This is a genomic window from Dehalococcoidia bacterium (genome assembly GCA_030018455.1).
Taxonomy (GTDB): Bacteria; Chloroflexota; Dehalococcoidia; order DSTF01; family JALHUB01; genus JASEFU01.
This window is the reverse complement of record JASEFU010000003.1, coordinates 55,493-111,959: the sequence shown is the minus strand read 5'-3', so window position 1 is coordinate 111,959 and position 56,467 is coordinate 55,493. Positions and strand designations below refer to the sequence as shown.

The window sequence follows — 56,467 nt, the reverse complement described above, 5'->3', positions numbered from 1 at the left end:
CCGATTCCGAGGAACAACTGCGGCTATACGCGGAACAGCTTCAGGCCAGCGTTGAAATCCAGCACCGGTTGGCCCGGACGGACGCCCTTACCGGCATACCCAACCGTCGTTACGCAGAAGAGGTCATGGACGCGGAAATCGCCCGGGCCCTTCGGAGCGGCACGCCCCTCAGCATCGTGATGGCCGACGTAGACGGGCTGAAACGAGTAAACGACGAGTACGGCCACCAGGCGGGCGACGACGTCCTCATCAGGCTCGCCCATCTGGCGAGGACGAGTTGCCGCCGCGGGGACACGGTAGCCCGCTTTGGCGGCGACGAGTTCCTCTTCGTGCTCGCGGGGGCCGATCTGCGGGATGCGGAAAGGTTCGGTGAGCGCTTTCGCCTCAAGGTGGAACGGCAGCCTATCCCCCTCAAGGGACAGACGAGTGTGCGTGTCCGTGTGAGCGCGGGAGCGGCGCAGTTCGCCAACTCGACGTCGCAAGGCCCCTCTGATCTGATTGCTCTTGCCGATAGCGCCCTCTACGCGGCGAAGTCGGCGGGAGGGAATACCACCCGGGCGCTGCCTGTGGGAGAGAGGGTCGCCTAGGCCGTGCGCTCGCGAGCAACAACGCCAGCTGCGGGCTCAGGACGCGGGCCTCGACGGGACGATGGCGGCGCGGCGCTGAAGGCGCTGCATCGACTGAGCACCGCCGCACTCCAACAACCGCCCGACGACAAGACGCTGACCCTCTTTGCGGACGCCCTATCGGAGTTCGTGGGGGCGTCGAAGATATTCTTTACCTATGCGCTCGATCAGGGCTTCATCGTCCACGGCGGCTCGCGATCGGGGAACGACATCGGCACGTCGCAGATAGGGCTGTGGCTTGTGCAGCGGCAGCTTGGCCTGCTGGGTGGGCCTGTGGCCTTCAACATTGAAAAGCGCCGCGTAGGTGACTTTGCGGCAGCGGCCGTAGCCTCGGGGCGACGGTACGTAGCGTTCAAGGTGCCGACCAGCGAGAGCCCGGCCGAGATGCTGATTCTCGAAGGCGCCTGGAAGGGGCGTGTCCCGCCGGAGCTCGTGACGTTTATCGAGGCGGCGATGCCCTCGATCACGGTCTTGCTGGAGCGAATGCTGAACGCAGCGCGGGGCGCCAGGCAGAAAGAGCACCTGCTCGCTCTCGCCAACGCGGCGGACATGCTTACCCGCTCGGAGGACGTGCAGCCGGCGCTCGTGGAGCTGGCGACGGCTGTGGCGGCTGTGGCGTCGTTTGACTTTGCGACCATCGGTGTGTCTGAGCCGGGCACGCAGATCGTTGCGCGCATCGCGATGAACCGGAACCGGTTTTCCGACCTGTCCGCCGCGCAGGAGTGGCGGCGGCTGTTGACCGGCGACGGGGGATTGCATGCGATCGGTACCTTGATGAAGGAGACGCGTGAGCCCTTCGTGGCTCAGGACGCACAAGAAGATGAGCGCGTTCCGGAAACGGTGCGAGACTTCGCCCGGCGCAACCTCCTCAGGTCGTCAATGTCGGTACCCCTCTTCTTCGGCGACGAGTATCTCGGCTTCTTGCAGTGCTCCAGCTTTACCCCCCGGGATTTTCCGCCCGCTGAAATAGCGTTCATGAAGGGCATCGCTTCCCAGGTCGCCGCCGCGTTGAAGGCGATGCAGATGTACAAGGCCCTTGCCGAATCGGAGGCGCAACTGAGGGAGTACGCGCAACGGTTGCAGGCCAGCATGGAGATCCAGCACAGGCTGGCGCGCACGGACGCGCTGACCGGCATCCCCAACCGGCGCTATATAGAAGAAGTCATCGAGGCGGAGTGCGCGCGTGCCGTCCGTCACGATACCGCCTTGAGCATCGTTATGCTCGACGTGGACGGGCTGAAACGGATCAACGACACCTACGGCCACCAAGCGGGCGATGACGTGCTTGTGCAGCTTGCGCAACTGGCGCGCAGAAGTTGCCGCAAGGGCGACGCCGTAGGCCGCCTGGGCGGCGACGAGTTCCTGTTCGTGCTCCCCGGCTCCGCTCTCGCCGCCGGCGCCCGGTTCGCGGAGCGGTTCCGCACCCGGGTGGAGCGGCACGAGTTCTCCCTCTCGAAGGGCGAGACGGTAGCGATGAAGGCCAGTCTCGGGGTGGCGGAGTTCACCAGGGGAACGGTGGACAGCGCTGGACGGTTCGTCGAATTGGCGGACGAGGCGCTGTATGAGGCGAAGAAAATGGGCGGCAACCGCGTCTGCGCCCGGCCTGCTACCAGACGCGCGGCCTAGTCGCGCCCTGCTCCCCGGTCCTACGATCCCTCCCACGTCACATCGCCGCACAGGTCGGGAGGGTGCTGTCTCGAAGCGAAGACGGCGTACTCCTGTTTCGCGCGCCCGATTGTCGTGTTCTCGCCGTGTCCGGGGCAGACCAGCGTGTCATCGGGCAGCGCGAAGAGCCTCTCGATTATCGACCGTATCACCTGCTGCAATTGCTGCGGCGTGCCGGTGTGGCCGGGGCCGCCGGGGAAGAGGGTGTCGCCGGCAATGAGATGCTCGCCCGCAAGCAGACAGATGCTGCCGGGCGTGTGACCCGGCGTGTGGATCACCTTCACCTCCTGGGAGCCGAGCGACAGCGTCTCTTCGTCGCTCAACCGGCGCGTCACCTTGTCCTCCGATATCCCTCTTTCCTCCACATGCGCCATGACCGGCGCCCCCGTTGCTTTGGTCATCAGGTCGAAGGAGAGCCGGTGATCGGGGTGGGCGTGCGTCAAGACGATTCCCATCACCTTCGTCCCCTGCGCCTGCTCAAGGACCTTTTCCCCCTCCGCCGGCATGTCGACGATGAGGCTTTCGCCGCTGCCGCCGTCAATGATGACGTAGGCGTTGTTGGCATGAGGCCCGAGCGGGCCGATCTTTATCACTCTCAGGTCGTCTCCTGCCAACGTGTTCCTCCCTCCCGACTCCGCGTTGCGTGGCAGGATAGCAGAGGCCGCGTCTGCGGTCAAAGCCTGGCGCGAGTGTATAATGGTGCCACTTCAGTGTCCGAGGCCTCTGTGCAGGTAAGCGAGCACGTCCACGTCGTCCGCGTCAGGGTACGGTCGTATCCCGAGGCGTATTCCCCCAACGTCTACTTCGTGGTCGACGGGGGCGAGGCGTTCATGGTGGACAGCGGCTTCCCCGACGACGACTCGGTGGGCGCGCGCCTGGACTACTTGCGTTCGTTGGGCAGCCCCAGACTGAAGCTGATCGCTCTCACGCACCATCACTACGACCACTCGAGCGGCGCCTATCGCTATCAGCAGGAGGCGGACGTTGCAGTCGCGATGAACCCGGTCGAGGCGGACTTGCTGAAGCAGGCGGCGAAGAGCGCGTCGCCGGAGCGCTCGGCGGAGGAGCGGCGGCTGCGGCGCAAGGCGGCGCGTGTCAGGGTGGATGTGTTCCTCGAGGATGGGGCTGCGCTGGAAGCAGGACGCCTTACGCTGCGGGCGCTGCTCATGCCGGGGCACAGCGCGGGACACATGTGCTTCCATTTTGAGGAAGAGGGGTTGCTGTTCAGCGGCGACAACGTGCTCGGCATCGGGACGACGGCTATCGCGCCGCCGCCCTACGGCGACATGCTCCAGTACATCGATTCCCTGCGCCGGATGCAGTCGCTCGACGCGGCGATCATCTGTCCCGGGCACGGGCCCATCGTTCACCAGCCGCGGCGCAAGATTCAGGAGCTGATAGACCACCGCCGCGAGCGCGACGAGCAGGTGCTTCGTCTTATCAGTCAGGGGAAGGACAGGCTGAGCCAGATCGTGCGGGGCATATACCCCGAGCTCGACCCCCGGCTGGAGCGGATGGCGCGGGGTCAGATACTTTCGCACCTCCATAAGCTGGAGGCCGAGGGCCGCGTGACGATGAGGCAAGAGGGTGAGGAGATAGCCTGCTCCCTGCGCGGGTAGCGGGAGGCTGGCCATGGGGAAGGCGGCTTCTGCGCTTCCCCTCGCATCGTTTATCCGTTTTCTATCCGCTGGCAGGCTTCCTAGACCCTCCCGTCTACTTCGCATATAATTGGACCACCTTCCCACCCGAGGTTGCCGTTCATGCCTCTCGATCCCGCGCTCGCTCCCGTGTTCCCGCGCACGGCAGTGGTGTCGCCACAGGGCCGCCTCGTCATCGGCGGCTGCGATACGGTCGCTCTCGCGCGTGAATTCGGGACGCCGCTTTACCTCTTCGATGAGACGGAGCTTCGCGAGAATTGCCGCGAGTGGCTGCACGAGTTCCGGTCGCGTCACCCGGAGACGGCAGTGGTCTACGCGGCGAAGGCCTATCTGGGACGCGCCCTCGCCCAACTCATTGCCGAGGAAGGACTGGGACTCGACGTCGCGTCCGGCGGCGAGCTTGCCATCGCCCTCGCGGCCGGGTTCCCGGCGGAGCGCATCTACTTCCACGGCAACAACAAGTCGCGGCGCGAGATTGAGGAAGCGGTGGAGGCCGGCCTCGGCTGTGTCGTTGTCGACAACCTGCACGAGGCGGCGATGCTGAACGAGATCGCGGTAGCGGCGGGCCGGCGGCAGCGGGCGCTGCTGCGCGTCTCGCCCAACATCGACCCCCACACGCACCGCTACATCTCCACCGGCGCCCTCGACAGCAAGTTCGGCGTCGCGATAGGGACGGGTCAGGCCGAAGAGGCGGCGACGGAGCTGCTCGCCGCGCCGGGAATCGAACTGCTCGGTTTTCACGTCCACATCGGCTCGCAGATCATGGAGCTGGAGCCGCACGCGGAGGCGTGTCGCGAGCTTGTGCGCTTCGCCGCCGCGATGAAGGCGCGTCACGGGTTCGAGGCGCGGGTGCTGAGCGCAGGCGGCGGCTTCGCCATCCAATACGTGCGCGACACCGCGCCCCCGTCGAAGGCGCAGTACGCGGAAGCGGTGGTATCGGCGGTCAAGGAAGGGTGCGACGAGCACGGCCTTCCGGCGCCGCGCCTGACGGTCGAGCCCGGACGCTCGATTGCGGGCCGCGCCGGCGTCGCCCTGTACGGCGTGGGGGCGCGCAAGGAGATTCCGGGCGTGCGCACCTACGTCGCGGTTGACGGCGGCATGGCCGACAACATCCGGCCGGCGCTGTACCAGGCGCGATACGAGGCGGTCGTAGCCAGCCGCATGAACGACGCGGCGGAAGAGCGGGTGACCGTTGCGGGCAAGTACTGCGAATCGGGCGACGTGCTGATCCGCGACATCGATCTGCCGAAGCTGTGGGCGGACGACATCCTCGCCGTTCCCGGGGCGGGCGCGTATTGTCTCCCCATGGCGAGCAACTACAACGCCGCGCTGAAGCCGCCTGTGCTGTTCGTGCGGGAGGGGAAAGCGCGCCTCGTGCGACGCCGCGAGACGTACGAAGACGTCCTGCGCTGCGAGACGTAGCGGCCACAACCGACGATGTGGACGATAATCGGGCAGGAGCAAGCGATAGCGGCGCTGTCGCGCGCCCGCTCGGACGGGCGGCTCTCACATGCTTACCTCTTTAGCGGGCCTCCACAGGTGGGAAAGCGCACCGCTGCCGTCCAGTTCGCGCAGGCGCTCAACTGCCGCGGCGAAGACCCTCCCTGCCGCCGCTGCCGCCAGTGCTATCTTATCGAGCAGGGAAGCCACCCGGACGTCGAGCTGATAACGGTTGGCGGCCTCTGCGACGAAAGCTCTCATGACCACTCATCGGACAACTCGCGCGACATCCGCATCTGCCAGGTGCGGCGCCTGGAGCGCGTCGTCAGCCGGACGCCGTTCGAGGGGCGATACCGCGTGCTCATCATCGACCCCGCGGATGCCCTCAACGTCGAGGCGTCGAACGCCTTCCTCAAGACGCTGGAAGAGCCGCCCCCCTCGCTCGTGCTCATCCTTATCACCAGCCGCGAGGAGTCGCTCCTTCCCACCGTCGTCTCCCGCTGCCGGAAGGTGCCGTTCTCGCTCATGACGGTGACGGCGGTGCAGGAAGCGCTGGAGGAAGAGTGGTCGGTGCCGCCGGAGGACGCAGGGCTGCTGGCGCGGCTCAGCGGCGGACGGCTCGGCTGGGCGGTGACGGCGTGGGAGGACGAGACGGTGTTGCCGGCGCGGACGGCGCTCCTCGAAGACGCCTATCGCCTCACAACCGTGGGCCGCGACGAGCGCTTCGCCTACGCCGCCGAGCTGGGGGGTCGCTTCTCGCGCGATCGGGAGGGCGTCCTGCGCGTGCTCGAGCTCTGGCGTGACTGGTGGCGCGACGTGCTCCTGGTGGCCTCCGGCTGCCCCGATATCGTCACGAACGTTGACGCCCTAGACAGACTGGGGCTGTTGGCGAGAAAATATACAGTAGAAGAGATAAGATACGTCCTGCAGGCGATTGCCGGAACGAGGCGCAGCCTGCTCGATAACATAAACGCTCAACTGGCGCTCGAGGTGCTGATGCTCGATCTCGCGGCGCCGTCGATCAGAAAGGAGAAGACATCCGCGACGGGCCCCGTCGCTTAGCAGGGCGATGGCGGGCCGTGCGGTTGTTGTTAAGGCATGACAGAAGAACAGGGAGAAGTCGCGTCCCCTGAGGCCGCGCCTTCGATAGTAGGCGTCAGGTTCAAAGAAGCGGGGCGCGTCTTCTATTTCGACGCCACGGGTTTCACCCTCGAAGTGGGGCAGCACGTGGTCGTACAGACGCCGCAGGGGTCGGAGGTGGCGAGAGTCGTGATAGGCCCCGACCAGCTCCTGGCGGCGGAGGTCTCCAACGACCTTAGCCCCGTACTTCGCGTTGCCGGCCCCGACGACCTCAACCAGGCAGAGGCGCTCCGCTGCAAGGTCCAGGAGGAGCTTGAGACAGCGCGGAAGAAGGTCGAGGAGCACGGCCTCCCCATGCGGCTGATCGGCGGCGACTGCGCCCTCGAAGGCTCGCAACTAACGCTGTATTTCATCGCCGAGCAGCGCGTCGATTTCCGCAGCCTTGTCCGCGACCTTTCGTCGACCCTCGGCAAGCGAGTCCAGCTCATCCAGGTGGGGGAGCGGGACAGGGCGAAACTCGCCGGGGGCATCGGGCACTGCGGCTACCGGCTGTGCTGCCGCTCGTGGTTGACCTCGTTTCCCTCGATTTCGATCCGCATGGCGAAGGAGCAGGACGTGCCCCTGAACCCGGCGAAGATATCAGGCGTCTGCGGCAGGCTCCTCTGCTGTCTCGCCTTCGAGCACGAGTACTACAGGTCCGTGCGCGGGCAGTTGCCCAGGATCGGGCAGACCGTTTCCACCCCCGCTGGCGACGCCAGGCTCATCGCCGTGAACGTGCCACGTGAGACGGTTACCCTTCAGATGCTCGATACGTACGCGACTCTCGACATGCCGGCCGAAGAGCTGCGGAAGCAGTACGGCACCGTGGTCCGGCCGGCCGAAGCCGAGGAGACGCTCGTGGAGACGAACGCCGTTGCCAGCGAACCGGAGCCCGCTACCGCCGAGGCCGCTGGAGAGCCGCCGGAAGCGAAAGCAGGGGAAACGACCGCCGATACCGCCGGAGACAGGACGCGCAGGCGCCGACGGCGGCGCAACGGGCGGCGCAGGAAGCGGGGCAAGAACGGAGCGTCCGGCCAGTGACACGCCGTCCCCCCGCTTTCTCGCGGAAAACGTTGACAGCTTCGGCTGATCCCCAATAGACTGGCACCTGACGCCGTATCTTCCCGGTAAAGCCAGTTCGCCTCGCCATCTGCTCACCGCCAGCGAAGCGGCAGCGACATCTCCGCACGAAGGAGGCTAGTTTTGCAGGAGCTGCAAAGGACCGATCCCGAAATCTACTGTTTCATTGAGGCCGAAGAGCGCTACCAGTTCGAGACTCTCCGGCTAATCCCTTCCGAGAACTACGCCTCGCAGGCGGTGATGCAGGCGGTCGGATCGGTCCTCATGAACAAGTACTCCGAGGGATACCCCGGCAAGCGCTACTACGAGGGCCAGCGCTACGTCGACCAGATGGAGACGGTGGCGATCGAGCGGGCGAAGAGACTGTTCGGGGCGGAGCACGCGAACGTCCAGCCCCACTCGGGATCGCCGGCCAACATGGCGGTCTACTACGCCCTCCTCGAGCCGGGCGACACGGTGATGGGCCTTGCCCTGCCTCATGGCGGCCACCTTACACACGGCTGGGAGGTCAGCTTCTCGTCGCGCTTCTACCGCTCCGTCCAGTACACGGTGCACCGCGAGACCCAGCTTATCGATTACGACGCCGTGCGCGCCCTCGCCAGGAAGGAGCGCCCGAGCATAATCGTCGCCGGGGCCACCGCGTACCCCAGGGAGTACGACTTCAAGGCCTTCGGCGACATAGCCAAAGAGGTAGGGGCGTATTTCCTCGCCGACATCGCGCACATAGCCGGCCTCATCGTTGCCGGCGTCCACCAGGACCCGACGCCCTACGCCGACGTCATTACCACGACCACCCACAAGACCTTGCGAGGCCCCCGCGGCGCCATCATCCTCTGCCCCGAGCGGTTCGCGGAGCGGATCGACCAGGCGGTGTCCCCCGGTCTTCAGGGCGGCCCCCACGATCACAGCATCGCCGGCATCGCCGTCGCGCTCAAAGAAGCGGCGACCGAGGAGTTCAGGGAGTACGGCGCGCAGATCGTGCGCAACGCGAAGGCGATGGCCGCCCAGTTGCTGGAACGCGGTTTCGACCTCGTGACGGGCGGGACCGACAACCATCTCATCGTCATCGACCTGACGAACAAGGGGGTGACGGGCCGCAAGGCGGCGCAAACGCTAGACAGGGCGGGCATCGTCGTGAACTACAACACCGTCCCCTACGACCCGCGCCGGCCCGCCAACCCAAGCGGCATCCGTCTCGGCACGCCCGCGGTCACTTCTCGCGGCATGAAAGAGGCGGAGATGGCCCAGATCGTCGCCTGGATCGACGAGGTGATCAGCAACGTCAACAACGAGGACGTGGTGAAGCGGGTGCGCGGGGAAGTGCGCGACTTCTGCGTCCGCTATCCCGCACCCGGCATCCGCCTCTCCGACTGAACCGACCGGCATCCCCCGCCGGCAGCGTCTCGTGCCCTTTGTTCTCGACAGGAGGTGGAGATGAGCAGCGCTCTGAAGCTAGGGTTCATCCCCGCGCGCCGCGGCATGTTCCCCGCCGAGCCGGCGCGACGCGGACGGGCGGAGACGATTGAGGCGCTGAAGAAGTGCGGCGCCGAGGTCGTCGCGCCTGACCCGTCCCTGACGGAGCTGGGGTGCGTGGAATCGCTCGACGAGGCGAGGGCGACGGCGGCGCTCTTCCGGCGCGAAGAGGTGCAGGGCATCGTCATCGGCGCCATGAACTTCGGCGATGAGCAGGCCGCCGCCCTCACCGTCCGCATGGCCGCCCTCGACGTACCGGTCCTCATCTTTGGGCTGGAGGAGGAGGAAACGCTGCGTCCCGCCACCCAGCGGCGCGACTCGTTGTGCGGGCTGCTGTCCATCGGCGAGGCGCTCCGACAGGTGGGCGCGCGGTACAGCGTCGGCGCGACGCCCATCGCGTCGCCCGCAAGCGAGGCCCTCGCCGCCGACTTCGACTGGTTCACGCGCGTCTGCCGCGTTGTAACTGGAATACGCGGCGCCCGCTTCGGGCAGGTCGGCGCCCGGCCCGACGCCTTCTGGACGTGCCGCGTCAACGAGAAGGCGCTCGAGCGGCTCGGCGTCACGGTCGTGAGCCTCGACCTGTCGGAGGCGGTGCAGGCGGTGAATGGCATGCCCGACGACATGCCGGCGGTGCGGGAGATCGTGCGGGAGATGGAGGAGACGCTGGACGCGAGCGCCGTTTCGAAGGAGGCGCTGGCGAGGCTTGGCAAGTTCGAGCGCTTCCTCCTCGACTTCGCGGAGACGAACCGGCTGGACGCTCTCGCCGTCCAGTGCTGGAACAGCCTTCAGGCGACCCTTGGCATCTGCGCCTGCCTGCCGATGAGCCGCCTCGGCGACCGCGGCATCCCCTGCGCCTGCGAGTCGGACGTCAACGGCGCGCTGTCGATGCACGCGCTGAGGCTGGCGGCGGGCGCGCCGTCGGCCCTCGCCGATATCAACAACCTGCACAACGAAGACCCCGACCTCGTGAACATATGGCACTGCGGCGTCTTCCCCACCTCTTACGCCGGGGAGAAGGCGCGCGTGGGGGCGCACTTCCTGATGGGCGAGACGCTGGGGCCGGAGAGGGCGAGCGGCGTCGTCGAGTTCCGGATGAAGGAAGGGCCGCTGACGCTAGGCCGCGTCACGGAGGACGGCGACGGGAGGTGGAAGGCGTTCGTCTGCGAGGGCGCCGTCGAGGACAACCCGGCCGCTACGTCGGGGGCATACGGGTGGTGCCGCATCCCCGGCTTCATGCGCATCTACTCGGAGATACTGCTCCGGCGCTTCCCCCACCACGCGGCGATCGCGCCCGGCCGCTGGGGAAACGTCCTCTACGAGGCGTTCGGCGGCTACCTGGGCATGGAGACGTACGTGCCGGGCCAGGCGTCGCCGGGGACATACGCGCCGGGCAGGCCGTTCGGGTAGCAGCGTTAACGTCCGCAGAGAGCGTAACGTTGGCTGATGGTGGATGTTTTTCCCACTCCGCCTGAAGGCAAGGGCATGAACCCGTTTCCATATGCCTCAGCCTTCCGGCTGGGGTGCTGTCGCAGGACAATGACGACACCTGCCAGCTATGGGGCCGGTAACGGCGAGCGCTACTCGTTGACAGGGGCTTGACTCGCAGAGGATAATGAGAAAGCTGCGATTTTGACAAAGCCAAGGAGATGGGTGGGAACCCTGGGAGGTTTTGTCTCTTAAGAGAAGGGAGGCTTGAATGCTTCGGAAAACCCCAATCGTTTGGTTGCTGTCGTTGACGGCTATCGTCGTCGGCATGCTTTTCCTCTGGCTGGCGCTGTCGAGCACGACGGCGCCGACCGCTTATTCACAGAACGGACAAGAACCGACGGCCACGCCGACTGACACCGCTACGCCCACGGCTACGGCCACCCCCAACACCGGCTGCATCCTCACGATCAGCAAGAGCGACAGCCCTACCACGGTTCCCGAGGGAGGCCGCATAACCTACACGATCACAGTCAGAAACACGGGCAATGACGACTGCTTCGACATGGTGATAAGCGACACCATACCGACGGACACCGATTGCGTGAGCTTGGCCGTGACGCGCGAGCCCTCAGGAGTGGATATCGACTTCGATGAGGACGACTGCGACGCGTCCGGCGTTGTGCGGTGGACCACCGACGACGTCATCGAGCCCGGCGACCGCGTCGAGGTGCAAATGGTCGTTCAGCTTGAGTCGGACGTCGAAGAGGACGACGAGATAACGAACACGGCATGTGTCATCGCGGAGAGAGAGGTCGAGGTCTGCGATACGGAGAGAACGGACGTCGGCCCCGCGCCGACGGCCATGCCCACAACGCCGCCGACGGCGACTTCTGTCCCCACCGTCCCGCCGCCTCCACCGCCGGTCGTTCCCACTGTTCCGCCGCCACCGCCGCTGCCGACGGTGGTCGCGCCGCCGACGGGCACCGGGCCTTCCGCCGGCACGATGGTCTTCTGGGCTATCGCGGGCATCGCGACGGTTGGCGGACTGCTGCTACTGGGCGGCGGCGTCGCCTGGTCGCGCAGGACGCGCTAGTTACCGCAAACAAGCGTTGAGGGGGAGGCTCCTGCCTCCCCCTCGCTTCTCTCAATCGTAGGGCCCGCTATTGCGGCTGCGCCTTCTCGCGCTCGCGCTGGATGAGGTCGCGTCGCAGTATCTTGCCCGACGCCGTCTTCGGTATCTCCCGGAAGAACTCGACCTCGCGGATCTTCTTATAAGGCGCGACGCGCTCGGCGACGAACGCCATGAGCTGTTCGGGCGCGCACTCGACGCCGGGGCGCAGCACGACGCACGCCTTCGGTATCTCGCCGCCGGCGGCGTCGGGCTTGGGGATGACGGCAACGTCGAGGACGGCCGGGTGCTGGTGCATCAGCGCCTCGATCTCCGCCGGCGCCACCTGGTAGCCCTTGTACTTGATCATCTCCTTCTTGCGCTCGATGAGGCAGAGGTAGTTCTCCTCATCGAAGCGGCCGATGTCGCCCGTGCGCAGCCAGCCGTCCTCGGTGAGACACTCCGCCGTTTCCTTCGGGTTCTTCCAGTAGCCCTTCATCACCTGCGGGCCCTTCACCAGAAGCTCGCCCACCTCGGTCGGCGGCAGCTCCTCGCCCGTGTCGAGGCTGACGATCTTCTCGAACGTGTCGGGGAACGGCGGCCCCACCGTCTCCAGCTTGACGCGGTCGAGCGGGTTGGTGTTCGTGGTCGGGCTGGTCTCCGTCATGCCGTAGCCCTGCGAGACGACGCACTTGAACATCGACTTGGCGCGTTCGCCGATCTCGAGCGGCAGCGGCGCGGCGCCGGAGCCGATGACCTGGAGCGACGAGGTGTCGAAGCGCGACGTCGCGTTGGGAACGTTGACCATCGCCAGGATGGCGGGCGGCGCCAGGTAGATGTCGGTGATGCGGTGCTTCTCGATAAGGTACAGCATCTGCTCGGCGTCGAAGCGCATCATCACGATGCCCGTGCCTCCCCGGGCGACGCCGCTGCTCATGAGCACGGTCATGCCGTAGATGTGGAAGAGGGGGAGTGTCCATAGCCCCACCATGTCGGAGGAGACGAAGCGGGTGACGAGCCCCTGCGCGACGTTGCTGGTGATGTTGTAGTGGGTGAGCATCACGCCCTTGGGCATCCCCGTCGTGCCGCTCGAGTAGGGGAGGGCGGCGACGTCCTCGCGCGGGTTGATCTGCACTGGGCGGTAGTCCTCGGAGACGCCGCCGAGGACGTCGGCGAGCTGGTCGATGGGGAAGACCTCGCGCAAGAGGGGCAGACCCTTTTTCGCTTCCTGGACGGCGGCGGCCATGGGGCTGTACACGAAGATGGCGACCGCTTCGGCGTCGGCGAGCTGGGTCTGCGCCTCGTGGGCGGTGTAGAGCGGATTGAGCGTGGTGACGGTGGCCCCTGCGAGGAGCGAGCCGTAGAAGACGGCGGCGTAGTCGACGTGGTTGGGGGAGAAGATGGCAACCTTATCGCCCTTTTCGACGCCCTTGTCCTGCAGCAGGCGGGCGACCTTTCGGGCGTCGCTCCAGACCCTGCCGTAGGTCCGCATGTCGCCCTCGGCGCTTATGAGCGCGGGCTTGTCGGCGAAGGTCTGGACGGTCCGTCTGAGCAGTTCGGGCAGCGGGTATTCGGGGTACGGTTGCTGGCTGGGCCAGTAGCTGGAGACGATCATCTGTGTGCCTCCTGGTGGTCGGGTAGTTCGAAACCGTCTTTATCCGGACTCGATGCTAGGATGCCAGCGGACAATGGCTGGGTCAAGCACGGAACGTCCGCTGACGCGGCAGCCGGTGGGCCTGTCAACGGACGGGGAAACGGATAAGCGGATGCGAAAAGTATCGCTCTTCTCGCTCCAAAGGAGCGGGCGTCTCTGCCCGATCACCAGTGTCGATGCGAGCCACCGTTGACGCTTCCACCCGCTGGTATTGACGGCTTTTTCTGCTCGCTGCTACAATCTAGCCAACAACACTATAGGCCGGCAGGGGTGACCCGAAGCCCGGATGCGAGGGTCGCCAAGGGGGAAGCCGGTGAGAGTCCGGCGCTGTCGCGCAACTGTAAGTCGGCTGTGACCGACGAGCCAGGATACCCGCCCCTGTTCGTTCCCAGGACCTTCGCTCGAAAGGGGGGCGGAAACATGGTACGTGCCACCTGATCAAGACCCTCGCAGCGCCGGGGGTCTCTTCACGTAAGCTCTCATTCCCGCGTCAGACTCTGAGAAAGGACTCCTCATGCTTCGCAAAGCTGCATGCTTTCTACTGGCCGTTGCCGCCGTGATGGCGGCGGGCTACTCGTTCGTTATCGCCGCAACACCGGAACAGGACGCGGCCGAAGAGGCGCTGGACTACATCCGCGGGCTGCAGAACGCCGACGGCGGCTTCCCTGATTTCGGCGCCGGCTCGTCCCCGGGGGCGACGCTCGATGCCGTCTTCGCCTTTGCGGCCGCCGGGATCGACGCCCGCACAGTTACAAGCGGCGGGAACTCGCCCGTCGACTACATCGAAGGGCAGGCGGCGTCCTACAGCGGTGTCGCCGGGGCCGCCGCCAAGCTGGTCCTGGGCCTGATTGCGCTGGGAGAGGACCCGCGCGATTTCGCCGGCGTCGACTTCGTCGAGAAGATGGAGTCGTATTTCGACGCCGGCAGCTACGGTGATGGCGTCTTCGACCATTGCCTTTACATGCTCGCCCGCTCGAAGCTCGGTCTGTCGCCCGCCGCCGGCTCCGTCAATCACCTGAAATCGAAGCAGATGGCCGAGGGCTGCTGGGAGTACGGCGACGGTTGGGGCTGCGACACCAACACCACGTCGCTGGCTATCCAGGCGCTGGTGGCCGCCGACGTCTCTCCCTCGGACAGCGCAATCGAGGACGCGCTGGACTACTTGGCGGCCGCCCAGAACAACGACGGCGGCTTCCCCTACCTGATACCAAGCGATTCCGACGCCAACTCGACGGCGTTCGTAATCCAGGCGCTGGTCGCCGCCGGCGAGAACATCGACGCCGGAGGCCCCTGGGAGAAGCAGGGCAACACTCCCATGGAGGCGCTGCTGGCGTTCCAGAACCCGGTGACGGGCGCATTCACCTATGGCGGCGTGGACAGCGCCTATGCCACGTACCAGGCGGTACCGGCGCTTCTCCTGCGCACGTATTCGCTTCCTACGGCGACGCCCCAGGAGGAGACCGCTACCCCGAAGCCGACGAAGACGCCTACCCCGGTGATGACGGCGACCGAGACGCCTTCGCCTCAGCCGGTCATTGCTCCCCCTGGCGGCTCGTCTCTCGCTCCCACGCCGGCCTCGCAGGCCGTTACGATGCCGCGCTCGGGCGGCGGCGGCGAGACCGGGCATGATCTCGCGCCTGTTTTTGCGGCGGCGCTCCTGCTGGCGGCCGGCGTGGGCATCACCGCTTCGCTGGTCGCGCGCCGCATGGGAAAGGGATGACGGTTGATCGGGATACGCGACCGTTCCTGGCGGGGACAGCCGGTCCGTGAGCGGACGGAACGAGAGGGCGCGCGCGGACGGGTCGGGCGCGCCGACGTCTGGCTCGTCTGGCTGCTGGCCGCCTCCGTCGCCGTCTTCCTGACCTCCAACCCGCTGTACTTGGCGACGGCGTGCCTGGGGGCGCTGATGGTTTGCACCTCGCTGCCGTGGCGGTCGCAACAGTCGTTCTACGACCTGGCGGTGAAGCTGGTTCTCTTCTTCGCGCTGCTCAGCATCCCGTTCAATCTGCTGACCGGGGGCCGCGGGCCTACGCTCCTCTTCGAACTGCCCAGCCTTACGTTTCCCGACTGGTTCGGCGGCGTGACGCTGGGGGGCGCCGTAACGCTGGAATCGCTCCTTTACGCCCTCGAGCGCGCCCTGCGAGTGGTCGCGCTCCTCTTGTTTGCCGCCGCCTTCAACCTCGCCGTCGATCATTACCGGCTGCTGCGCCTGCTGCCCCCCGGCCTGCGACAACTCGGCATCGTGCTGACGGTTGCGGTGATGCTGCTCCCGCAGCTCGTCCGGCAGTCGAAGTCGGCGGTGGAGGCGCAGCGGCTGCGGGGAAGGAAGGCGACGGGTCTGCGCAGCGTCGCCGCGCTAGCGGTACCGGTGCTGGGCGCGTCGCTCGAGCGGTCGGTCCAGCGGGCGGAGTCGCTCGACGCGCGCGGTTTCGGCCGGGTGCCCGTATCATCATCGGCGCGGCGTCTGGCGAAGGCGGCGGCGTCGGTGGCGGGCGCCGCGCTCCTGGGGGCCGGCTCGTTCGTGTACTTTTACTACTCCGCGCCGGCCGTCGCCGCCCTGCTGCTGCTCGGCGGGACGGCGCTTGTGGCGGTCGCGTTCTGGGGCGGCGGCGACGAGAGCAGCTTTTACGTGAAGGAGATGTGGGACGGCGCGGACTTTGCTATTGCGGGAAGCGCGTTGCTGGCGCCGCTTATGCTGCTGGCGCTGCGTGTCCTCGACGCGGCCGGTGTCGGCTACTCGCCTTTCCCGGAAGCGTCTTTCCCGGCGTTCCACCCCCTCGCGGTAGCGGCGTTCTTGTTGTTGCCCGCTCCGGCCCTGCTCATGCTGTCGACCAAGGACGAAGAAAGTGATCGAGGTTAGCGGCCTAACGTTTTCCTACCCGAACGCATCGGCGCCCGTGCTGCGCGACGTCAGCCTCACAATCGGCGCGGGCGAGGTAGTGCTGCTGGTGGGAGCATCGGGCAGCGGCAAGTCCACGTTCCTGCGCTGTCTGAACGGTCTCGTGCCCCATTTCCACGGCGGCAGCTTCGGTGGTCGCGTCATCGTCGAGGGCCTGGACACGTTGACCTGCCAGCCGCGCGACCTGGCGCAGAAGGCGGGCATGGTGTTCCAGGACCCCGAGGCGCAGTTTGTCGCCGACACGGTGGAGGACGAGATCGCATTCGGGATGGAGAACCTGGGCGTGCCGCGCCTGACGATGCGGAAGCGCGTGGAAGAGGTGCTGGATATCCTGGGCATCGCTCATCTGAAGAAGCGGCGGCTGGACACGCTCTCCGGCGGCGAGCTGCAGCGCGTCGTCATCGGCGCGGTGCTGACCATGCAGCCGAAGGCGCTGCTCCTCGACGAGCCGACGTCGCAGCTCGACCCGCAGGCGGCAGAGGAGGTGCTGACGGCGGTGCAGCGGCTCAACACCGACCTGGGGCTGACGATCGTCATCGCCGAGCACCGGCTGGAGCGGGTGGTGCAGTACGCGGAGCGCGTCCTGTACCTCGACGGCTCCGGCTCCGTCGTCGATCTCACGGCGCGGGAGGCGATGAGGATGCTCCCGCTTTCTCCTCCCGTCGCACGCCTGGGGCGGACGCTCGGCTGGGAGCCGCTACCGCTGTCGATACGAGAGGGGAGGCGTTTTGTGGAGCGGATGCCGGCGCCGCGCTCGGGTCGCGACGGCTCGACGCCCGCGCGAGACCACAAGCCTGCCGTGCTCATCGAAAAGGTGAGCATAGCGTACGGGCCGCGTCCCGCCGTCACAAACGTCTCGCTCGCCGCCTATCCCGGGCAGATACTTGCCCTGATGGGACGGAACGGCGCCGGCAAGACCAGCCTGCTGAGGGCGTGCGCCGGGCTGCTGCCGGTGAAGTCGGGAAGTGTCCGCATACTCGACGAGGACGCCGCCGGGTGCGGCGCCGAGCGTCTGGCGCTGCGACTGGCGCTGGTGCCGCAGGAGCCTGCCTCCGTCCTCTTTCATTCGACAGTCGAGGCGGAGATAGAGGACACACTCAAGGGAACGGGCCGCGCGGGCAGCGTCGACGAGGCGCTCAGCGAGTGGCGGCTGGAGTCGCTGCGGGGCTTGCATCCCCGCGACCTTAGCGCCGGCGAGCGCCAGAGGGCGGCGCTGGCTTCCATGCTCGCGGGCCGCCCATCTGTCCTCCTGCTCGACGAGCCCACGCGCGGCATGGACTATGAGACGAAACAGATCCTCGTCGACAACCTGAGGCGCCGCTGCCGCGAAGGCGCGACAGTCGTGCTCGCCAGCCACGATGTCGAACTCGTCGCCTCGTGCGCCGACCGCATCGTCCTGCTGGCGGACGGCGAGATCGTGGCGGAGGGCCCGGCGCGCGACGTGCTCACGGAATCGATCACGTTCAGCACGCAGGTGAACAAGCTCTTCGGCGGCGGTTATCTGACGGTGGAGGACGTGCTGCAATCGAGGGAGGGGGAGAAGGTTGCGCAGTAGCTTTAGGGGCATGCGTCTCTTGGCGCTCTTCGCGCTGGCGGTTGCCCTGGCGGCGCTGCCCGGCGGCGACGCTGCGGGCGAGGCCCCGAAGCGGGCCGGGATCGTGGTCAGCTTCGGCGGCGGGCGGACCACAACCGTATGCGTCGAGTTCGCGGAGGCGGAGATAACAGGGGCGGAGTTGTTGCGCCGCTCAGGGCTTTCGCTTGTGACCACAGGGGGCGCCGGCGGGGCTGCGGTATGCAAAATTGAGGACGTGGGCTGCGATAACCCCAATGATTGTTTTTGCCACTGCCGCGGCGCCGATTGCCGCTATTGGGCGTATTACACGCTGGACGCGGGCGCGTGGAAGTATTCGAACGTGGGGGCGTCGTTGCGCAAGGTGCGTGACGGGGACGTCGATGGCTGGGCGTGGGGCTCCGGCAAGCCGGGCGGCGGCGCCCAGCCCGAACTGCGCGCGTTCGAGGAGATATGTCCGCCGCCGACGGAGCCGCCGCCCACGCTGGCGCCGCCGCCGACGGAGCCGGCGCTGGCTTCCCAGACCGTCGCTCCCACCCTCGCTGCGACGGCGGCCGGGGCTACGGAGCTGCCGACTGCGACTTCGACGCCGGCCCAGACGGAAAGGGCGCCGGCTAAGGCCGCGACGAAGACCCCTGAGGCCGCGACGAAGACCCCCGTCGCGACGAATACGCCGTCGACGGAACAGGGTGGAGACAACGGCCTCGATTTTCCGCTCGAGCTGCTCGGGTTCGGGGCCGTGGCCGCGGCTCTGGGTACTGTGTCGCTCGTCCTGTGGAGGAGATCACGTGGCTAGCGAAGTCGCGCTGCCGTCGCTACGCGGAGGTCTTCCCGCCCGCTCCCTGCTTGCCGGCCTCTCTTCGACGGCGACGCTGGTGGTGATCAGCCTCGTCGGGCTGTTCGCGTTCTTTTATCCCTTCTTCTTGAGCGCGGCAACCAGCTCCGGCACGGCCGCCCACTCCCAGGACGCGCCGCTCATCTTCGGCCTCGTGCTGGGGCTCAGCCTGCTGCTGTTCGTCCTCGAGATCGCGGGTCAGGGGATGAACGCGAAGACGGCCTCGGTGATGGCGGCGCTGGTGGTGATTGCGGCGGCGCTCCGCGTCCCCACGCTGCCGGCAGGGGCCACGGCGTTCTTCTTTGCGATCATTCTGGGAGGGTATGTCTTCGGACCCCGTTTCGGCTTTCTCCTCGGGGCGGGCGCGCTCTTCGTCTCGGCCTTTGCCGTCAGCGGGTTTGGGCCCTGGCTGCCGTTCCAGGTGTTCGTCTCCGGCTGGATGGGGATGACCGCGGGCTGGCTGGGCGCGGCGAAGGGGCGGCTGTGCCGTCGGCCGCGTACGGAGCTGGCGTTGCTGGCGGCGTTCGGCGTGGCCTGGGGGTTCCTGTTCGGCGCCGTGATGAACCTCTGGTTCTGGCCGATGATGGCGAGCGGCGAGAGCATATCGTGGCGTCCCGGCATGGGCTTCGACGAGGCGGTCCGTCACTACTGGTCGTTCTACATCCTGACGTCCGCCGGTTGGGACGCCTGGCGGGCCCTGGCGAACCTGGTCCTCATCCTTGCGCTGGGCAGGCCCGTGCTCGACGTCCTCACGCGTTTCCGCGACCGCTTTCAGGTCCGCTTCGAGTAGCGCGCCGTCAGGGCGCCATCCGGTGCAGGGCGGCATATTCGACGCCCGCCTTGTCGAGGACGGTTTGCGCTGCTTCCGCATACTGTGCGTCAATGCTCAGGGCGATGCCGCAGTCGCTGGAGAACTGACGCGGCGTGGGGATGAGACGCGCCGGTACGCGCGCCTCCTTGAGCGCTTTCTCGGCCCTGAACACCGCCGAGCTGGTGTGGAAGAGGAAGACCGCCGTCATCTGCCCTGCGCTATCCTTCGCAGCGCTTTCACCGCCGCGTCGACGTCTCGCATTGTCGTGAACACGCCGGGGGCCAGTCGCACCGTGCCCTCGGGAAAGGTGCCGATGGTTCGGTGCGCGGCGGGCGCGCAGTGAAGCCCCACGCGGGCGAGCACGCCGGACTCCTGTTCCAGCCGTTGCCCGACCTCCGAGACGGAGCGGCCGGCGACGGTCACCGACGCGATGGCGACGCGCCGGTGGACGTCGGTGGGACCGAACAGCGTGACGTTCGGCGTCTCCCCCAACCCGTCGATCAGCGCCCGCATCAGTGCGAGCTCGTGTTCCCGCACGGAGTCGATGCCGCGCGCGAGCAGGAACCTCACGCCCGCGCCCAGTCCGGCGATGCCGGGGCCGTTGGGTGTGCCGCTCTCGTATTTGTCGGGGAGGGCGTCCGGCTGCTCCTGGTGCTGCGACCGGCTCCCCGTCCCGCCGAAGAAAAGCGGGCGCAGCTCGCGCACGTCCACGCGCTCTCCGATGACGAGCCCGCCTGTCCCCTGTGGGCCCAGGAGTCCCTTATGCCCCGTGAAGGCGAGAAGGTCGATGCCCTGCGCCGCGATGTCTATCGGCAGGACGCCCGCCGTCTGGGCCGCGTCGATGAGCAGGAGCGCTCCCGCCGCATGGGCGATGGCCGCTGCTTCCTCCACCGGCTGTATCGTGCCGATGACGTTGCTCGCGTGGGCAAGCGCGACCAGGCGGGTCCTCGGTGTCACCGCCTTCCGCAGTTCGGACACTTGCAGCGTCCCATCGCTGGAACAGGGCGCCACGGTGAGCCGCACGCCCCGTCGCTCCAGCTCGCGGAGCGGCCGCATCACCGAGTTGTGCTCGATGCCGCTGCAGACCACGTGGTCGCCTTCACGAAGCAGCCCCTGAAGGGCGATGTTGAGCGCGTGCGTGGCGCTGGCGGTGAAGATGACGCGCAGCGGATCGGGAGCGTTGAACAAGGCGGCGAGCAGCTCGCGCGTCTCGAAAAGGACACGGCCTGCCTGCACAGACAGGCCGTGTCCGGAGCGCCCGGGGTTACCCCCCGCTTTTTCCAGAAAATCGGTCATGGCGCGCGCCACCTCCGGCGGCTTGGGCCAGGAGGTAGCGGCGTTGTCGAGGTAGATCATTTTCTCAGCACCAGGCGGAACCCGCCTTCGTTGTTCGGCGCCGTCTCCACCGACCAGCCGTTGCTCTCCGCCATGCGGGCGCAGTTGTCGCGCGAGGTCGCCGTGTCCACCAGCACCTCTATGACCCCTGAGTCCTGGCGGAGGATAGCTTCGCGGGTCATCATTGCCGGATGCGGGCACGAAAGCCCCCTGGCGTCAACGGTGTGTATGTCAGCCATCTCTTACCCCTTTCAGCTCCGGGCCTCGCGCATTGTGAGCCCGACGGCGGCGCAGAAGACCAGCCCGATGACCACCGCCGCCGGCCCGTAGACGCCGTGTCCCGCGGGCGAGCTGGCGAGCGAAAACGTGTGGGCGAAACCTGCGCCGAAAATCATGCCCAGCGCGAAGACGGCGGCGTCGCCGTCTCCTTCACCGGAAAGGACAAGTTGCCTTCCCGGACAGCCGCCGGCGAGGGTAAAGGCCAGGCCGGCCAGCGCCATGCCGGAGAAGTTCCACAGGTGTTCGGTGTGAGCGACGGGCTGGCCGTCGAAGCCGGCGTGGAACTGCCCGAGGAGGGCGTTGGTCACGAACGCCGCCGCAATCAGCGCCAGGATGCCGCTCAGCAGATGGGTGTCGCGCATCAGTATGAAGTCGCGCACGCCCGCTATCGTGCAAAAGCGGCTGCGCTGCGCCAGCGCGCCGATGGCAAGCCCCACGACGAGCGAGACCGCCAGCGGGGCGTACTGAGAGCCAGGGCCGGACTCGCTGAAAAAGATGGGGCCGACAGCGTTGCCTTCGGCGTCTCTGCCCAGCTTCGGTTCGAAGAGGAGCAGCAGGAGGAGCCCGACCATCAGCAGCGGCATCATCCAGCCGAGGGAGAATGGGGCCGCTCTGCTTCGGCCCAGCGTATAGCCCATCCTCAGGAAGACCACGCCCACAGCTATCCCCGCAATCAGTCCGCCGATCCCCAGAACGGCGTTCCAGTCGCCGCCGCTGAGGCGCAGGTAGGCGCGCCAGGGGCACCCCAGGAAGACGAGGGCGCCGATAACGGCGAACGCGCCGAGGAGGAAGCGCACCAGAGGCGCCGAGCCGGTGCGGGGCCTGAACTCTCGGAAGAAGACCGCGGACGCCACCGACCCCAGCACGATGCCGATTATCTCGGGGCGTATGTACTGGACGGCGGCCGCGCGGTGCAGTCCCAGCGCCCCCGCGATGTCGCGGTTGAAGCAGGCGACGCAGATCCCCATGTTTCCGGGATTGCCCGCCTTCGCCAGCACCGGCGCCAGCACACCGATGAAAAGCCCTGTGCCTATGACTAGCCAGCGGGAACGCAGAAAGCGCCGCAGAAGACCCTCGCGCCGGACTTCCGGGCGGCGAGCACCCGGGGTCTCTTTGTCGGCAACACCGACGGCGGCGCCGCTGGAAGCCGCATCCGAAGCGCCTTCGCCGGTAGCGCGGAAGGGCAGCGACAGGGCGCTGAGAAGAAGACGTTTGCAGGCACGAGCGGATATATCCGCCGCATTTCGCAGAAGAGGTATCACAAAGAAGCTCCTTTCGTCGTAAGAGCCGACCGCAGCGGCAACTGCCCGTGCAGTCAGGCCTTCGACTTCAGGAGCCCGGGGGTTCCCGACCTCGCTTGACGAGGGTGACCCTTGCGAACAGCCGCCGGAACAGCGCGGCAACTCGACAATGCAGCCCGTGCATCGCTGTCTGCAAGAATCAGGTCTTGCGCTGGCTGGCAGCCATCGGAGTCACCCCCTTTCCCGGCGGTCTGAGAAGCACCACTGACAATATGCGATGAAAAGCGCTTTTTGCGCAATCCCGCGTCGCGTGCATCCCCTGCCGGAACCTTTTTCTCCCTGTCGCCGTCTCTTAAGACATGAATGACGGGAGGTGGACCATGAGACGGCTATCCTTCATTGCGGGCCTTTTGCTGACAGTCCTCGTCGTGAGCAACTGCTCCGACACGGCCTCGGCGATAAACGGCTACGTTGCGCTCGTGCCCAACGTGCTGCGCATCGGCGAGCAGGAGACGGTATCGCTGAGCCTGTTCGCGGGCGACAAGCTGACCTCGGGCAACGTCGAGGTGGCGCTCCTGCGAGGGGGCCGCGAGGTGATCAAGGAGAGCGCCGAGATCGACGGCAAAGGGTCGATCGCCTTCGAGGTGCCGGCCCTGCCCGAGGGCGAATACGAGCTGACGGTTCGCGGCGAAGGCTTCGCCGACAAGGCGACGGTGCAGGTCGCGCAGGGCTCGATGCTCTTCCTCGAGACGGACAAGCCCATCTACAAGCCCGGCCAGACGCTGCACGCGCGGCTGATATCGCTCGACTCGGAGCTGAAGCCGTCGCCGGTGGACGCCACGCTCGAAGTGCAGGACTCCAAGGGGATCAAGGTCTACAAGGCGGTCCTGCGCACCGATGAGTACGGCATGGGCGCTCTCGACATCCCCATATCGGAGGAGCCGAACCTCGGCGTCTGGAAAGTCAGCGCGCAGGCGGGCGACCACAGCGCGCAGATCGACGTGCGGGTCGAGGAGTACGTGCTGCCCAAGTACGAGATCAAGGCTGACCTGCCGAAAGAGTGGTTCCTGGTCGACGAGACGATTACGGGCAAGGTAGCCGCCGAGTACAGCTACGGAAGACCGGTGCGGGGTGAGTTGGAGATCGTCGCTCAGCGCTACGTGGGCGAATGGGAGGAGTTCGCGCGGTTCTCAAAGGAGATCGATGGGGAGGCGCAGTTCGAGCTTCCCGCCGTGCAGTACGTGGCCGGCGTCCCTGGGGCGAGGGGAATGGGGAACGTGACGTTGGAAATCGCCGTCAGGGAGAAGTCAACCGGCTACGAGGAGAAGACGACGCGCCTCCTCACGGTCTCCGAAGCGCCGGTCGTGGTGGAGCTCATCCCCGAAAGCAACGCCTTCAAGCCGTCGCTGCCCTTCACGTTCCTCGTCGTCACCGAGACCCCTGACAACAAGCCGGTCGACGGAGAGGTGACGGTGGAGATCAACTACCTGGGCGAAGACTTCGAGGCCGTCGGGCAAGAGCAGGAGCGGGTCCGGACAGAGAACGGGCTGGCGCTGCTGGAAGTGAGGCCGCCGGAAGCGGCCGTCTCGCTGATGGCGAACGCGTACAGCGACGAGGCCTACTCTTACGTCGCCATCGACGCCGCCTACTCGCCGTCGGGCAACTTCATTCACCTGGAACAGGTGACGCAGGGCGAGCTAAAAGCGGGCGACGAGGCGAAGTTTAAGGTGCACTCCACGCGCGAGGCCGCCAACTTCTACTACGAAGTCGTTTCGCGCGGCCGCGTCGTCTTTACCGCGTCGTCGAGCTCCAGCGAAATCTCATTCCGGACGACGCCGCTGATGGCGCCCGGTGCCCGGCTGCTCGTCTACCAGATACTGCCCAACAGCGAGGTCGCCGCCGACTACCTGCCGTTCGAGGTCAGCGGCGACTATCCGCACGCGGTCGAGGCCGCGTTCAACGCGGAGCAGGCCGAGCCCGGCCAGTCGCTCGACGTGCTGGTGCAGACGGACGGCCCGGCGAAGGTCGGGCTCGTCGCCGTCGACCGCTCGGTCTTCATCCTGGCGGAGAACCGTCTTAATCTGCAGCAGGTGTTCGACGAACTGGAGCGGCTTTACATGGAGCCGCAGGTGGAGTTGCACGAGGCGACGCCCTACGAGGGCATTGTGACCCGCGGCGCGAAGGAGACCTTCGAAGAGGCGGGCCTGACCGTCCTCAGCAACAAGAAGGTGCCGGAGGGCAAGGAATACGAGAGCCCCTGGGAGGCCGAAGGCGGCGTCCTGCTCGCCGAGCGCGGCGACATGAAAGGCGTAGCGGTGCCGGCAGCAGCGGCGCCGGACGAAGGGGACCGGCAATCGCAGAGCGGCGCCGCCCTCGCCGAGGTGCGGCGCGTGCGGCAGTACTTCCCCGAGACGTGGCTGTGGGAAGAGCTAATCACGGACGCCGACGGCAGGGGCTCGCTGCCCGTAGAGGCGCCCGACAGCATCACGACGTGGGTGCTGCGCGCAGTCGCCCTCTCGAAGGAGAAGGGTCTGGGCATTGCTGAGGGCGAGCTGGTGGTGATGCAGCCGTTCTTCATCCAGGTCGACGTTCCGTACTCGGCCGTTCGCGGCGAGGAGTTCCCGGTGAAGATCGCGCTCTACAACTACCAGGACAGCCCTCAGGAGTTTGCGGTAGAGATGGATTCCGCCGCCTGGTTCGAGAGCGTGGGGGCGCTCAGCGACACGGTGGCGGTCGGGCCGAACGACGTCGGCGGCGCGCAGTTTACCATCCGGCCGCGCTCGCTGGGGGTGCAGCAGATCAAGGTGACGGCGCGCAGCGCTGATTCCGCCGACGCCGTCATCAAAGAGATAATCATTGTGCCGGAGGGCATAGAGCGGGAGACGGCGCAGAACGCCGTCCTCTCCGCCGGCGGCTCGACCACGTTCGGTCCGTCGCTGCCCCCGGCCGTCGTCGAGGGGTCGGCGCGCGCCTACCTCACGCTGACCGCCAGCTATTTGACGCAGACAATCGAGGGGCTCGACCAGCTCTTGCAGATGCCCTACGGCTGCGGCGAGCAGAACATGGTGCTGCTGGCGCCCGACGTGTTCATCGCCCGCTATCTGAAGGAGACCAACCAGCTCAAGCCGGAGATCATGGCGAAGGCGGAGAAACTTATGATCACGGGCTACCAGCGCGAGCTCACATACAGGCGCGACGACGGCAGCTTCTCGGCGTTCGGTGAGAGCGACGAGGTGGGCAGCCTGTGGCTCACCGCCTTCGTGCTGAAGACGTTCTCACAGGCGAAGGGGCTCGTCTTCATCGACGACGCCGTGCTGAGCGAGGCCGTGAACTGGATCACGCAACAGCAGAAAGAGGACGGCTCGTTCGAGAAGGTGGGCTTTGTCCATCACGAGGAGATGCTGGGCGGCGTGGAAGGCAAGACCGCGCTCACCGCCTACGTCGCCATCGCCCTGCTTGAGGCGGGCGAGACCGACAGCTCGGCGAAGGCGGTCCGCTATCTGGAGGGCGAGCTCGAAAGGATCGACGACGCGTACACGATGGCGATCGTCGCCTACGCGCTTGAGCTGGCCGGTAGCGGCAGCAGGGACGCCGCTCACGCGAAGCTGATGGAGATGGCGGAAGAGGACGAGGACGGTCTCCACTGGGGCAGCGAGATCGTCCCGCTGCTGGAGGAGGAAGAGCCGCCCGGGCCCGGCGTCCGGCCGATGCCCGAGCCGTTCCCTCTGCCGGGGCAGAGCACCGCGATAGAGGCCACGGGCTACGCCACCCTCACCCTCACGAAGCGCGGCGACGCCCTGAACGCGGGTCAGGCTGCCCGCTGGCTCGTGAGCCGGAGGAACGCGTACGGCGGCTTCGGGTCGACGCAGGACACGGTCGTTGCCTTGCAGGCGCTGACCGAGCAGGCGATAGGAGCGGCGTCGGACGTCGATCTCAGGGTCAGCGTCAACGCGGGCGGTGAGTCGAAGGAGGTGACCGTAAACTCGGGGAACTTCGACGTTCTCCAGGTCATCGAGGTGCCGCCCGATGCGCAGGTGCAGGTGCGGGCCGAGGGCAAGGGCGAAGTCGTACTGCAACTCGTGACGCGGTTCAACGTCCCGGCCGAAGAGCCGGAGCAGGGCGCGTTCACGATCGAAGTCGACTACGCGACGGAGCAGGTGCAGGCGAACGACGTGATAGACATTCGAGCGAGCGTCGAGTTTCACCCGCCGCTGCCGATGAAAGCGGGGATGGTGGTGGTCGACATCGCGGTTCCTACCGGCTTCGAAGCGCTGGCCGATTCAATCGATTCCGCCGTCACGGCCGAGCCGAAGATAAAGCGCTACGACGTGGCGGGACGGAAGGTCATTTTTTACATCGAGGACATGGAGCCGGGCGACGAGATAGCGTTCGCGTTCCAGGCGAAGGCGTTGTACCCGGTGAAAGCGAAAGGCGTGGCGTCGCAGGTGTACTCGTACTACAAGCCTGAGTGGCGCGCCGAGACCCTGAGCGAGGACGTCACCGTGGCTCCCTGATCGCAATCAAACTCAAAGGACGAGGCGGGATCGAGATGAAAGGCGGTCCCGCCTCTGGCTTCGCGTAGTCCGCGCCCACGTTATCCTTCCCCGAGGCGTTTCTGCGCGTTCGCCAGCGCCTCCCGCGCCTCTGCCACCATCCGCTCGATTAGCTCGCGACAGCTCACCACGTCCCTGATGAGCCCTATCGACTGACCGACGGGAAGCGGGCTTGAGCTGACGTCTCCCGTCTCCCACGCCTTGACCTGCTGCTCCCCCGCGATGAGGGGGACGATCTCCTGCGGGCCGGCGCCCCGCGATTCCGCCGCCAGCACCTTCTCGACCTGCGCGTTCCGCAGCGCCCGCATCTGGAGATTGATCGAGCGGCAGATCATTACCGTGTCGTTCTCCTTGCGGCGCACGAGTTCCGCCTTGATCTCGGGATGCACGAGACACTCCTCGGTGGCGATGAAGCGGGAGGCCATCATCACTCCGTCGGCGCCCAGCGCCATCGCTGCCGCCATCCCCCTGCCGTCGGCGATCCCTCCCGCCGTCACCACCGGAATACTCACCGACTCGACGATGCGCGGCGTAAGCAGCATCGTCGTCACGTCCTCGTGCAGGGGGTGGCCGCCCTCTTCGAAGCCGGCGGCGATCACGCAATCGTAGCCCGCCTCTTCGGCATGGACGGCGTGCTTTACCGCGCCCACCTTGTGGACCAGCCGCACTCCGCTGTCCTTCGCGCGCCGTATCGCATCGGTTCCGAAGTAGCGGTCGAGCGGCGCTCCCGACACGTCGATGGAGTTGACGCCCTCTTCGCAGCAGACGCGAAAGTAGGCCTCGTGCAGGTCTTTCCCCAGCCGCACCGAGGGCAGCAGCGTAAGGTTGACGCAAAAGGGCTTGTCGGTGAGCTCTCGCGTCTCGCGGATGGCCGCGCGGAGCTCATCGCCGGATGCGAAGTTGCCCGCCGTGAGGTTGCCGAGGCCGCCCGCGTTCGAGACAGCGGCACAAAGTTGGGGCTTCGCCAGCCACATCATCGCGCCACAGAGAATGGGGTACTGAATGCCGAAAAGCTCCGTAACTCTCGTCTTCATGGTACGCTCCTTCTTCCATTTCGGCTGCTCGACGCCTTCCGCCGAATCATCGATCGAACGGCGCTTGACCGCAACGCGGCGGCGGAGCGCAGACCCTCGGACCGGCGGACGGATTCGTTTTTTTGTGTACTTATAGCTGGGCCCTCTGCTAACATCCAGATCAATCTCTCCCGCCGTCTCTTATCTGAGCAGACAGACCGGACACCTGGAACGGAGGTTGCGCGATGAAGATCTTCGAGCCGATTGAGATCAGAGGGATGAGGCTCAAGAACAGGATAGCCTTCCCGCCGTATCTTCATCAGCCCGCTGGGCAGGAGGCCAGCGGCGTAACCGACCAGACGGTCGACTGGTTTGAGACGATAGCAAGAGGCGAGGTCGGGCTGGTAATGACGGGGGCCGTCGGGCCGTTTCCCATGGCCCTTTTCCCGCGGCTTTCGCTGGGCTCCGATGACTGCATCCCGGGTTTCGCGAAGCTTGCCGATGCGGTCCACGCGCACGGCGCGAAGCTCGGCGTGCAGATCGCGATGGGCGGGCCGCTCGCGGGAGTCGGATGGTCGCCTTCGCCGTACCCGGACGAGAGGCGCGCGAAGCCGACGGTCTTCGCCCTTATGGGACAGGCCGCGGGAGGGTTCGGCGCGCCCTTGCCGATCAAGGTGCTCACGGTGGAGGAGGCCGAGCTGCTCCAGGACGGCTTTGCCGCCGCCGCCGCCAGGGCCAAGGCCGCGGGCGTTGACTGCGTCCTGCTGCACTGCGCCCACGGGGGAGCGACTTTGCATTGCTCCTCGATCTCGCCTTACTACAACCGGCGGACCGATAAGTACGGCGGGAGCTGGGAGAACCGGCTGGCCTTCGCCACAGAAACGGTACGAAAGATGAGGAAGGCCGTGGGCGACGACTTCCCGATACATGTCAGAATGAACGCCACCGACCTTCTCGGGGAGCTGGGCACGACCGTCGAGGACGCCTGCAAGTACGTGGTTCCTGCCCTCGAAGATGCCGGGGCGGACTGCCTCGATGTCTCACAGGGCTGCATCGTGCGCTCGCCGCAAGGCATCACCATTCCCCCGTACTATCCTCGGGGCGCGTTCATCGAAAACGCCGCCGCCGTAAAGAAGGTGACGAAACTGCCGGTCATCGGGGTCGGCCGGATCATCGATATCGATATGGCAAACCGCTTCATTGAGGAAGGCAAGGCCGACATCATCTACCTCGGGCGGCAACTGATCGCGGACCCCGACACCGTCAAGAAATACCTCGCCGGAAACCCTGAGGACATCCGACATTGCATCGGCTGTCTGCAGGGGTGCGGCCCCTGCGCCGTCAACTACGATCTCCCGCGCAACAACCCCTTGCCGCTTGTCCCCGCCGAGAAGCCGAAGAAGGTGCTCGTTGTCGGCGGCGGCGTGGCCGGTATGGAAGCGGCGAGAATAGCGGCGCTGCGCGGCCATAAGGTGACGCTTATGGAGAAGGACTCCGAGCTCGGCGGCAACGTCGCTGCGCTGGCCATCGACCCGCTGCTGGCCGAGTTCAGAAACGTCGTCGACTATCTGACGACGCAGATGCGCAAGCTGCGGGTAGACGTCCGCGTATGTTGCGAGGCCTGCGCTGAGGTTATCGACGAGCTGCAGCCCGACGTGGTCGTCCTGGCCGCAGGGTCGACGCTGACCGTCCCGCCTGTGGCCAGAGGAAAGCCGGGGGTGATGACCCACGTGGAGGCTTTGAGGAGGAAGAGGGAGATCGGGAAGAAGGTCGTGGTATGGGGCTTCCTGGGTCAGGAGCTGGCCGTCTCTCTGGCTGAAGAAGGCAAGGACGTGGTCCTTATGGGCAGCGGCAGCGAGGAGGCGCTTGTCTCCGGCCGCGGGGGCTACGTCTTACCGCAGTCGTCAAGGCGCGCGTACATCCTGAAGAAGCTGACCGACATCGATTTCGTGCGGCCCACTCCCCAGGACGCCAGGCTCGAGAACGCCAGGGTGCTGTACCAGGCGGAAGTGCAGAGCATCGCCGATGGCGCGATCACGGTGTCGGTTAAGGAGGAGGGCGAGAAGGTCATCCCGTACGACACCCTGATCGTCTCCTTGGGGCGAAAGAGGAACGACTCGCTCTTTTCAGAGCTGCAAGGGAAGGTGCCGGAGGTCTACAAGATCGGGGACTGCGATCACAACGGCAACATCAACCACGCCATCCAGACCGCCAACGAGGTCGCGCGGAAGATATAGGCGGGCCCTGTCGAGGGCGGAGCGGACACGACGTCAGGCTTGGTAGCGGAGGATGGGGCGACCGGCAGTGCGGCGCAGCACCTCGACGAACCCCGCGTCCTTGAACACGGGCGCCAGCCCCATATACGCAAGGTCGCTCGATATCCGGCGCCCCGGGTCGCGCGGGTACGCCTCGACGATGCGCGCCCCCCGGCTCAGCGCGTAGTCGCGCGCGGCGGCGGCGAGCCCCGTCAGCACGCCCTTCCCCCGATGGGCCGGGTCGACGTAGAAGCAAACGATCGACCACACCGGCTTGTCGTCGACGCGCTTGAAGTGGGGCGAGCGGTTCAGCGAGGGGTAGTCCTCGCGCGGGGCGACCGATACCCACCCGACGGGGGTCTCGCCGTCGTACGCAAGCAGCCCCGGCACCGTCCCTGAGTCGACGATTCGCTTCATCGCCCGGCGGTTGCCTTCGCCTCGCTGCCGCGCGAACTCGCGGCGCGTCGTTCGCCACCACATGCACCAGCAGCCGCCGTAGGCGCCGCACTCCCCGAACAACGTCTCGAAGTCTCGCCAGCGTTCGGGCGTCACGGGTCGGAACTGCAGTTCCACAGCCGTCTCCTTTTTCTCGGCGGTACGACGGGCGGACAGCCTGTCGATCCTACATTCTCTCGGGCGTAAGATAGACGATACAGACTTCACAGGCTAGAGAGGCGGCAAATGCGTTCCGACCAGATAAAAAAAGGGTTCGAGCGGGCGCCCCACCGGGGGCTGCTGCGCGCCACCGGCGCCATCCGTGGCGAGGCCGATTTCGATAAGCCGTTCATCGCCGTCGCCAACTCCTACACCGACATCGTGCCCGGCCACGTGCACCTCCAGGAGGTCGGACGCATCGTCAAGGAGGCGGTACGTGAGGCCGGCGGCGTGCCCTTCGAGTTCAACACCATCGCCGTCGACGACGGGATCGTCATGGGGCACTTCGGGATGAAGTACTCACTGCCCAGCCGCGAGCTCGTGGCCGACTGCGTCGAAACGATGGTCGCCGCCCACTGCTTCGACGCCATGGTCTGTATCCCCAACTGCGACAAGATCGTTCCCGGCATGCTGATGGCGGCGATGCGCCTCGACATCCCGACCATCTTCGTCAGCGGCGGCCCGATGCGCGCGGGAGTGCTCCCCGGAGGCCGCCACGCCGACCTGATCAACATCTTCGAAGCGGTCGGCGGGCTCGCCGCGGGCCGCGTCAGCGAGGAGCAGCTCCGCGAGCTGGAGCGGTTCGCCTGCCCCGGCTGCGGCTCCTGCGCCGGAATGTTCACGGCCAACTCCATGAACTGCCTCTCGGAAGCGATTGGCCTGGCGCTTCCCGGAAACGGCACCGTCCTCGCCGATAGCGAGGAGCGCAGTGAGCTTTACCGTCAGGCGGGGAAGCAGATAATGGCCGTGCTGGAGGCCGACCTCAGGCCGTCCCACATCGTCACGCCGGAGGCCATCGACAACGCCTTCGCCCTCGACATGGCGATGGGCGGCTCGACCAACACCGTGCTGCACACGCTCGCGCTCGCCTATGAGGGCGGCATCGATTACTCGCTCCACCGCATCAACGACGTCGCCGCGCGCGTCCCCCACATCTGCAAGGTCGCCCCCGCCTCCACAGTCCACCTGGAGGACGTCGACCGCGCGGGCGGGATCAGCGCCATACTGAACGAGATAAGCCGCAAGCCGGGCGTCCTCGACCTCAGCCAGAAGACGGTGACCCTGCGCACGCTGGGCGAGAACGTGGCCGGGGCGGAGGTGCGCGACCGCGAGGTCATACGCCCGCTCGACGACCCGTACAGCGAGACGGGCGGGCTGGCAGTGCTTTTCGGCAACCTGGCGCCGGAGGGCGCGATCGTCAAGGCGGGCGCCGTCGACCCGTCGATGCGCGTCTTCAGCGGGCCGGCGCGCGTGTTCGACTCCGAGGACGCGGCGAACGAGGCTATCCTGCGCGGCGGCGTGAAGCCGGGAGAGGCGGTCGTCATCCGCTACGAGGGCCCGAGGGGCGGCCCCGGCATGCGGGAGATGCTCGCTCCCACCGCCAACATCGTCGGCAGCGGGCTGGGCGAGAGCGTGGCGCTGATAACGGACGGCCGCTTTTCGGGCGGCAGCCGCGGCGCCTGCATCGGGCACGTCTCGCCGGAAGCGGCGGCGGGCGGGCCGATCGCGGCCCTGCGCGACGGCGACGTCGTGCACATCGATATCCCCAACCACCGCCTCGATGTCGACCTGCCGGATGCCGAGATCGAGAGGCGTCTGGCGGAGGTCAAGCCGCCGCAGCGAGAACTGCCGAGCCGCTGGCTCCGCCGCTACGCCAGTCTGGTGACGAGCGCGAGCACAGGCGCCGTCCTCCGCGAGCCCTGACCGCCGACATGGCCGGCATACCCGCGGACACCGTCTTCGACGGCCACAACGATACCCTGGTCGACATACGGTTCCCCAAGCCCGAAGAGGAGCGCTCGTTCCTCGAACGGAGCGAGCACGGCCACCTCGACCTGCCACGCGCCGTCGAGGGCGGCTTCGGCGGCGGCTTCTTCGCTGTCTGCGTCCCCGCCGACCCGACGTCACGTGACCCTGCCGAATTCGACCTCCTGCTCACCGAAACGGGCTACGAGCTGCCCTTGCCGCCGCCGCTCGACCCGGCGTACGCCCACCAGATGACTGTTTCCGTCATGGCGAGCGCCTTCCGGCTGGAGGCGGAGTCGGGCGGGAAGGTCAAGGTGGCGCGGTCGGCGAGAGAGGTCGCGTCGTGCCTGCGGCGGGGCGTTATCGCCATCGTGCTGCACCTTGAGGGCGCCGACGCGATAGACCCGGAGCTCGAAGCGCTCCACATCTTCTACCAGTCGGGGCTTCGCTCGCTTGGCATCGTCTGGAGCCGCCCGAACGCGTTCGGGACCGGCGTTCCCTTCAAGTTCCCCGGCTCTCCCGATACCGGCCCCGGGCTGAGCGAACGGGGAAAGGAGCTCGTGCGCGAGTGCAACCGGCTCGGCGTTGTGGTCGACCTCGCCCACCTGAACGAGCAGGGCTTCTGGGACGTCGCCGCCCTTTCCGATCAGCCGCTCGTCGTGACCCACGCCGCGGCCCACGCGCTCTGCCCATCGAGCCGCAACCTGACGGACAGGCAGATCGACGCCATCGGAGAGTCGGGAGGGGTGATCGGCGTTGCGTTTCACGTCGGCTTCCTGCGCGCGGACGGCCGGCCGGACGCGGAAACGCCGATTACCGAAATCGTGCGTCACGTCGATTACATCGCCGGTCGCATCGGCGTCGAGCATGTGGCCTTCGGCTCCGACTTCGACGGCGCGGTCATGCCGCTCGAGCTGGGGGACGTGACCGGCCTGCCGAAGTTGATCGAGGCGTTGCGCGCGCGGGGGTACGATGAGGCGGCGCTGCGCAAGGCCACGCACGAGAACTGGCTGCGCCTCCTGAAGCGAACGTGGAAATCGTAGCGGCGGGCCCCCCTTCATCATCCGCACAGGCGAGCGTCTCCACAATGTAGGGGAAGGCTTTAGCCTTCCACGTCCCTGCACTAACATCGGCTTCCCGTATGTGTGATACGCCTGCCGTCGGTGCGAAGAAGTGGAGGGCTGAAGCCCTCCTCTACATCGGGCGGGCAACTGCCGTCGGTTGAATAGGACGGGCATCCCTGCCTGCCCACAGGCGGGTTGCCCGCCACGGGGGCGTCAGCGGCCCCACGAATGAATCGCCCTCTGCCGCGGAAGGAGCAGCATGAGGGCGGCGGCCGCGAACGCCGTCGACGCGCCGAGAAAGAACGGCGCCGGCTTCCCGACCACGTCCCACAACACGCCCGCCAGCACGCTCGCCGCCACCGCCATCAGCCCGATTCCCGTGTGGTACAGTCCGAGGAACGTGCCTCGCTTCTCCTCCGGCGCCAGTTCCGCTACCAGCGCCCGCGCCTGGCCGTCGGTGAATGCCATGTACACGCCGTAGGTCAGGAACAGCGGCCACAAGACGCTCCCCTGTCCGGTCAGCGCAAACCCCAGGTACACCAGCCCGTAGACGAAGAAGCCGCCCGTCACCAGCGTCCGCTTGCCCACCCTGTCGGCGGCGATGCCTGCGGGCAGCGAGAGCAGGCTGTAGCTCGTGTTGTACACGACGTACATGAGTATGACGATTGTCAGGCTCAGACCGAGGTCGTTCGCGCGCAGGATCAGGAACGTGTCGCTGGAATTGCCGAGGGCGAACAGCAGGCTGATGCCCAGGAACATCCAGAACACCGCGCTCGCGCCTGAGAGGTCGATCCGGGGGCCGCCCTTCACCTGCCTTGTCGGCTGCGGCGGCCAGCGACGGTCGCGCACGAAGGCGATCAGCGCCACGCTGGCGATGCCGGGGACCGCGGCCATGAGGAAGACCGGCCGCAGGTTGTCCTCGCCCGCTATCGTCAGAAAGGCGAGGCCGATGAGCGGCCCCAGCACCGCCCCCGCCGTATCGGCGGCGCGGTGGAACCCGAACGCCCGCCCGTACGCCTCCGGCAGTGACGAGTCGGCGATGAGGGCGTCGCGCGGCGAAGTGCGCACCCCCTTCCCAAACCGGTCAATGGCGCGCGCGAACAGCACCTGCGGCCAGTGGAACGCCGTCGCCAGCAGGAGCTTGCCGAGCGCCGACAGTCCGTATCCGGCGGCGACCAGCGGGCGGCGCAGCGCCAGGCGGTCGGAGTACCAGCCCGAGGCCACCTTCATGATGCTCGCCGTGCCCTCGGCGACGCCCTCGATCAGGCCGAGGAAGGCCACGGGCGCGCCAAGCGTCACCGTGAGAAAGATTGGGATGAGCGGGTACAGCATCTCGCTGGCGATATCCGACGCCAGGCTGACCCACCCGAGCACGAATACGTTGCGGCTGACCCCCGGCACGGGGGAAGGCTCCGCCCGGAGTTCGGCGGCCGGCGGCGCGTCGCGCTCTGGCATCTGTCGTAGTTCGGGACTCAACGGAACAGGTCCGTCTCCGGCCCCCGCAGCAACCGGCGGCCGCTGCCCGGCCCCGGCGGCGCCCGGTAGCCGCGGACGATCGCCGCCGGAATGCGTTCGAGCTTGCCCATCACCAGCTCGGCGGCGGAGGCGAGTTCGTCGGCGACGGCGACCTGCGTTACCTTCAGCTCGTAGCCGGAGGGGTCGCGCTCGCCGCCGTAGTCGCGCAGGGGCGCTATTCCCGCGACTCCCAGCGCCACCTGATCGATGCCCTCCCGCCAGGGCCGCCCGAAGCTGTCGCAGATTATGATCGCGACCTCCGCGCCCGAGCGCAGCTTTATCTCCGAGCGCAACGTCTCCGCCGAGCGGTCGCAGTCCTCCGGGAGAAGCGTGACAAGGCCCCGGCCGCCGCTGTTCGAGCTGTCGACGCCGGCGTTGGCGCAGACAAAGCCCTGCTTCGTCTCGACGATGAGCAAGCCGCGGTCCATGCGCACGATGCGGCGGGTCTCCCGCAGCACCACCTCCATGAGGCGGGCGTCCTTGCCCCACTCGCGGGCAAAGCGGCGGGCGAAGTCCGACGGCTCGACCGTCGACAGCTCGACCAGCCGGCCTTCCGCCTTCGAGACGACCTTCTGCGTGACGACGAGCAGGTCGCCGCCCTGGAGCGGCGTCCCCTGGCGCTCCGCCGCCGACACGATCAGTCCCGCCAGGTCGTCGCCCGGTTTCACCTCGGGGATGCCTCTCACCCCGATGATCCTCACCTCGGCGCTGTCCAAAGGCGTGGCTGTCGAATCGTTCACTTGTCGATTCCCGTGAATCTTACGCTGGGATGCGCCCGGTAGCGCCGGCCCAGCACCAGAAGGAGCGCCGTCATATGCTCCAGGTAGCGCGCGTTTCGCAGCGGGCCGCCGTCGAGCGCGCGCACCCCCGGTATCGCTTCGGCAAGCGCTATTGCCGTGTCCCTCGCAACCGCGTCGTCGCTGCAAGCGATGACGTCCGCTTCCACGGGCCGTTCGAGTGCCGCAAGCTGCGTTGCGCTGACGGTCTGGAACGCCGCTGCCACGCCCGCTTCCGGCAGCAGCGTCTGCGCCTGCTCTGCCGCCGAGCCCTCATCGACGCCGAGGACGGCGACGCCCGCCTTCGTCACCGCGAGGGGGACGACGGTCGTGATGACCACCTTGCCCCGCGATTCTTCCCGCAGGGCCTCCAGCGTGGGCCTCTGGCCCTCATAGGGGACGGTAACGACAATAATCTCGCCTTCGCGCGCCGCTGACCGGTTGTCGGCGCCGCGCACGTCGGCATGCGGAAGCGCTGCCCTTACCTTCTGCGCCGCCGCCCGGCCCCGTTCGGCGCTGCGCGAACCGATGATCACGCTTTCGCCCGCCGCCGCGAAGCGCAGCGCCAGGCCGCGGCCCTCGGGCCCCGTCCCTCCAATGATGGCGATAACGCGCTTTCCTCCGGCAACCGGGCTCATTGCGGTGCGGCGAGGGCCTCAACGGGCGAGGGCCTGGACTTTGCAGGAGGGAGTACAATAATACTCAAATCGGTCGCCTTCGGGTGAGAGTCGGTGAGAGAGCGGGCTGTCCCGGCCCCCAGCCGTATGTTATGGCCTGGCGGCTGCGCCGACAAGGCCCCCGCGCCTGGGAAAGCAACAGCGATGGCTGCCCCCGTTCATGTGTCGGTCCGGAATATCGCCAAAGTCTTCAGGAGCGACAGGGGCGAAGTCCTCGCCCTCAATGGGGTCGATCTCGAAGTGGCGCCGGGCGAATTCGTTTCGATAATCGGGCCGAGCGGCTGCGGCAAGACGACGCTCCTTCGCGTGATCGGTGGCCTGCTGGAACCCACGTCCGGCGCTATCGAGATCGCGGGCAGCCCGCCGCGCCTGGCTCAGCGGAACAAGCGGATCGGGTACGTCTTCCAGGAGGCGTCGCTGCTGCCCTGGCGCTCCGTGCGCGACAACGTCCGCCTGCCGCTGGAAGTGGGCGGCGGCGACGGCGCCGCGAGAGGCGAGGTCGTGGAGCGTCTGCTGGAGGTGGTGCGGTTGAGCGAATTCGCGCGCTATCACCCCTGGGAGCTGTCCGGCGGCATGCAGCAGCGGGTGGCGCTGGCCCGCGCCCTCGTCTTCGACCCGCCGCTTCTGTTGATGGACGAGCCGTTCGGCGCCCTCGACGAGATCACCAGGGAGTCGCTGCGCTTCGAGTTGCTGCGCATCTGGCAGGGGACAGGCGACGGCGGGCCGCGAAAGACGGCGCTCTTCGTTACCCACAGCATCCCGGAGGCAGTGCTTCTGTCGGACCGCGTCGTTGTCCTTTCCCCGTCGCCGGGCACTGTGCGGGACGTAGTCGACATTGATCTGCCGCGCCCCCGCCGCGAGGGGATCGAGGAAGACGCGGCGTTCTTGCACTACGCGGGCCGCTTGCGCGCCCTGCTGAAGGAACAAACGGAGCGCTTGAATGAGGCAATCAAGCCCGTCTAGCCTGCTGTCCGCTCTCCTGCCGCCGGCGCTGGCGCTCGCTGTGGCCGTCGCCGCGTGGGAGTCGTGGGTGCGCCTGGACGACGTGCCGGAGTACCTCGTCCCGGCGCCCTCGGCCATCGGCGCCTGCCTCGTGGACGACCCGCTCTTCTTCCTGCGACAGGGCGGCGTCACGCTTATGGGAGCGATGCTCGGCTTTGCGCTGGGCGCGGGCGTGGCCGTGCTGCTCGCCGTTTTCATGGCCCACTCGCGCTTTCTGGAGAAGAGCCTGTTTCCGGTGGCGATCATGGTGAAGGTGACGCCCATCGTCGCGATTGCGCCGCTGCTCGCCATTTGGTTCGGGTTCGGCCTCCTGCCGAAGGTGTTCATCGCCGCGCTCATCGTCTTCTTTCCGGTGATGGTGAACGCAGTCATCGGCTTCCGCTCCGTCAACCCCTGGGCGCTCGATCTGCTACGATCGCTCGCGGCTTCTCCCTGGGAAGTGTTCCTGAAGCTGCGGGTCCCCAGCTCGCTGCCGTACCTCTTCGCCGCGTTTAAGGTGTCGATACCGCTGAGCGTGATCGGCGCCGTCGTGGCGGAGTGGTTCAGCGGGCAGGACGGGCTGGGGCGCGTGATCCAGGTGTCGAACAGCAATCTGGACATGCCGATGGCGTTCGCGGCGATAGTGTCGCTCGCGGCGCTGGGAGTCAGCCTGTACGTGATCACCTCGTTTCTCGAGCGACGGCTGTTGTTCTGGCACGAATCAAGCATTAGCATGTAGGAGCGCATGATGCGGACTATCGCCTTTCTACGGTCTTTCGCCCTGCTGTTTGCGACGTTGCCTCTCCTGTTCCTGTTGGGCTGTGGTGAGGAAGAGACGGAACAAGCGGCGTCCACTTCCTCGACGCCTGCTATCGAAAATGTCACGTTCATGGCCGGGTTCAAGGCGCAGGCGAACCTGCCTTTCGTCGGCGCGTACGTGGCGAAAGAGAAGGGCTTCTTCCGCGAGGAGGGGCTGGAGGTGGAAATACAGCACTCCACCGGCGGCGGGCAGCACGTGCAGCTCCTGCTCAGCGGCGACGTGCAGTTCACGACAGCCGACGCCGCGAACGTGCTCCAGCGCGTCGCCGACCCCGGCATACCGCTGGTCGCCGTCGCCCTCATCGGACAGACGGGACAGCAGGGATGGGTCACGCTGGCCGATTCGGGCCTGGATGACCCGAAGGACTGGGCAGGCAAGACGGTAGGCTACCGCGGTACGGTGCCCCCGGACCTGCTCGCCATCCTCAAGGCGAACGGCATGACCCTTGACGACGTCAACGAGGTGAACGTCGGCTACCAGCCGCCGCAACTGCTGGTGGAAGGCCGCGTAGACGTCTACCCCGTGTTCCTTTCCAACGAGCCGGACATCATCCGCCGCAAGCTGGGGAAAGAGGTGAACGTCTTCCGCGCATCCGACTACGGGATGCCGACGCTCGGCCTCACCTACGTCACGTCGGAAGGCTACATGCGGGAGCACCCGGAGACGGTGGAGCGCTTTCTCCGGGCGGCGCTGCGCGGCATCGAGTGGGCGCGCGACAATCGGGACGAGGCGGTCGACATCGTTCTCAAGTACGCGAGCGGCGAGGAGCGGGAGCACCAGCGCTTCATGCTCGATGCCGAGCTCGAGGCGGCGGACTCGGACGTGACGGCACAGCACGGCATCGGCTGGCAGACGGAGGAGCAGTGGCAGGGCCTCCACGACGCGCTCATCGAATACGGCGCGCTGGCGGAGCCGGTGGACGTGAACGCGGCGTTCTACAATGAGTTCCTGCGTGTCATTTACGAAAGCGGCGGGCCGGGGTCGCCGTAGCGGAAACCCATGAACGCGGCGCAAATCAGAGGGTTGTACGTGATTGTCGACCCCGAGCAGACGCGGGGGCGCGACGCCGTCGAGGTCGCGCGGCAGGCGCTCGAGGGTGGGGCGCGCGTCATCCAGTGGCGCGACAAGACGCGGGAGAAAGGGGTCCAGCTCCCGGAGGTGCGGGCCGTCAGGTCTCTCTGTGAGGAGCACGGCGCGCTGCTTATCGTCAACGACCACTTCGACCTGGCGCTGGCGGCGTCTGCCCACGGTGTGCACCTGGGCCAGAAAGACTTGCCCGCCGCCGAAGTCAAGGGCATGGCGCCGAAAGACTTCCTGATCGGGGTGTCGACGAACAACGTGGAGGAGGCGCGCCGCGCGCAGAAGGACGGCGCTGGCTACGTTGCCGTGGGCAGCGTCTTCCCGACGGCGACGAAAGGGGTGACGCGGCCGGCGAGCCTCGAGCGGCTGGCGGAAGTGAAGGCGGCGGTGCGCGTGCCGGTCGTCGCCATCGGCGGCATAAACGAGGGCAACATCGCGCGCGTCGCCGAAGCCGGGGCCGACGCCGCGGCGGTCATAAGCGCGGTTTGCGAGGCGGAAGACGTTAAGGCGGCGGCGCAGTGGCTGAAAGTGCTCTTCGAAGCGGCGGCGGGGAAGGGCGTCAGAGAAAGCGGGAGGGGCTGAAAGGAGCGAGCGCCTCGTTCGAGGAGCCGTCGAGAATCGAGCGCGCGATGAGCCGTCCGGTTATCGGCGAGAGGAGGACGCCGTTGCGGTAGTGGCCGGTCGCGACGGTGAGTCCCTCCCGGTCCGGCACCGGCCCGAGAATCGGCAGGCCATCGCCGGATCCTGGCCTGAAGCCCGCCCACGCGTCCGCCGGGCAGATGCTGCCCAGCACGGGCGCCAGCGCCGCCGACATTCTCTTGATGTCCGCCAGCCCCTTCCGCGTTGTCTTCTTGCGAAATCCCACCTTTTCGGTGGTAGCGCCGGCGAAAAGTAGGCCGTTCGCTTTCGGCACTAAATAGCACTCTTCTCCCCAAATGATGTAGCGGGGCATCGAGCGGGAAGCAGGGAGCGCCATCATCTGCCCACGGACGGGGAAGACGGGCAGCGAGCAGCCGAAAGCGGAGGCGAGCCTTCCGCTCCAGGCGCCGGCGGCCAACACCACATGACCTGCGCTAAACCTCCCACCCGTGGTGCGGACGCCGGTTATGTGCCCTCTGTCGATTTCGGCTGCGGTGAACCGAGTCTCTCTCCTGAGGACTGCGCCACGCCTCTCCGCCGCCAGCGCAAATGCCCGCACCAGACGGTCGGCGTTCACCTGGCACTCTTCGGGCGAATAGAGGGCTCCCACCGCGGCGGGGGAGACCGCCGGCTCCAGCGTCCTCAGTTCGTCGCGCTCCAGCCAGTGCAGCTCGAGGGGCAGATCGAGGCGCGCCAGCTCTCGCAGGCTCTCGGCCTCGGCGTCGCTAAGAGGAACGCGCAGAATGCCCGACTTCAGGTACTCGATGTCGACCCCGCTCTCTTCGCGGAGCCGCGGCGCCAGTTCCTCGAACATGCGCAGGCTCGCGATGCCGAGGTCGCGAAAGGGGCTGCCCTCGCTCGCCTCCGCCATCGGAGCGAGCATCCCCGCTGCGGCGCAGGAGGCCTCGCCGCCGATATCACCCTTTTCGAGGACGGTGACGCGCGCGCCCTCGCAGGCGAGATAGTAGGCGATGGAACAGCCGATTACGCCCCCGCCGATGACAACCACGTCTGGTGATGCGCTCCCGTTCACCGCTATCCTCCGCCGACCATGCGCACGATCTCCAGCGAGTCGCCGTCCCGCAGCCGCAGGTCGTCGTAGCTGTCACGCGGCACCACCTCGCCGTTATGCGCGACGGCGACCGCGCGAATGTCTATCTCCAGGTCGCGCAGAAAGCTCGCGAGGTCCGTCTCAGCCGCCAGCTCACGCGGCCTTCCGTTGACGGTGAGCGTAATCATTTCACGCAGTTGCCTTCGTCTCTCCCATCCGCTTCAACCAGGCCTCGTTTGTCGCCGCCACAAGCGCTTCTGCGGCCGCCTTCGGGTCTTCCGCGCGGCAAATTGCGGAGATGACGGCGATCCCGCTCGCCCCCGCCTCGATGACCTGGGCGGCGTTCTCAGAGGTAATGCCGCCGACGGCGAGCACGGGGATCGATACCGAGGTGGCGACCTCCCGCAGCGCCTTTATCCCCACCGGCTTGGCGTCCGGCTTCGACGAAGTGGGGAATATGGGGCCGAACTGCACGAGGTCGGCGCCATCCCGTTCCGCCTGCTGCGCCGCATCGAGGTCGTGGACGGAGCGGCCCACGAGGGCGTGCCGCCCCAGGATCCAGCGCGCCATGGAAGTGGGGAGCCCGCTCTCGGGCAGATGGACGCCGTCGGCGCCGCAGGCCTGCGCTACGTCGCAGCGGTCGTTCAGCAGCAGGAGGGCCTTGCCCCGTGTAAGCCGCCGCATGGTCATGCCGAGAAGGAAGAGCTCCCCTGCCGGCAGGTCTTTCTCGCGGAGCTGGACGACGTTCGCTCCGCCGTCGATTGCCGCCTGCAGGACGGGCTCGAGTTCCCCATTAGGGCACTGGTGGCGGTCGCTGATGAAGCAGAGGGTGGGAAGCCGCAGGCGTCCCATGCGGCTGGGGACAAAGCTCGTCATGCTGGGCCTCCTGTTGACATGGTCGGACGTTGGGGTATTCCTTCTATGGGACTGCTGGCGGAAGCGTAGCGTCGCTTCTGCATGCGGCCGGCAAGAAAAGCCTGGCGGCCCGCCTCCACTGCTTTCCGGACGGCGTCGGCCATGAGCGCGGGGTCGCCTGCCTCGGCGAGGGCGGTGTTCATGAGCACGGCGTCCGCACCCATCTCCATCGCCAGCGCCGCGTCGGAAGGGGCGCCGAGGCCGGCGTCGACGACTACCGGCACGTTTGCCTGCTCGATGATGATCTGTATCTCTTCCTGTGTGAGGATCCCCTGGCCTGAGCCGATGGCGGAGCCCAGGGGCATGACCGTGGCGCAACCGATTTCCTCCAGCTTCCTCGCGAGCACGGGGTCGGCGTGAATGTACGGCAGGACGACGAAGCCTTCGCTGATGAGCTGCTTCGCCGCCTCCAGCGTGCCGACGGGATCGGGGAGCAGGTACTTGGGGTCGGGCACGACCTCCACCTTGACCCAGTCCGAGCCGGTGACTTGCCGGCCGAGACGGGCGGTGAACAGGGCTTCTTCTACCGTGCGGCAGCCGGCGGTGTTGGGAAGTATCGTGTATTTCTTCCAGTCGATCTGGTCAAGCAGCGTCTCCTTCTGCGGGTTATCGAGGTCGAGCCTGCGGATCGCAACCGTTACGATCTCGGCGCCGGACGCATCGAGCGCCGCGACCATCTCCTCTGCCGTGCGGTATTTCCCCGTTCCTACAAGCAGCCGCGAGCGGAACTTCTTGCCTGCGATCTCCAGATAGTCGTCCATGTGTCGCCTCCACGGCCGCCTTCGCGGCCCCTAAAGCTGCGCTGTTCGCCGGTAATCGGCGCAAACGTTTGCGATGTTGGGCCAGACGTTGTACTCCGTGAGCTCGCCGAAGGGCACCCACCGGTGCTGCACCACTTCCTCGTTGGGGGTGAAGTCGTCGCCGAGGAGACGCACGGCGTAGTGCAACAGGAGGAAGCGCGAGTCCTCGGGGCCGTCCCATCGCAGCTCCGGCCGGAGCGGCCCGATGACCTCGCTCTCCACGCCCAACTCCTCGCGGATCTCGCGCGCGACCGTTTCCTCGGGCGTTTCCCCCTCCTCGATGAAACCTGAGGGCAGTCCCCAGCGGCCCCAGCGGTCTTCCAGCAGGAGGACGCAGTCATCCCGCACGATAACGGCCGCCGCCGCCAGGATCGCCTGGTGCTTGGGGTAGATGAAGGTCATGGCCGCCGGCCTCCCTCTTGCCGCTCCGCCTGCGCGCCGCTTACGCTCTTCTTTTCGAGATTCCTGATCTTGCCAGCGAGGACCCGTTTTCTTGTCAAGGCGTGTCCACTCCGGCCGATCTGTATTTCAGCAAACGGAAGAGCCCTTTAGATGGTTTGTAGACCTTGTCAGGAAACCTCCCGGCAAGTTTCCAAACGCATCCGTTGACCGTCTTCGGATGAAAGCTGGGATCAGATGCCTGGATGCTTGCAAGCAGTTCTGACCAGCGCAGCCCCTCCGGATGCTGTTCAAGCAACTCAAGCGCTCTTGCGTTTATACGTTCTGTCACTCTGGAGGACCGCATACGGGCGACCTTCCTGACTAATCACTCCTCACCCCTTCTTCCTGCCGGTTCCTGGCTGCCATTTCTTTAGTAATGCGCATCGGACAGAACTTTGGGCCGCACATGGAACAGAACTCCGCCTTCTTGAAGTAGTCGTCGGGCAGCGTTTCGTCGTGCATGCGGCGCGCCGTCTCGGGGTCGAGGGCGAGAGCGAACTGCCGCTCCCAGTTGAAGGCGAAGCGCGCGCGCGACATCTCGTCGTCGCGGCTGCGGGCGCCCCTGTGGCCGCGGGCGACATCGGCGGCGTGGGCCGCCAGCTTGTAGGTGACGACCCCTACGCGCACGTCCTCCAGGTCGGGCAGCCCCAGGTGTTCCTTCGGCGTGACGTAGCAGAGGTAGCTGGCGCCGTGGTAACCGGCGACGGTGGCGCCGATCGCCGACGTGATGTGGTCGTAGCCGGGGGCGACGTCGGTGACGAGCGGCCCCAGCACGTAGAACGGCGCCTCGTGGCAGATCTCCTGCTGGGCCTTCACGTTCATTTCTATCTGATTGAGCGGGATGTGCCCCGGCCCCTCGATAATGACCTGCACATCTCTTGCCCACGCCCTTTCCGTCAGCTCGCCCAGCGTACGCAGCTCGGCGAACTGCGCCTCGTCGCTGGCGTCGGCCAGACAGCCGGGGCGGAGACCATCGCCGAGGCTCAGCGTGACGTCGTACTTGCGGGCGATCTCGCACAGATCGTCGAAGCGCTCGTACAGCGGGTTCTGGCGCTCGTGGCGCTGCATCCACAACGCGAGCAGTCCGCCGCCGCGGCTAACGATGCCGGTCACCCGCTTCTGCGCGAGGGGCAGGTGCTCCCGCAAGAGGCCGCAGTGCACGGTCATGAAATCGACCCCCTGCTTCGCCTGGTGCTCGATCATCCCCAGCAGGTCTTCCGTTGTCATGTCCTCCATGCGGTCAAGCTCGGCGGCCACCTGATAAATGGGCACGGTGCCGACGGGGATCGTGCTCTCTTTGATGATTGCCTGCCGGATGGCGTCGATATCGCCGCCGGAACTGAGGTCCATCACCGTGTCGGCGCCGAAGTTAATCGATACCCTCAGCTTGCAGAGCTCCGTGTCGATATCGGAGGAGACGGCTGAGTTGCCGATGTTGGCGTTTATCTTGATGCTGGCGGCCGCGCCGATGCCGATAGGGTCGAGGCTGACGTGGTTAACGTTGGCGGGGATGACGAGGCGTCCGCGCGCCACCTCCTGCCGGACGAGCTCCGGCTCCAGCCTCTCTTTCTCGGCAACGGCTTTCATCTGCTCCGTCACGACGCCCTGCCGGGCGTAATGCATCTGCGTCTTCGCGCCGTCTCTACTCCGTCTTCCCTGGGACATCTCGGCCTCCCGGGGTCTTCCCCTCAAGTTCCGCTATCCTGCCAGTAGCGAAAGAACTGGTGGACGGGGCCGCTGCCCTTTCCCACCGCATACGACTGTTGAAGCGCCTTCGTCACGAAAGCCTTCGCCGTTACCACCGCCTGCCGCACGTCGAGCCCCTTCGCCAGCGACGCGGCGATGGCGGCGGCGAAGGTGCAACCGCTGCCGTGCGTGTTCGCCGTGTCGACGCGGGGCGCCGCCAGCTCATGGTACTCACTGCCGTCAAAGAGGAGGTCGACGGCCGGTCCTTCCAGATGGCCGCCGGTGACGACGACGTTCTTCGCGCCCATCGCCGCGATCTTTGCCGCCGCCGCCCGCATCCCCTTGAAGTCGCGCACCTCCTCGCCGGTCAGCGCCGCCGCCTCCGCGAGGTTGGGCGTGACGACGAGGGCGAGCGGCAGGAGCGTGTCCCGCAGCGTCACCAGCGCCTCCTTCGAAAGCAACGGCTCCCCGCTGCCCGCGCGGATGACCGGGTCGACAACCAAGTTTGCGAGCGAGCGCTCGCGGACCCTGTCGGCCACGATCTCGACGATGCCCGCGCTCGGAAGCATTCCCGTCTTCACGGCGTCGGCGCCGATATCGTCCATCACCGCGTCGATCTGCGCCGCGACCAGGTCGGGCGCCATCGCCTGGACGCGGTGAACGCCGAGCGTGCTCTGCGCCGTGATCGCCGTCACCGCCGACGTCCCGTAGACGCCCATGGCCGCGAACGTCTTCAGGTCGGCCTGAATGCCCGCTCCGCCGCTGGAGTCGGAGCCTGCAATCGTCATTACGGTGCGCATCGGCCGCGGGCAAAAGAAAACGCTACGGGCACCTCGCCGAGACTACGGCCGGTACAGGTAGCGTGATTCGACATTCCGCCCTCCCTACGCTGGCATTATCCAGATCAGGTTCAAACGGTCGGCGGCGTTACGGCCGCCCTCTCAGCCGGGCGCATCCTTCCACGGAAGGAATCCCCCAGCTCCCGAGCGCTATTCGGTTCTGCTGTCATCATACAACGCCTCGGCCACGATGACAACGGCCCCGGGTGCGCGTCTCCTTGACGGCGCTCGCGGCCCGCTCCTACAATTCAACCCATCGCGGAGTTCGATATGCCGTCCCCTGACAAAGAAGAGCTGAAGCAGCGCGCCATCGAGGCGGTGGAGGCGGAGCGCGACCACCTCGTCGAGCTGAGCCTGCGCATCCACGGGAACCCGGAGGTCGGTTTCCAGGAAGAGAAGGCGTCGCAGTGGCTGTGCGAATACTTGGAACGGTACGGCTTCCAGGTAGAGCGGGCGTTCTGCGGCCTCGACACCGCGTTCCGGGCTGTGGCAGGCGAAGGCGAGCCGCGCGTCGCCTTCCTCGCCGAGTACGATGCCCTCCCCGGCCTGGGCCACGCCTGCGGCCATAACATCATCGCCGCCAGCTCGACGGGGGCCGCCGTCGCACTGGCCCGGCTGCTCCCGGAGACAGGCGGGAGCGTCGTCGTCATCGGCACTCCGGCGGAGGAGATCCATGGCGGGAAGGCGATAATGGCCGAACGCGGCGCCTTCGATGGGCTCGATGCCGTCATGCTCTTTCACCCCGGGTCGCGCAACGCCGTATTCACGGGCGCCCTCGCCTGCGCCACCCTCTACGTCGAGTACTTCGGCAAAGAGGCGCACGCCGCCACGCGGCCGGAGACGGGGGTCAACGCCCTCGATGCCGTCATCATCGCCTACAACGCCATCAGCGCCCTCCGCCAGCACATACGCGACACCGCCCGCATCCACGGCATCATCACCGACGGCGGCCGCGTCCCGAACGTCGTTCCTGGGCACGCTGCCGCCACCTTCCTGGTTCGCGCCTTCGACGAGACGTACCTGGAGGAGCTGAAGGAGAAAGTGATCGCCTGCTTTCGCGCGGGAGCGGAGGCGACAGGCGCGCGTCTCGAGTACCACTGGGCGGACGTGCAGTACGCGCCGCTGCGCCTGAACCGGCCGCTGGCGGAGGCGTGCAAGGAGAACCTGCTCCGCCTCGGCCGCAAGGTCGGCGACGCCGCCACGCTGCGGGGGCTGGGCAGCACGGACATGGGCAACGTGAGCCTCGTTGCGCCCACCATTCACCCCTCCATCGCCATCGCGCCCCGCGGCGTTGTGATCCACACACCCGATTTCGCCCGTCTCGCCGCGTCCGAGGAGGGGCACCGCGGCCTCATCGATGCCGCGAAGGCGCTGGCGATGACGGCGATAGATGTTCAGACGGACGCCGCGCTCCGCGAGCGGATACGCGAGCACTTCCTGGCTTCTCCAGCATGACGAATTCCGATCCCTTCGACGTCATCGCCGACTACTACGACCTCGACCTCGACGGCTTCCTGGGGGATCTCGATCTGTACGAGAACTTCGCCCGCCGCGCCGACGCCCCCGTCCTCGAGCTGGGCGTGGGGACAGGGCGGCTGGCGCTCCCGCTGGCACAGGCGGGCTTCCAGGTCGTTGGGATCGACTCCTCGGAGGCGATGCTGGCGATCGCGCGGCGCAAGGCGGAAGAGCAGCGGACCGCGGGGCTGCGTCTCGTTAAGGCGGACATGGCCGGCTTCTCGCTCGATGAGAAATTCGGGCTGGCGTTCTGCGCCCTCGGTGGCTTCCTGCACCTCCCCGGGCAGCGGGAGCAAATCGAGACCCTGCGCCGTGTCCGCGAGCATCTGCTGCCTGACGGCGTGGCCGTCATCGACATTCCGGTTCTTGAAGCGCAGGAGTGGGAGCCGGGCGCGCGGGCGCTGGTGCTAGAATGGACGAGGCGGCGCCCCGACGGCGTGCTGGTCAGCAAGTACGTCAGCGTGGAGGCTGATCCCGCAAAGCAGACGCAGCATGTCACGCAAATCTACGAGGAATGGGGCGAAGCCGGCTCGCTGCGCCGCCGCATCGCAACGTTCGAGATGCGCTATCCGCAGCGGTTCGAGATGGAACTGATTTTGAAGGAGGCGGGCCTCGAGCAGATTTCCCTCTACGGTTCGTACGACCTCGACCCGTTCGATTCGCGGAGTCAGAGGATGGTGTTTGTCGCCATGGCCGGGCAGAAAAGGAGGCGGCGTTGATAGCGCTTGACGCCGTGGGCGGCGACCGCGCGCCGGGAGAGGCCGTCGCCGGCGCCGTCGAGGCGGCGAGACAGCTCAGGATTCCGATCGCCCTCGTCGGGCCGCGCAACGTGGTCGAGAACGAGCTGGCGCGCCACGCGGACGCGCCGCGGCTGGAGATCGTCGAGGCCGGCCAGATCATCGCCATGGACGAGCCGCCGACGCAGGCGGTGCGGCAGAAGCGCGACGCCTCCATAAACGTCGCCATGAGGATGCTCAAGAGCGGCGAGGCGGACGCGGTCGTCTCCGCCGGGAATACGGGGGCGCTTGTCGCCTCCGCGCTGCTGAACCTCGGCCGTCTTCCCGGCATCCACCGCCCGGCGATCGGCGCGCTCCTGCCTTCGACCGAGCACGGCGTGCTGCTCCTCGACGCCGGCGCCAACGCCGAATGCAAGCCGTCGTACCTGGTGCAGTTCGCCTACATGGGTTCGGCGTACATGGAGAGGATGTTCGGGATTAGCCGGCCGCGCGTCGGACTGCTCAACATCGGCGAAGAAGACAACAAAGGAAACGACCTGGCGCAGGACGTCTACCCGAAACTAAAGAAAGCGAACCTCAACTTCGTGGGCAACGTCGAGGGGAAGGACATCGCGCGCAACATGGTGGACGTCGTCGTCACCGACGGGTTCACGGGCAACGTGGCGGTGAAGATGAGCGAGGCGTCGGTGGAGTTCGTGCTGTCGCAGTTGAAGCGGGTCCTGGGCGAAGGGTTCCGGAACCGCCTGGCGGCGCTGGCGCTCAGCGACTCCCTTCGCGGCGTCATCCGGCGGCTCGACTACTCGGAATACGGCGGTGTTCCGCTGCTGGGGGTGAACGGCATCGTGATCGCCGCCCACGGCCGCAGCGACGCCAAAGCCTTCAAGAACGCCCTGCGGATCGCCAGGGAGGCCGTGGGCGCGGGCATACTCGAAGCGCTGTCGACGATCCCCAGGAAGTGAGCGGTACGGTCAGGGTTCTCCCAGCGGCGAGGAAGCGCCGGGCAGGAGTCCGAAACGCGTCCACGTCTTGAGCGTCTCTTTCAGTTCGCGCAGTCGAGCCGGGTCCGCCGCCGCCAAGTCCTGGAACAGGCAGTCTTCGATGTGGCTCTCCATCAGCAGGACGCCGACCTGATCGATGCTGCTGCGCGCTGCCATGAGCTGCGTCAGCACCTCTTCGCACTCGCGCCCATCCTGTAGCATCTTCTGTATGCCGCGGATCTGCCCCTCGATGCGCCGCAACCGCAGAATGGCCTTGTCTTTTCGCTCTTCCGCCGTCTCATCCATTTGCGTTGACATACCCCCTGGGGGTATGTTAGCATAAACAGCGTCGGAAGTGAACCCTGTAAAGACCAAGGAGAGTGGGATGGCAGCCGTCAAAGAAGTGAGCGACTCGACGTTCGAGCGCGATGTCCTGAAATCCAATTTGCCGGTGATGGTCGACTTCTGGGCCCCATGGTGCGGGCCCTGCCGCATGGTGTCGCCTATCGTTGAAGAGCTTGCGGGCGACTACTCCGGCAAGGTAAGCTTCGTGAAGCTCAATACTGACGACAACCCCGTGACCGCTTCGCGTTACGGGATCCGGAGCATACCTACGCTGATGATATTCAAGAACGGTAGCGTCGTCGGCCAGGTGATCGGGTTCAGGCCTAAGTCAGACCTCAAGCGGCAGCTAGACGCCGTACTGGCATCTTAAGTCTTGCGTGAGCCCACGGGCGGAGGATTCGCTGCCGGCCCGGCAGCGAATCCTTGCTGACGGGCGGGGATGCGGCACAAGTGGCAAGGGAATGCGACGTCGTGATCATCGGCGGGGGGCCGGCCGGGCTCGCGGCAGGGATATACGCCGCCCGCGCGAGGCGCTGCGCTTTCCTCATCGAGAAAGAGATTCCGGGAGGCCAGATTGCCCTCGCTGCCACGGTCGAGAATTACCCCGGCTTCCCCGACGGCGTCAACGGCTTTGACCTCTCTCAGGCGATGAAGGCGCAGGGCGAGAAGTACGGGCTGAGCGTCGTGTTCGCGGAGGTGACCGAAATCACAAGCAGCGGCCGGCTTCACGTGGTGCACACGAGCGATGGAGACTACATAACGAAAGCTGTTATACTTACAAGCGGCGCCGCGTATCGGAGGCTTGGCGTGCCTGGTGAGGAGCGGCTCACAGGGCGTGGCGTCTCCTACTGCGCTACCTGCGATGCGGCCTTCTTCAAAGACCAGGAGGTCGCGGTCGTGGGCGGCGGCGATTCGGCAATCGACGAAGGGCTTACGGTCAGTCGGTACGCATCGAAGGTCTACGTGATTCATCGCCGCAATCAGCTCCGCGCCACGCCGATCCTCCAGGAGCGCGCCTTCGCCGAGCCGAAGATGCAGTTCATCTGGGACACCGTGGTCACGGAAATAACAGGCGATGAACAGGTGACGGGGGTGCGGCTGCGCAACGTGAAAACAGGCGCTGAATCGGAGTTGAGCGTGGCGGGCGTGTTCGTATTCATCGGGCAGCAGCCGAGCACCGATTACCTGGGCGGACGGCTCAGGCTCGACGAGGGTGGGCGCGTTTTCGTGAACGAGTGGATGGAGACGGAGATTCCCGGCATCTTTGCCGCCGGAGACGTCCGCCGGAACGCCGCGCGCCAGATCGTGAGCGCCGCCGGCGACGGCGCGACGGCCGCCATCCGGGCGGACCAGTACATAAGCGAGAACTTCAGCGAGTAGCGTCGCGAACGCGGGGGTGGATGGGTCCCGGTGGGCCCTGCGGTCTTCAAAACCGTTGCGGGGCAGTTACGCTGTCCTGGGTGGGTTCGACTCCTACCCACTCCCGCCAGAAATCCGCCGGCGAAGGCGCAGGGCAGTCGCCGTTCCATTCCAGCCCGTCTGACGTCAAAGGTGGTAAGGCGCCTCAGGAGGGACAATGCAAAAGGGGGACTTCGCCCGATTCAAGGATGAGCGGTTCTTAAGCCTTGAGACGTTTCGCAAGAGCGGCGTCGGTGTGAAGACCCCTGTCTGGTTTGCCCAGGAAGGCGATGCCCTGTACGTCTGGACCGTCGGCGACTCGGGGAAAGTCAAACGGATCCGCAACAACCCGCGCGTCAACATCGCGCCCTGCAAGCGGTTTGGGAAGGTTACAGGCGAATGGGTGCCGGCGCAGGCTTCGGTGGATGCTTCGGATGCCGCAGTACGGCACGTTGAGGCCCTGTTGCGCCGAAAGCTGGGTCTTGAGTTCGCGGTGTTCCGCCTGGTTGACCGGCTGAGGGACCGAAGAAGGAAATCGCGCCGCGTTTGTGTCAAGGTGTCGTTGTCGAGCGCGGAGGAGCCGGCGTCGAAGTGACGGCCTCCCGCACTCGGAGCGGCCCCCGGCCCAGTCCTGCCACGCTTTAGACCGCAATGATCCACCTGTTTTACGGCGGCGATGAGTTCTCCCTGCACGAGGAGTTGGCGGCGCTCAAGTCGCGCCTCGATAGCGATGGCATGCTCGCCGATAACACCTCGCGCCTCGACGGGCGCACCCTCCAGCCGCAGGAGCTGCTCGCTCACTGCAACACCGTGCCTTTCCTCGGCGCCCACCGTCTGGTGATCGTCGAGGGTCTGCTCGATCGATTCGAAACGGGACGGGGAAGCGGCAGGCGGCGTGGGGGAAAGGGCTCGCGGGAGGAGATGGTGGCCTGGAAGAACGCCGCTAGCGCACTGGAAGCGATGCCGCCGACCACCGTCCTCGTCTTCATCGACGGGAAGATATCCGCCTCCAACCCGTTGCTCCGGCTGCTCGCCCCCCTCGCGGAGACGCGCGAGTTCCAACCGCTCCGCCAGAGGGACGTGCCCGGCTGGCTTGCTCGGCGCGCGCGTGACATGGACGTGCGCATCTCCAGCGGGGCGATAGCGCTCCTCGCCGAGCTCGTTGGGAACGATCTGCGAGTCCTGACGCAGGAGCTGACGAAGCTCCAGCTTTACGCGACCGGCAGGGAGATCGTCGAGGATGACGTGCGCCTGCTCGTAAGCTCGGCGCGGGAGGCCAACGTGCTCGCGATGGTGGACGCCGTGATCGAGGGCCGCAGCGGGCACGCCGCACGACTGCTCGAACAACTACGGAACGAGGGGGCAGCGCCCACTTACCTTCTCAGCATGATCGTCCGCCAGTACCGTCACCTCATCATGGCCAAGGAGCTCACGCTGGCCCACCTGTCGCCGGCGGAAGTCGGGCGCCGCCTCAACATCAACTCCGATTTCGCCCTTCGCAAGGTGCTGGAGCAGGCGAACCGCTACAACATGGGACAGCTCGAGAGGGCGTACCACTGCCTCTTGAAAGCGGACGGCGCGATAAAGCGCGGCGTCTACCCGGGAGAGGGCGAGGCGGCGCTCGATGTCCTCCTGAGCGAGCTGGCGCAGGTGTCGCGTCCGCCGGCGCCCCCGCAGCGGGTCGCCCCAAGGCGCTGACTCCGCTCTCCGTCAGTCTTCCGAATAGACGGGGTTAAAGCAGGCGACCCTGTGCCCCGGAGATATCTCCTCCAGGGGCGGCGCCGGCTGTGTGCGGCAGGCGGTCGTCGCTTTGGGGCAGCGGGGGACGAAGGCGCATTCGTCCGGCAGCTCAGTGAGCTGGGGCGGCGCGCCCCGTATGGGGATGAGCGGCTTCCTGATCTGGTCGACGCGGGGCAGGCTCTGGAGGAGCGCCCACGAATAGGGGTGCCGCGGGTTGCCGAACACCTGCTCCGCCGTCCCTTCTTCGACGATGCGCCCCGCATACATCACCGCCACGTCGTCCGCCATCTGGGCGACGACCCCCAGGTCGTGCGTGATGAGCAGAAGCGACATTCCCTGGCGCCGCAGACGGTTCAACTGCTCCAGTATCCCCGCCTGCACGGTCACATCGAGGGCGGACGTGGGCTCGTCGGCGATAAGGATCGTGGGCCGCAGCACGGTGGCGATCGCGATCATCACCCGCTGGCACATGCCGCCTGACAGGTGGAACGGGTACATGCGGATGAGGCGCTCGGCGTTCGGCAGGCCGGATTCCCGCAGCGCCTGCAGCGCCCGCTGCCGCGCCTCCTTCTTCGATAGAGACGTGTGGCCGGTGATGATCTCCTCCACTTGGACGCCGATGGGGAGGACGGGGTTCAGCCCGCTGACCGGGTCCTGGAAGATCATACCGATACGGCTGCCGCGCAGTTCCCGTAGTTGCTCGCCGCCCATCTTCACGATGTCGCTTCCCTCGAACAGGATGCGCCCGGAGACTATTCGGCCGGGGTGAGGGATGAGATTGAGCACCGACAGGCCGAGAGTTGTCTTGCCGCACCCGCTCTCGCCGACGACGGCGAGGGTGCTCTCGCGGCGCAGGCTCAGGCTGACGCCGTCGACCGCCTTCGCGGTGCCGTCGCTGGCGTAGTAGTAGGTGCGCAGGTCTTCGATAGCGAGGATCGCGTCCGCCATATGAGGACAGTGTCCGAGAGGATGGCGGGGACGGTCAAGTGCGGCGGAACGCGACGCCTTTGTCTTCGCAGACGGAGATGGGTCGCTAGAAGCCGCGTCCCAACCGGTACAGGACCTTCCCCTGCACCTCCACGTTCTCCGGCTCGGTGAAGATTGGCTCCATTGCCTCGTTGGCCGGTTGAAGGCGGATGCGCTCCCCCTCGTGGTACAGCTTCTTCAGCGTCGTTTCCTGCTCGCGCTTCAGCCACACTGCGACCATGTCCCCGTCGTCGGCGCTGCTCGTCTGCTCCATGACGATGACGTCGCCGTCGCTGACGAGCGCGTCGATCATGGAGTTGCCTTTGACCGTGAGCGCGTACACCCGCTCCTTCCCCCGGAGCACGCTCTCGTCCACTTCGACGGTGTCCGAGTAGTCCGCTGTCTCCTCGGGCACGGGGATCGGCCGGCCGGCTGCGATCTGCCCTACGATGGGGACGGGCACAAAGCGGGGCCGCCGCCCGGAGCCGTCGAGAAGTTCTATGGCGCGGGATATCTCCTTGTCGCGGCGTATGTACCCCATCCGCTCCAGGGCCTTGAGGTTGTAGTCCACCACAGAAGTGCTGCTTATGCCGCAGGCTATTTGAATGTCGCGAATGCTGGGCGGATAGTCTCGTTCCCTTATGAACCGGCGTATGAATTCGAGTATTTTTCGCTGCTTGACCGAGAGTTCCTTCAAATGACGCCCCCTTTCAGCCTGGCTGCGAATACATGTTCTGTCCTAGGACGTTACCACCGGCAGAACAGATTTGTCAATATCTGCCCGCCCATCAGATTCGGTTTGTTGCCATTTCTTCAGAGGGGCGACTAGAATGGTCTCAGGACGGCTTGGGGAGGAGCGATTGACGCAGGCAGAAGGTGGCCCCGGAGAAGGGCGCAGGAGGGCGTTGGCGGTGGCCGCTCACCCCGATGACACCGAGTTCGGGTGCGCCGGCACCGCCGCTGCCTGGACGCGACAAGGCTGGGACTTCTACTACCTCATCTGCACGAACGGGAACAAGGGCAGCAGCGACCCGAACATGACCCCCGATAGGCTGGCGGCGATACGGCAGGAGGAGCAGCGGGCGGCGGCCCGTGTTCTGGGCGTGAAAGACGTCTTCTTCCTGAACTACGAGGACGGCGAACTCACTTACAACCGACAGCTCCTCGGCGATGTGGTGCGTTATATTCGACAGATCCGGCCTCACGCCGTCTTCACCCACGACCCGGAATCGATAATCATCCGCGACAGCTTCATCAATCACTCCGACCACCGCTGCGCCGGCCTCGTAGCCGTCGACGCCGTCTATCCTGCGGCCCGCGACCGCTGGAACTTCCCCGAACACATGGAGCAGGGACTCGAGCCGCACAAAGTGAGCGAGCTGTACATCTGGGCGTTCGACAAGGCCAACTTCAGCGTTGACATAACAGAAGTCATGGAGTTAAAGCTTCAGGCGCTCGCGCAGCACAAGAGCCAGTTCGGGGACGACCCCAACTTCATGCGTTACATCCGCGAGCGCTGGCGCAACGAGGAAGGGCGCCACCTGGAGCAGTTCCGCCGCATCGTCCTGATGCGCTGACGGAAGAATCCGGCGCGTTCTCGGCTTAGCTGCCCTCTCCCAGGATCTGCCTCACGACCTTCCGCACGTCGCCGATGCTGAAAGGCTTCGGCAGGCAGGGGTTATCGATGCGCTGGAGGAAGGTGCGGGTCTCGGCGCTGACCGTGTCGCCGGTGATGAAGACGGTATTCTTCGCCAGCTCCGAGTCCATCTCTTTCACGTGGCGGTAGAGCGCCTGGCCGCTCATGCCGGGCATCTTGATATCTGTGATGAGGAGATCGTAGGCGTACTTCGCCAGCAGCGCCGCCGCTTCGTCGCCGTTGCGCGCCCTGTCGACTCGGTGCCCGTCGCCAGTCAGCACGTCCGTCAGCAGCGTCAGGATGCTCTCCTCGTCGTCGACCACGAGAATACGCCTGCTGACCTCGACGGGCGCCGCGTGCGGGGTCTCCGGCTCCGGAGCGGGCAACTCCGGCCCGCTCACAATGGGCAGCTCGACGGTGAAAGCGGCGCCCTTTCCCGGCCTGCTCTCCACCCGTATGCGGCCGCCGTGCTCATCAATTATCCCGTAAGATATCGTGAGACCCAGCCCTGTCCCCTGTCCCCCTTCCTTCGTGGTGAAGAAGGGGTCGAAGACGCGGCGCACGTTCTCGGGCGGTATGCCCACGCCGTCGTCGGCAAACGTCAGCCGCACAAAGCCTTTGTCGGCTCGCGAGCGCACGCGCAGCTTTCCCTTGCCGCGCGCGCTCAGCATGGAGTGCTCCGCATTGGTGATGATGTTGAAGAAGACTTGCTGGATCTGGTCGGGGTCGGCCATGGTGCGCGGAAGGCGCGGGTCGAGGTCCAGCTCGAGGTCGATGTTCTTCACCCGCAGGTCGTAGCTGCGCAGCTCGAGCACGCGTTCGAGCAGGGCGTTCAGGTCCACGAGCCCCTTTTGCGCTTTTCGGCGCCGGGCGAAGGCGAGCAGGTTCTCCACTATCTTCGCCGCCCGCTGCGCCTCGCCGTAGATGGTCTCGACGTCGCGCCGCGTCTGGGCGTCGAGGTCCCGAGCCAGCAGCAACTGGGCGAAGCCGGTGACGCCCGTGAGGGGGTTGTTCAGCTCGTGCGCCACGCCCGAGACGAGCTGGCCGACGCTGGCCATCTTCTCCGATTGGAGGAGGCGCTCCTGCATGAGGTGCTCTTCGGTGACGTCGCGCAGGACCAGCAGGATGCCGCCCTCGCCGCCCGCTTCGTCGAGGAGCGTAGCCCTCACCGAGAGGCGCCGCTGGCTGTCCTCGCCGATCACGAACTCCTGCTCGACGGCGTCCCCTCCCTGTTCCAGCGCCTGCTGTGCGAGGGCTGCCAGGGGCGTCTGCTCGAGGCTCGTGGCGCCTCGGCCCCAATAGGCGTCCAGCAGCTTCTTCGCCGCCTTGTTGAGGAGCAACGGGCGCATGTCCCTGCCAAGGACGATCACGCCGTCTTCCAGCCCGTCGACGAGCGACTGCGACCGCTCCTTCTCATCCGCTCGGGC

At 66.6% G+C, this 56,467-nt stretch carries 52 protein-coding genes, 1 tRNA gene and 2 riboswitches (2 of these 55 cut by a window edge); of the genes, 31 read left to right on the top strand and 22 right to left on the bottom strand.

Annotated elements, in window-relative coordinates; all coding sequences use genetic code 11:
• Together QME71_05760 and QME71_05755 are read left to right on the top strand one after the other, a co-directional pair.
• Positions 1-587: the 3' end of a sensor domain-containing diguanylate cyclase gene (locus tag QME71_05760; protein ID MDI6857803.1), read on the top strand. 1,009 nt of this gene lie to the left of the window's left edge; only the last 587 of its 1,596 coding nucleotides appear in the window; the start codon falls outside the window, past its left edge; its stop codon occupies positions 585-587.
• A gap of 3 nt (positions 588-590) precedes the next feature.
• On the top strand, positions 591-2,252 hold the full coding sequence (locus tag QME71_05755) for a sensor domain-containing diguanylate cyclase (protein ID MDI6857802.1): 1,662 nt from the start codon (positions 591-593) through the stop codon (positions 2,250-2,252).
• Between the two features lie 20 nt (positions 2,253-2,272).
• On the opposite strand, the gene QME71_05750 is transcribed toward QME71_05755, so the two are convergent.
• A complete protein-coding gene (locus QME71_05750) occupies positions 2,273-2,905 on the bottom strand; it encodes an MBL fold metallo-hydrolase (GenBank protein ID MDI6857801.1) in 633 nt (210 codons plus the stop codon).
• Positions 2,906-3,001: 96 nt separating this feature from the next.
• On the opposite strand from QME71_05750, the gene QME71_05745 reads away from it, so the two are divergent.
• The 7 genes from QME71_05745 (at position 3,002) to QME71_05715 (ending at position 11,582) form a co-directional block, all read left to right on the top strand.
• Positions 3,002-3,910 carry an MBL fold metallo-hydrolase gene (locus tag QME71_05745; GenBank protein MDI6857800.1) on the top strand — a complete coding sequence of 303 codons (909 nt, stop codon included), beginning with the start codon at positions 3,002-3,004 and terminating at the stop codon, positions 3,908-3,910.
• A 141-nt stretch (positions 3,911-4,051) separates the two neighbouring features.
• Positions 4,052-5,371 carry a diaminopimelate decarboxylase gene (lysA, locus tag QME71_05740; protein ID MDI6857799.1) on the top strand — a complete coding sequence of 440 codons (1,320 nt, stop codon included), beginning with the start codon at positions 4,052-4,054 and terminating at the stop codon, positions 5,369-5,371.
• A 15-nt stretch (positions 5,372-5,386) separates the two neighbouring features.
• On the top strand, positions 5,387-6,451 hold the full coding sequence (gene holB / locus QME71_05735) for a DNA polymerase III subunit delta' (GenBank protein MDI6857798.1): 1,065 nt from the start codon (positions 5,387-5,389) through the stop codon (positions 6,449-6,451).
• A gap of 36 nt (positions 6,452-6,487) precedes the next feature.
• Positions 6,488-7,549, top strand: coding sequence for a regulatory iron-sulfur-containing complex subunit RicT (gene ricT, locus QME71_05730; protein ID MDI6857797.1), 1,062 nt, complete (start codon positions 6,488-6,490; stop codon positions 7,547-7,549).
• A gap of 162 nt (positions 7,550-7,711) precedes the next feature.
• A complete protein-coding gene (glyA, locus tag QME71_05725; GenBank protein ID MDI6857796.1) occupies positions 7,712-8,962 on the top strand; it encodes a serine hydroxymethyltransferase in 1,251 nt (416 codons plus the stop codon).
• 60 nt (positions 8,963-9,022) lie between these two features.
• Positions 9,023-10,468, top strand: coding sequence for a hypothetical protein (locus tag QME71_05720; protein ID MDI6857795.1), 1,446 nt, complete (start codon positions 9,023-9,025; stop codon positions 10,466-10,468).
• 289 nt (positions 10,469-10,757) lie between these two features.
• Positions 10,758-11,582 (top strand): hypothetical protein, encoded by an 825-nt coding sequence (locus QME71_05715; GenBank protein MDI6857794.1) that lies wholly within the window; start codon positions 10,758-10,760, stop codon positions 11,580-11,582.
• Positions 11,583-11,649: 67 nt separating this feature from the next.
• Here the strand turns inward: QME71_05715 and QME71_05710 are convergent, their stop codons facing one another.
• Positions 11,650-13,212: an AMP-binding protein gene (locus QME71_05710; protein MDI6857793.1), complete on the bottom strand. Its 1,563-nt coding sequence runs from the start codon at positions 13,210-13,212 to the stop codon at positions 11,650-11,652.
• 290 nt (positions 13,213-13,502) lie between these two features.
• A riboswitch (cobalamin riboswitch) is annotated at positions 13,503-13,646 on the top strand.
• Positions 13,647-13,765: 119 nt separating this feature from the next.
• On the opposite strand from QME71_05710, the gene QME71_05705 reads away from it, so the two are divergent.
• Genes QME71_05705 through QME71_05685 form a run of 5 tightly spaced genes read left to right on the top strand, consistent with a single transcriptional unit; the run spans position 13,766 to position 19,345 of the window.
• Positions 13,766-14,971, top strand: a complete 1,206-nt coding sequence (locus QME71_05705) for a prenyltransferase/squalene oxidase repeat-containing protein (GenBank protein ID MDI6857792.1) — start codon at positions 13,766-13,768, stop codon at positions 14,969-14,971.
• Positions 14,972-14,974: 3 nt separating this feature from the next.
• The gene (locus QME71_05700; protein ID MDI6857791.1) at positions 14,975-16,111 is read left to right on the top strand and encodes an energy-coupling factor transporter transmembrane component T; all 1,137 of its coding nucleotides are present in this window, start codon (positions 14,975-14,977) and stop codon (positions 16,109-16,111) included.
• The gene (locus QME71_05695) at positions 16,098-17,705 is read left to right on the top strand and encodes an ATP-binding cassette domain-containing protein (protein MDI6857790.1); all 1,608 of its coding nucleotides are present in this window, start codon (positions 16,098-16,100) and stop codon (positions 17,703-17,705) included. Before QME71_05700 ends, QME71_05695 begins: the two co-directional genes overlap by 14 nt.
• 10 nt (positions 17,706-17,715) lie before the next feature.
• Positions 17,716-18,516, top strand: coding sequence for a hypothetical protein (locus QME71_05690; GenBank protein MDI6857789.1), 801 nt, complete (start codon positions 17,716-17,718; stop codon positions 18,514-18,516).
• Positions 18,509-19,345 carry an ECF transporter S component gene (locus QME71_05685; protein ID MDI6857788.1) on the top strand — a complete coding sequence of 279 codons (837 nt, stop codon included), beginning with the start codon at positions 18,509-18,511 and terminating at the stop codon, positions 19,343-19,345. The genes QME71_05690 and QME71_05685 overlap by 8 nt, the downstream gene beginning before the upstream one ends.
• 7 nt (positions 19,346-19,352) lie before the next feature.
• Here QME71_05685 and QME71_05680 read toward each other — a convergent pair whose 3' ends face one another.
• The 4 genes from QME71_05680 to yedE are packed head-to-tail and all read right to left on the bottom strand — an operon-like array spanning position 19,353 to position 22,242.
• Positions 19,353-19,574, bottom strand: a complete 222-nt coding sequence (locus tag QME71_05680) for a DUF3343 domain-containing protein (protein ID MDI6857787.1) — start codon at positions 19,572-19,574, stop codon at positions 19,353-19,355.
• Complete coding sequence (locus tag QME71_05675) at positions 19,571-20,722, bottom strand: aminotransferase class V-fold PLP-dependent enzyme (GenBank protein MDI6857786.1); 1,152 nt, start codon at positions 20,720-20,722, stop codon at positions 19,571-19,573. The genes QME71_05680 and QME71_05675 overlap by 4 nt, the downstream gene beginning before the upstream one ends.
• Positions 20,719-20,940 carry a sulfurtransferase TusA family protein gene (locus QME71_05670; protein ID MDI6857785.1) on the bottom strand — a complete coding sequence of 74 codons (222 nt, stop codon included), beginning with the start codon at positions 20,938-20,940 and terminating at the stop codon, positions 20,719-20,721. The genes QME71_05675 and QME71_05670 overlap by 4 nt, the downstream gene beginning before the upstream one ends.
• 12 nt (positions 20,941-20,952) lie before the next feature.
• Positions 20,953-22,242 carry a YedE family putative selenium transporter gene (gene yedE / locus QME71_05665; protein MDI6857784.1) on the bottom strand — a complete coding sequence of 430 codons (1,290 nt, stop codon included), beginning with the start codon at positions 22,240-22,242 and terminating at the stop codon, positions 20,953-20,955.
• 359 nt (positions 22,243-22,601) lie between these two features.
• On the opposite strand from yedE, the gene QME71_05660 reads away from it, so the two are divergent.
• On the top strand, positions 22,602-26,735 hold the full coding sequence (locus tag QME71_05660) for an alpha-2-macroglobulin family protein (protein MDI6857783.1): 4,134 nt from the start codon (positions 22,602-22,604) through the stop codon (positions 26,733-26,735).
• An 80-nt stretch (positions 26,736-26,815) separates the two neighbouring features.
• Here QME71_05660 and QME71_05655 read toward each other — a convergent pair whose 3' ends face one another.
• On the bottom strand, positions 26,816-27,808 hold the full coding sequence (locus QME71_05655) for a nitronate monooxygenase (protein MDI6857782.1): 993 nt from the start codon (positions 27,806-27,808) through the stop codon (positions 26,816-26,818).
• A 224-nt stretch (positions 27,809-28,032) separates the two neighbouring features.
• Here QME71_05655 and QME71_05650 point away from each other — a divergent pair, with 224 nt between their 5' ends.
• Positions 28,033-30,024, top strand: a complete 1,992-nt coding sequence (locus tag QME71_05650; protein ID MDI6857781.1) for an FAD-dependent oxidoreductase — start codon at positions 28,033-28,035, stop codon at positions 30,022-30,024.
• Positions 30,025-30,057: 33 nt separating this feature from the next.
• On the opposite strand, the gene QME71_05645 is transcribed toward QME71_05650, so the two are convergent.
• Complete coding sequence (locus QME71_05645; protein MDI6857780.1) at positions 30,058-30,615, bottom strand: GNAT family N-acetyltransferase; 558 nt, start codon at positions 30,613-30,615, stop codon at positions 30,058-30,060.
• A 108-nt stretch (positions 30,616-30,723) separates the two neighbouring features.
• Between QME71_05645 and ilvD the strand changes: the two genes are divergently transcribed.
• Positions 30,724-32,400: a dihydroxy-acid dehydratase gene (gene ilvD, locus QME71_05640; GenBank protein MDI6857779.1), complete on the top strand. Its 1,677-nt coding sequence runs from the start codon at positions 30,724-30,726 to the stop codon at positions 32,398-32,400.
• Positions 32,401-32,408: 8 nt separating this feature from the next.
• On the top strand, positions 32,409-33,485 hold the full coding sequence (locus QME71_05635; GenBank protein MDI6857778.1) for a dipeptidase: 1,077 nt from the start codon (positions 32,409-32,411) through the stop codon (positions 33,483-33,485).
• A gap of 234 nt (positions 33,486-33,719) precedes the next feature.
• Here the strand turns inward: QME71_05635 and QME71_05630 are convergent, their stop codons facing one another.
• Genes QME71_05630 through npdG form a run of 3 tightly spaced genes read right to left on the bottom strand, consistent with a single transcriptional unit; the run spans position 33,720 to position 36,435 of the window.
• A complete protein-coding gene (locus tag QME71_05630; GenBank protein ID MDI6857777.1) occupies positions 33,720-34,982 on the bottom strand; it encodes an MFS transporter in 1,263 nt (420 codons plus the stop codon).
• Positions 34,979-35,761: a coenzyme F420-0:L-glutamate ligase gene (gene cofE / locus QME71_05625; protein ID MDI6857776.1), complete on the bottom strand. Its 783-nt coding sequence runs from the start codon at positions 35,759-35,761 to the stop codon at positions 34,979-34,981. The genes QME71_05630 and cofE overlap by 4 nt, the downstream gene beginning before the upstream one ends.
• Positions 35,758-36,435, bottom strand: coding sequence for an NADPH-dependent F420 reductase (gene npdG, locus QME71_05620; GenBank protein MDI6857775.1), 678 nt, complete (start codon positions 36,433-36,435; stop codon positions 35,758-35,760). Before npdG ends, cofE begins: the two co-directional genes overlap by 4 nt.
• A gap of 183 nt (positions 36,436-36,618) precedes the next feature.
• Here npdG and QME71_05615 point away from each other — a divergent pair, with 183 nt between their 5' ends.
• Genes QME71_05615 through thiE (QME71_05600) form a run of 4 tightly spaced genes read left to right on the top strand, consistent with a single transcriptional unit; the run spans position 36,619 to position 39,937 of the window.
• Positions 36,619-37,437 carry an ABC transporter ATP-binding protein gene (locus QME71_05615; GenBank protein ID MDI6857774.1) on the top strand — a complete coding sequence of 273 codons (819 nt, stop codon included), beginning with the start codon at positions 36,619-36,621 and terminating at the stop codon, positions 37,435-37,437.
• Positions 37,415-38,194 (top strand): ABC transporter permease, encoded by a 780-nt coding sequence (locus QME71_05610; GenBank protein ID MDI6857773.1) that lies wholly within the window; start codon positions 37,415-37,417, stop codon positions 38,192-38,194. Before QME71_05615 ends, QME71_05610 begins: the two co-directional genes overlap by 23 nt.
• A 9-nt stretch (positions 38,195-38,203) precedes the next feature.
• The gene (locus QME71_05605; protein ID MDI6857772.1) at positions 38,204-39,265 is read left to right on the top strand and encodes an ABC transporter substrate-binding protein; all 1,062 of its coding nucleotides are present in this window, start codon (positions 38,204-38,206) and stop codon (positions 39,263-39,265) included.
• Between the two features lie 9 nt (positions 39,266-39,274).
• The gene (gene thiE / locus QME71_05600) at positions 39,275-39,937 is read left to right on the top strand and encodes a thiamine phosphate synthase (protein MDI6857771.1); all 663 of its coding nucleotides are present in this window, start codon (positions 39,275-39,277) and stop codon (positions 39,935-39,937) included.
• On the opposite strand, the gene thiO is transcribed toward thiE (QME71_05600), so the two are convergent.
• The 7 genes from thiO to thiD all read right to left on the bottom strand — a co-directional run bounded on the left by thiO (position 39,915) and on the right by thiD (position 45,675).
• Complete coding sequence (gene thiO, locus QME71_05595) at positions 39,915-41,027, bottom strand: glycine oxidase ThiO (GenBank protein MDI6857770.1); 1,113 nt, start codon at positions 41,025-41,027, stop codon at positions 39,915-39,917. The genes thiE (QME71_05600) and thiO overlap by 23 nt on opposite strands.
• 2 nt (positions 41,028-41,029) lie before the next feature.
• On the bottom strand, positions 41,030-41,233 hold the full coding sequence (gene thiS / locus QME71_05590) for a sulfur carrier protein ThiS (protein ID MDI6857769.1): 204 nt from the start codon (positions 41,231-41,233) through the stop codon (positions 41,030-41,032).
• 1 nt (position 41,234) lies between these two features.
• Positions 41,235-41,921 carry a thiamine phosphate synthase gene (gene thiE / locus QME71_05585; GenBank protein MDI6857768.1) on the bottom strand — a complete coding sequence of 229 codons (687 nt, stop codon included), beginning with the start codon at positions 41,919-41,921 and terminating at the stop codon, positions 41,235-41,237.
• A complete protein-coding gene (locus QME71_05580; GenBank protein ID MDI6857767.1) occupies positions 41,918-42,721 on the bottom strand; it encodes a thiazole synthase in 804 nt (267 codons plus the stop codon). Before QME71_05580 ends, thiE (QME71_05585) begins: the two co-directional genes overlap by 4 nt.
• Before the next feature lie 30 nt (positions 42,722-42,751).
• Positions 42,752-43,162, bottom strand: coding sequence for an NUDIX domain-containing protein (locus QME71_05575; GenBank protein ID MDI6857766.1), 411 nt, complete (start codon positions 43,160-43,162; stop codon positions 42,752-42,754).
• 360 nt (positions 43,163-43,522) lie between these two features.
• On the bottom strand, positions 43,523-44,866 hold the full coding sequence (thiC, locus tag QME71_05570) for a phosphomethylpyrimidine synthase ThiC (GenBank protein ID MDI6857765.1): 1,344 nt from the start codon (positions 44,864-44,866) through the stop codon (positions 43,523-43,525).
• Between the two features lie 23 nt (positions 44,867-44,889).
• Complete coding sequence (gene thiD / locus QME71_05565; GenBank protein MDI6857764.1) at positions 44,890-45,675, bottom strand: bifunctional hydroxymethylpyrimidine kinase/phosphomethylpyrimidine kinase; 786 nt, start codon at positions 45,673-45,675, stop codon at positions 44,890-44,892.
• Between the two features lie 76 nt (positions 45,676-45,751).
• A riboswitch (TPP riboswitch) is annotated at positions 45,752-45,883 on the bottom strand.
• A 113-nt stretch (positions 45,884-45,996) separates the two neighbouring features.
• On the opposite strand from thiD, the gene QME71_05560 reads away from it, so the two are divergent.
• Genes QME71_05560 through plsX form a run of 3 tightly spaced genes read left to right on the top strand, consistent with a single transcriptional unit; the run spans position 45,997 to position 48,937 of the window.
• A complete protein-coding gene (locus tag QME71_05560) occupies positions 45,997-47,181 on the top strand; it encodes a M20 family metallopeptidase (protein MDI6857763.1) in 1,185 nt (394 codons plus the stop codon).
• On the top strand, positions 47,178-47,960 hold the full coding sequence (locus QME71_05555) for a class I SAM-dependent methyltransferase (GenBank protein ID MDI6857762.1): 783 nt from the start codon (positions 47,178-47,180) through the stop codon (positions 47,958-47,960). Before QME71_05560 ends, QME71_05555 begins: the two co-directional genes overlap by 4 nt.
• Positions 47,957-48,937: a phosphate acyltransferase PlsX gene (plsX, locus tag QME71_05550; protein MDI6857761.1), complete on the top strand. Its 981-nt coding sequence runs from the start codon at positions 47,957-47,959 to the stop codon at positions 48,935-48,937. The genes QME71_05555 and plsX overlap by 4 nt, the downstream gene beginning before the upstream one ends.
• Before the next feature lie 9 nt (positions 48,938-48,946).
• Here plsX and QME71_05545 read toward each other — a convergent pair whose 3' ends face one another.
• On the bottom strand, positions 48,947-49,261 hold the full coding sequence (locus QME71_05545; protein ID MDI6857760.1) for a metal-sensitive transcriptional regulator: 315 nt from the start codon (positions 49,259-49,261) through the stop codon (positions 48,947-48,949).
• Between the two features lie 79 nt (positions 49,262-49,340).
• Here QME71_05545 and trxA point away from each other — a divergent pair, with 79 nt between their 5' ends.
• From trxA to holA, 5 genes are all read left to right on the top strand, one after another.
• Positions 49,341-49,670 carry a thioredoxin gene (gene trxA / locus QME71_05540; protein ID MDI6857759.1) on the top strand — a complete coding sequence of 110 codons (330 nt, stop codon included), beginning with the start codon at positions 49,341-49,343 and terminating at the stop codon, positions 49,668-49,670.
• An 80-nt stretch (positions 49,671-49,750) separates the two neighbouring features.
• Positions 49,751-50,680 carry a thioredoxin-disulfide reductase gene (gene trxB / locus QME71_05535; protein ID MDI6857758.1) on the top strand — a complete coding sequence of 310 codons (930 nt, stop codon included), beginning with the start codon at positions 49,751-49,753 and terminating at the stop codon, positions 50,678-50,680.
• Between the two features lie 12 nt (positions 50,681-50,692).
• Positions 50,693-50,789, top strand: a tRNA-Sec gene (locus QME71_05530).
• Between the two features lie 87 nt (positions 50,790-50,876).
• The gene (locus QME71_05525) at positions 50,877-51,293 is read left to right on the top strand and encodes a PPOX class F420-dependent oxidoreductase (protein MDI6857757.1); all 417 of its coding nucleotides are present in this window, start codon (positions 50,877-50,879) and stop codon (positions 51,291-51,293) included.
• A 56-nt stretch (positions 51,294-51,349) separates the two neighbouring features.
• Positions 51,350-52,396 (top strand): DNA polymerase III subunit delta, encoded by a 1,047-nt coding sequence (gene holA / locus QME71_05520; GenBank protein ID MDI6857756.1) that lies wholly within the window; start codon positions 51,350-51,352, stop codon positions 52,394-52,396.
• A 12-nt stretch (positions 52,397-52,408) separates the two neighbouring features.
• Here the strand turns inward: holA and QME71_05515 are convergent, their stop codons facing one another.
• A complete protein-coding gene (locus QME71_05515; protein MDI6857755.1) occupies positions 52,409-53,386 on the bottom strand; it encodes an ABC transporter ATP-binding protein in 978 nt (325 codons plus the stop codon).
• 85 nt (positions 53,387-53,471) lie between these two features.
• The gene (lexA, locus tag QME71_05510; GenBank protein ID MDI6857754.1) at positions 53,472-54,101 is read right to left on the bottom strand and encodes a transcriptional repressor LexA; all 630 of its coding nucleotides are present in this window, start codon (positions 54,099-54,101) and stop codon (positions 53,472-53,474) included.
• 163 nt (positions 54,102-54,264) lie between these two features.
• Between lexA and QME71_05505 the strand changes: the two genes are divergently transcribed.
• Positions 54,265-54,981, top strand: coding sequence for a PIG-L deacetylase family protein (locus QME71_05505; GenBank protein MDI6857753.1), 717 nt, complete (start codon positions 54,265-54,267; stop codon positions 54,979-54,981).
• A 25-nt stretch (positions 54,982-55,006) separates the two neighbouring features.
• Here the strand turns inward: QME71_05505 and QME71_05500 are convergent, their stop codons facing one another.
• On the bottom strand, positions 55,007-56,467 hold the 3' portion of the coding sequence (locus QME71_05500; protein ID MDI6857752.1) for an ATP-binding protein. It continues 465 nt past the right edge of the window; only the last 1,461 of its 1,926 coding nucleotides appear in the window; its start codon lies off the right edge, out of view — the gene reads right to left on this strand; the stop codon is at positions 55,007-55,009.

What these genes read in the sequence shown, in the direction of transcription:
- lysA (MDI6857799.1), top strand. Translation starts at nt 4,052, where the DNA reads ATGCCTCTCGATCCCGCGCTCGCTCCCGTGTTCCCGCGCACGGCAGTG.
- holB (MDI6857798.1), top strand. Translation starts at nt 5,387, where the DNA reads ATGTGGACGATAATCGGGCAGGAGCAAGCGATAGCGGCGCTGTCGCGC.
- ricT (MDI6857797.1), top strand. Translation starts at nt 6,488, where the DNA reads ATGACAGAAGAACAGGGAGAAGTCGCGTCCCCTGAGGCCGCGCCTTCG.
- QME71_05720 (MDI6857795.1), top strand. Translation starts at nt 9,023, where the DNA reads ATGAGCAGCGCTCTGAAGCTAGGGTTCATCCCCGCGCGCCGCGGCATG.
- QME71_05715 (MDI6857794.1), top strand. Translation starts at nt 10,758, where the DNA reads ATGCTTCGGAAAACCCCAATCGTTTGGTTGCTGTCGTTGACGGCTATC.
- QME71_05710 (MDI6857793.1), bottom strand. Translation starts at nt 13,212, where the DNA reads ATGATCGTCTCCAGCTACTGGCCCAGCCAGCAACCGTACCCCGAATAC.
- QME71_05705 (MDI6857792.1), top strand. Translation starts at nt 13,766, where the DNA reads ATGCTTCGCAAAGCTGCATGCTTTCTACTGGCCGTTGCCGCCGTGATG.
- QME71_05690 (MDI6857789.1), top strand. Translation starts at nt 17,716, where the DNA reads ATGCGTCTCTTGGCGCTCTTCGCGCTGGCGGTTGCCCTGGCGGCGCTG.
- QME71_05680 (MDI6857787.1), bottom strand. Translation starts at nt 19,574, where the DNA reads ATGACGGCGGTCTTCCTCTTCCACACCAGCTCGGCGGTGTTCAGGGCC.
- QME71_05675 (MDI6857786.1), bottom strand. Translation starts at nt 20,722, where the DNA reads ATGATCTACCTCGACAACGCCGCTACCTCCTGGCCCAAGCCGCCGGAG.
- QME71_05670 (MDI6857785.1), bottom strand. Translation starts at nt 20,940, where the DNA reads ATGGCTGACATACACACCGTTGACGCCAGGGGGCTTTCGTGCCCGCAT.
- QME71_05660 (MDI6857783.1), top strand. Translation starts at nt 22,602, where the DNA reads ATGAGACGGCTATCCTTCATTGCGGGCCTTTTGCTGACAGTCCTCGTC.
- QME71_05655 (MDI6857782.1), bottom strand. Translation starts at nt 27,808, where the DNA reads ATGAAGACGAGAGTTACGGAGCTTTTCGGCATTCAGTACCCCATTCTC.
- QME71_05650 (MDI6857781.1), top strand. Translation starts at nt 28,033, where the DNA reads ATGAAGATCTTCGAGCCGATTGAGATCAGAGGGATGAGGCTCAAGAAC.
- ilvD (MDI6857779.1), top strand. Translation starts at nt 30,724, where the DNA reads ATGCGTTCCGACCAGATAAAAAAAGGGTTCGAGCGGGCGCCCCACCGG.
- QME71_05635 (MDI6857778.1), top strand. Translation starts at nt 32,409, where the DNA reads ATGGCCGGCATACCCGCGGACACCGTCTTCGACGGCCACAACGATACC.
- npdG (MDI6857775.1), bottom strand. Translation starts at nt 36,435, where the DNA reads ATGAGCCCGGTTGCCGGAGGAAAGCGCGTTATCGCCATCATTGGAGGG.
- QME71_05615 (MDI6857774.1), top strand. Translation starts at nt 36,619, where the DNA reads ATGGCTGCCCCCGTTCATGTGTCGGTCCGGAATATCGCCAAAGTCTTC.
- QME71_05610 (MDI6857773.1), top strand. Translation starts at nt 37,415, where the DNA reads ATGAGGCAATCAAGCCCGTCTAGCCTGCTGTCCGCTCTCCTGCCGCCG.
- QME71_05605 (MDI6857772.1), top strand. Translation starts at nt 38,204, where the DNA reads ATGCGGACTATCGCCTTTCTACGGTCTTTCGCCCTGCTGTTTGCGACG.
- thiE (MDI6857771.1), top strand. Translation starts at nt 39,275, where the DNA reads ATGAACGCGGCGCAAATCAGAGGGTTGTACGTGATTGTCGACCCCGAG.
- thiS (MDI6857769.1), bottom strand. Translation starts at nt 41,233, where the DNA reads ATGATTACGCTCACCGTCAACGGAAGGCCGCGTGAGCTGGCGGCTGAG.
- thiE (MDI6857768.1), bottom strand. Translation starts at nt 41,921, where the DNA reads ATGACGAGCTTTGTCCCCAGCCGCATGGGACGCCTGCGGCTTCCCACC.
- QME71_05580 (MDI6857767.1), bottom strand. Translation starts at nt 42,721, where the DNA reads ATGGACGACTATCTGGAGATCGCAGGCAAGAAGTTCCGCTCGCGGCTG.
- QME71_05575 (MDI6857766.1), bottom strand. Translation starts at nt 43,162, where the DNA reads ATGACCTTCATCTACCCCAAGCACCAGGCGATCCTGGCGGCGGCGGCC.
- thiC (MDI6857765.1), bottom strand. Translation starts at nt 44,866, where the DNA reads ATGTCCCAGGGAAGACGGAGTAGAGACGGCGCGAAGACGCAGATGCAT.
- thiD (MDI6857764.1), bottom strand. Translation starts at nt 45,675, where the DNA reads ATGACGATTGCAGGCTCCGACTCCAGCGGCGGAGCGGGCATTCAGGCC.
- QME71_05560 (MDI6857763.1), top strand. Translation starts at nt 45,997, where the DNA reads ATGCCGTCCCCTGACAAAGAAGAGCTGAAGCAGCGCGCCATCGAGGCG.
- QME71_05555 (MDI6857762.1), top strand. Translation starts at nt 47,178, where the DNA reads ATGACGAATTCCGATCCCTTCGACGTCATCGCCGACTACTACGACCTC.
- QME71_05545 (MDI6857760.1), bottom strand. Translation starts at nt 49,261, where the DNA reads ATGGATGAGACGGCGGAAGAGCGAAAAGACAAGGCCATTCTGCGGTTG.
- trxA (MDI6857759.1), top strand. Translation starts at nt 49,341, where the DNA reads ATGGCAGCCGTCAAAGAAGTGAGCGACTCGACGTTCGAGCGCGATGTC.
- QME71_05525 (MDI6857757.1), top strand. Translation starts at nt 50,877, where the DNA reads ATGCAAAAGGGGGACTTCGCCCGATTCAAGGATGAGCGGTTCTTAAGC.
- holA (MDI6857756.1), top strand. Translation starts at nt 51,350, where the DNA reads ATGATCCACCTGTTTTACGGCGGCGATGAGTTCTCCCTGCACGAGGAG.
- QME71_05515 (MDI6857755.1), bottom strand. Translation starts at nt 53,386, where the DNA reads ATGGCGGACGCGATCCTCGCTATCGAAGACCTGCGCACCTACTACTAC.